This window comes from Achromobacter sp. K91, assembly GCF_003576205.1.
Classification (GTDB): domain Bacteria; phylum Pseudomonadota; class Gammaproteobacteria; order Burkholderiales; family Burkholderiaceae_B; genus Achromobacter; species Achromobacter aegrifaciens.
On the sequence record NZ_QWFB01000002.1, the window covers coordinates 112,592 to 161,231 of the forward strand.

General features: G+C 65.5%; 39 protein-coding genes (1 of these 39 only partly in view). 30 read left to right on the plus strand and 9 right to left on the minus strand.

Annotation, left to right across the window (positions count from 1 at the left end; all coding sequences use genetic code 11):
- Nucleotides 1-296, plus strand: partial view of a TetR/AcrR family transcriptional regulator gene (locus DXK93_RS00675; RefSeq protein ID WP_119449046.1) — the final stretch only. The gene continues 328 nt to the left of window position 1, outside the view; 296 of the gene's 624 nt are visible here — the last part of the coding sequence; its start codon lies off the left edge, out of view; the stop codon is at nucleotides 294-296.
- An 18-nt stretch (nucleotides 297-314) separates the two neighbouring features.
- Here the strand turns inward: DXK93_RS00675 and DXK93_RS00680 are convergent, their stop codons facing one another.
- Nucleotides 315-695 (minus strand): VOC family protein, encoded by a 381-nt coding sequence (locus DXK93_RS00680; protein WP_054450441.1) that lies wholly within the window; start codon nucleotides 693-695, stop codon nucleotides 315-317.
- Between the two features lie 147 nt (nucleotides 696-842).
- Here DXK93_RS00680 and DXK93_RS00685 point away from each other — a divergent pair, with 147 nt between their 5' ends.
- The 5 genes from DXK93_RS00685 to DXK93_RS00705 all read left to right on the plus strand — a co-directional run bounded on the left by DXK93_RS00685 (nucleotide 843) and on the right by DXK93_RS00705 (nucleotide 9,409).
- Nucleotides 843-2,813, plus strand: coding sequence for a choline BCCT transporter BetT (locus DXK93_RS00685; RefSeq protein ID WP_054450443.1), 1,971 nt, complete (start codon nucleotides 843-845; stop codon nucleotides 2,811-2,813).
- Nucleotides 2,814-2,989: 176 nt separating this feature from the next.
- Nucleotides 2,990-4,117 (plus strand): efflux RND transporter periplasmic adaptor subunit, encoded by a 1,128-nt coding sequence (locus DXK93_RS00690; RefSeq protein ID WP_119449047.1) that lies wholly within the window; start codon nucleotides 2,990-2,992, stop codon nucleotides 4,115-4,117.
- A gap of 16 nt (nucleotides 4,118-4,133) precedes the next feature.
- Nucleotides 4,134-7,238: a MexW/MexI family multidrug efflux RND transporter permease subunit gene (locus tag DXK93_RS00695; protein ID WP_054450446.1), complete on the plus strand. Its 3,105-nt coding sequence runs from the start codon at nucleotides 4,134-4,136 to the stop codon at nucleotides 7,236-7,238.
- A 15-nt stretch (nucleotides 7,239-7,253) separates the two neighbouring features.
- Complete coding sequence (locus DXK93_RS00700; RefSeq protein ID WP_119449048.1) at nucleotides 7,254-8,699, plus strand: efflux transporter outer membrane subunit; 1,446 nt, start codon at nucleotides 7,254-7,256, stop codon at nucleotides 8,697-8,699.
- A gap of 53 nt (nucleotides 8,700-8,752) precedes the next feature.
- Nucleotides 8,753-9,409: a metalloregulator ArsR/SmtB family transcription factor gene (locus DXK93_RS00705; protein ID WP_119449049.1), complete on the plus strand. Its 657-nt coding sequence runs from the start codon at nucleotides 8,753-8,755 to the stop codon at nucleotides 9,407-9,409.
- A 4-nt stretch (nucleotides 9,410-9,413) separates the two neighbouring features.
- On the opposite strand, the gene oprZ is transcribed toward DXK93_RS00705, so the two are convergent.
- Genes oprZ through DXK93_RS00720 form a run of 3 tightly spaced genes read right to left on the minus strand, consistent with a single transcriptional unit; the run spans nucleotide 9,414 to nucleotide 15,148 of the window.
- A complete protein-coding gene (oprZ, locus tag DXK93_RS00710; RefSeq protein WP_119449050.1) occupies nucleotides 9,414-10,796 on the minus strand; it encodes a multidrug efflux RND transporter outer membrane subunit OprZ in 1,383 nt (460 codons plus the stop codon).
- On the minus strand, nucleotides 10,793-13,930 hold the full coding sequence (locus DXK93_RS00715) for a multidrug efflux RND transporter permease subunit (RefSeq protein ID WP_119449051.1): 3,138 nt from the start codon (nucleotides 13,928-13,930) through the stop codon (nucleotides 10,793-10,795). The genes oprZ and DXK93_RS00715 overlap by 4 nt, the downstream gene beginning before the upstream one ends.
- A gap of 6 nt (nucleotides 13,931-13,936) precedes the next feature.
- Nucleotides 13,937-15,148, minus strand: coding sequence for a MexX/AxyX family multidrug efflux RND transporter periplasmic adaptor subunit (locus tag DXK93_RS00720; protein WP_119449052.1), 1,212 nt, complete (start codon nucleotides 15,146-15,148; stop codon nucleotides 13,937-13,939).
- 223 nt (nucleotides 15,149-15,371) lie between these two features.
- On the opposite strand from DXK93_RS00720, the gene axyZ reads away from it, so the two are divergent.
- The 7 genes from axyZ to DXK93_RS00755 all read left to right on the plus strand — a co-directional run bounded on the left by axyZ (nucleotide 15,372) and on the right by DXK93_RS00755 (nucleotide 23,322).
- A complete protein-coding gene (gene axyZ / locus DXK93_RS00725; protein ID WP_119449053.1) occupies nucleotides 15,372-16,010 on the plus strand; it encodes a multidrug efflux transcriptional repressor AxyZ in 639 nt (212 codons plus the stop codon).
- A 75-nt stretch (nucleotides 16,011-16,085) separates the two neighbouring features.
- Nucleotides 16,086-16,982 carry a LysR family transcriptional regulator gene (locus DXK93_RS00730; protein ID WP_119449054.1) on the plus strand — a complete coding sequence of 299 codons (897 nt, stop codon included), beginning with the start codon at nucleotides 16,086-16,088 and terminating at the stop codon, nucleotides 16,980-16,982.
- Between the two features lie 210 nt (nucleotides 16,983-17,192).
- Nucleotides 17,193-18,695: an ABC transporter substrate-binding protein gene (locus DXK93_RS00735; protein WP_119449055.1), complete on the plus strand. Its 1,503-nt coding sequence runs from the start codon at nucleotides 17,193-17,195 to the stop codon at nucleotides 18,693-18,695.
- Nucleotides 18,696-18,880: 185 nt separating this feature from the next.
- Nucleotides 18,881-20,680: a gamma-glutamyltransferase family protein gene (locus DXK93_RS00740; RefSeq protein WP_119449056.1), complete on the plus strand. Its 1,800-nt coding sequence runs from the start codon at nucleotides 18,881-18,883 to the stop codon at nucleotides 20,678-20,680.
- A gap of 79 nt (nucleotides 20,681-20,759) precedes the next feature.
- Nucleotides 20,760-21,734 (plus strand): diacylglycerol kinase family protein, encoded by a 975-nt coding sequence (locus DXK93_RS00745; protein WP_054450469.1) that lies wholly within the window; start codon nucleotides 20,760-20,762, stop codon nucleotides 21,732-21,734.
- The gene (locus tag DXK93_RS00750) at nucleotides 21,731-22,513 is read left to right on the plus strand and encodes a metallophosphoesterase (protein ID WP_119449057.1); all 783 of its coding nucleotides are present in this window, start codon (nucleotides 21,731-21,733) and stop codon (nucleotides 22,511-22,513) included. The genes DXK93_RS00745 and DXK93_RS00750 overlap by 4 nt, the downstream gene beginning before the upstream one ends.
- Before the next feature lie 41 nt (nucleotides 22,514-22,554).
- Nucleotides 22,555-23,322, plus strand: a complete 768-nt coding sequence (locus tag DXK93_RS00755) for a phosphatase PAP2 family protein (protein ID WP_054450473.1) — start codon at nucleotides 22,555-22,557, stop codon at nucleotides 23,320-23,322.
- On the opposite strand, the gene DXK93_RS00760 is transcribed toward DXK93_RS00755, so the two are convergent.
- From DXK93_RS00760 to DXK93_RS00770, 3 genes are read right to left on the minus strand one after another with little or no spacing between them, the layout of a single operon-like run.
- Nucleotides 23,293-23,730, minus strand: a complete 438-nt coding sequence (locus DXK93_RS00760) for an NAD(P)-binding domain-containing protein (RefSeq protein WP_054450475.1) — start codon at nucleotides 23,728-23,730, stop codon at nucleotides 23,293-23,295. The two genes, DXK93_RS00755 and DXK93_RS00760, sit on opposite strands and share 30 nt — an antisense overlap.
- On the minus strand, nucleotides 23,727-24,170 hold the full coding sequence (locus DXK93_RS00765; RefSeq protein ID WP_054450477.1) for a PaaI family thioesterase: 444 nt from the start codon (nucleotides 24,168-24,170) through the stop codon (nucleotides 23,727-23,729). The genes DXK93_RS00760 and DXK93_RS00765 overlap by 4 nt, the downstream gene beginning before the upstream one ends.
- Entirely contained in the window at nucleotides 24,167-24,781 is a 615-nt protein-coding gene (locus DXK93_RS00770; protein WP_119449058.1) for a TetR/AcrR family transcriptional regulator, read from the minus strand. The genes DXK93_RS00765 and DXK93_RS00770 overlap by 4 nt, the downstream gene beginning before the upstream one ends.
- A gap of 478 nt (nucleotides 24,782-25,259) precedes the next feature.
- On the opposite strand from DXK93_RS00770, the gene DXK93_RS00775 reads away from it, so the two are divergent.
- From DXK93_RS00775 to DXK93_RS00855, 17 genes are all read left to right on the plus strand, one after another.
- Nucleotides 25,260-26,369 (plus strand): porin, encoded by a 1,110-nt coding sequence (locus tag DXK93_RS00775; RefSeq protein WP_119449059.1) that lies wholly within the window; start codon nucleotides 25,260-25,262, stop codon nucleotides 26,367-26,369.
- Between the two features lie 291 nt (nucleotides 26,370-26,660).
- Nucleotides 26,661-27,020, plus strand: a complete 360-nt coding sequence (locus tag DXK93_RS00780; RefSeq protein WP_006217959.1) for an NADH-quinone oxidoreductase subunit A — start codon at nucleotides 26,661-26,663, stop codon at nucleotides 27,018-27,020.
- A gap of 39 nt (nucleotides 27,021-27,059) precedes the next feature.
- Entirely contained in the window at nucleotides 27,060-27,536 is a 477-nt protein-coding gene (locus tag DXK93_RS00785; protein WP_006217960.1) for an NADH-quinone oxidoreductase subunit B family protein, read from the plus strand.
- A gap of 75 nt (nucleotides 27,537-27,611) precedes the next feature.
- Nucleotides 27,612-28,238, plus strand: a complete 627-nt coding sequence (locus tag DXK93_RS00790) for an NADH-quinone oxidoreductase subunit C (protein ID WP_054450481.1) — start codon at nucleotides 27,612-27,614, stop codon at nucleotides 28,236-28,238.
- A 3-nt stretch (nucleotides 28,239-28,241) separates the two neighbouring features.
- A complete protein-coding gene (locus DXK93_RS00795; RefSeq protein WP_054450482.1) occupies nucleotides 28,242-29,498 on the plus strand; it encodes an NADH-quinone oxidoreductase subunit D in 1,257 nt (418 codons plus the stop codon).
- 47 nt (nucleotides 29,499-29,545) lie between these two features.
- On the plus strand, nucleotides 29,546-30,040 hold the full coding sequence (nuoE, locus tag DXK93_RS00800) for an NADH-quinone oxidoreductase subunit NuoE (RefSeq protein ID WP_054450483.1): 495 nt from the start codon (nucleotides 29,546-29,548) through the stop codon (nucleotides 30,038-30,040).
- On the plus strand, nucleotides 30,037-31,404 hold the full coding sequence (gene nuoF / locus DXK93_RS00805) for an NADH-quinone oxidoreductase subunit NuoF (protein ID WP_054450485.1): 1,368 nt from the start codon (nucleotides 30,037-30,039) through the stop codon (nucleotides 31,402-31,404). The genes nuoE and nuoF overlap by 4 nt, the downstream gene beginning before the upstream one ends.
- Nucleotides 31,405-31,419: 15 nt before the next feature.
- Entirely contained in the window at nucleotides 31,420-33,747 is a 2,328-nt protein-coding gene (nuoG, locus tag DXK93_RS00810) for an NADH-quinone oxidoreductase subunit NuoG (RefSeq protein WP_054450489.1), read from the plus strand.
- The gene (gene nuoH, locus DXK93_RS00815) at nucleotides 33,747-34,820 is read left to right on the plus strand and encodes an NADH-quinone oxidoreductase subunit NuoH (RefSeq protein WP_054450490.1); all 1,074 of its coding nucleotides are present in this window, start codon (nucleotides 33,747-33,749) and stop codon (nucleotides 34,818-34,820) included. Before nuoG ends, nuoH begins: the two co-directional genes overlap by 1 nt.
- Before the next feature lie 21 nt (nucleotides 34,821-34,841).
- Nucleotides 34,842-35,330 (plus strand): NADH-quinone oxidoreductase subunit NuoI, encoded by a 489-nt coding sequence (gene nuoI, locus DXK93_RS00820; RefSeq protein ID WP_008161196.1) that lies wholly within the window; start codon nucleotides 34,842-34,844, stop codon nucleotides 35,328-35,330.
- Nucleotides 35,331-35,347: 17 nt separating this feature from the next.
- Nucleotides 35,348-35,998 (plus strand): NADH-quinone oxidoreductase subunit J, encoded by a 651-nt coding sequence (locus DXK93_RS00825; RefSeq protein ID WP_054450491.1) that lies wholly within the window; start codon nucleotides 35,348-35,350, stop codon nucleotides 35,996-35,998.
- Nucleotides 35,995-36,303, plus strand: a complete 309-nt coding sequence (gene nuoK / locus DXK93_RS00830; RefSeq protein WP_006217969.1) for an NADH-quinone oxidoreductase subunit NuoK — start codon at nucleotides 35,995-35,997, stop codon at nucleotides 36,301-36,303. Before DXK93_RS00825 ends, nuoK begins: the two co-directional genes overlap by 4 nt.
- Before the next feature lie 17 nt (nucleotides 36,304-36,320).
- Nucleotides 36,321-38,342 carry an NADH-quinone oxidoreductase subunit L gene (nuoL, locus tag DXK93_RS00835; RefSeq protein ID WP_054450492.1) on the plus strand — a complete coding sequence of 674 codons (2,022 nt, stop codon included), beginning with the start codon at nucleotides 36,321-36,323 and terminating at the stop codon, nucleotides 38,340-38,342.
- On the plus strand, nucleotides 38,339-39,841 hold the full coding sequence (locus DXK93_RS00840) for an NADH-quinone oxidoreductase subunit M (RefSeq protein ID WP_054450494.1): 1,503 nt from the start codon (nucleotides 38,339-38,341) through the stop codon (nucleotides 39,839-39,841). Before nuoL ends, DXK93_RS00840 begins: the two co-directional genes overlap by 4 nt.
- 9 nt (nucleotides 39,842-39,850) lie before the next feature.
- Nucleotides 39,851-41,335 (plus strand): NADH-quinone oxidoreductase subunit NuoN, encoded by a 1,485-nt coding sequence (nuoN, locus tag DXK93_RS00845; RefSeq protein WP_119449060.1) that lies wholly within the window; start codon nucleotides 39,851-39,853, stop codon nucleotides 41,333-41,335.
- A 15-nt stretch (nucleotides 41,336-41,350) separates the two neighbouring features.
- Nucleotides 41,351-41,680: a DUF2818 family protein gene (locus DXK93_RS00850; RefSeq protein WP_054450498.1), complete on the plus strand. Its 330-nt coding sequence runs from the start codon at nucleotides 41,351-41,353 to the stop codon at nucleotides 41,678-41,680.
- Between the two features lie 334 nt (nucleotides 41,681-42,014).
- Nucleotides 42,015-44,291, plus strand: coding sequence for a TonB-dependent siderophore receptor (locus DXK93_RS00855; RefSeq protein ID WP_119449061.1), 2,277 nt, complete (start codon nucleotides 42,015-42,017; stop codon nucleotides 44,289-44,291).
- 88 nt (nucleotides 44,292-44,379) lie between these two features.
- On the opposite strand, the gene serB is transcribed toward DXK93_RS00855, so the two are convergent.
- Nucleotides 44,380-45,237, minus strand: a complete 858-nt coding sequence (gene serB, locus DXK93_RS00860; RefSeq protein ID WP_054450505.1) for a phosphoserine phosphatase SerB — start codon at nucleotides 45,235-45,237, stop codon at nucleotides 44,380-44,382.
- Nucleotides 45,238-45,259: 22 nt separating this feature from the next.
- Nucleotides 45,260-48,640 carry a transcription-repair coupling factor gene (gene mfd / locus DXK93_RS00865; RefSeq protein ID WP_119449062.1) on the minus strand — a complete coding sequence of 1,127 codons (3,381 nt, stop codon included), beginning with the start codon at nucleotides 48,638-48,640 and terminating at the stop codon, nucleotides 45,260-45,262.

Genomic DNA, 48,640 nt, shown 5'->3' on the forward strand with positions numbered 1-48,640 from the left:
TGTGGATGGAAGGCAAGTTGCAGGCGGCGCGCGATCCGGATTTCCGGGCTGGCTTCGTGGCTTGCATGCGGGAATTGCGCGAAGCCACCACGGAATACATCCGCCAGTTTTCCGCGCGGGTCGGCACGCCGCTACGCATGCCGCCGGAACAGATGGCACTGGGCCTGCTGGCCCTGTCGGACGGCATGCAGTTCAGCTATGCCTTCGACCCGCAGGCCGTCACGCCGGAAATGACCGAGGCCGTGCTGGCCGGTTTCTTCCGCAGCGTGGTCTTCGGCGAACCGAAGACCGACTAAGGCGGCCGGTTCCCGGCCTCAGGCCAGCAATTCCGAGATTTCGATGAGATTCAGGTCCGGGTCGCGCAGGTAGACCGAGCGGATCTTGCCGGTGGCGCCAGTGCGCGGCACGGGGCCTTCGATGATCCGGGCGCCTTCGCGGTTCAGATGCGCGATCACGTCTTCCAGCGGGCGATCGGCGATGAAGCACAGGTCCAGCGCGCCCGGTACGGGCAGGTGGGCCTTGGGTTCGAACTCATGGCCGCGCACGTGCAGGTTGATCTTCTGGTTGCCGAAGCGCAGCGCCTGGCGGCCTTCGCCAAAGGTTTCCAGGCGCATGCCCAGGATCCGGGTATAGAAGTCCACCGTGGCGTCGGGGTCGGTACAGGTCAGGACCAGATGGTCCAGGTGATCGATCATGGGATATCTCTCCTCTGGCCGGCCCGGCTTGCGGTTTCAGATTGTCAGACGGCCTTAGGCCGTGATAGTAATACTTGCGGCGCGCGGCCGGACTGAGGGGGGACGCGTGCTGGGAATTTCCAACCCTCGGGCGAAAGGAGCGGCAGCATGACTTCAGAAACCCGACCATCCACCATCAATCGCCCAGTGTTCTTTCCGGCGGCCGTGTTCACGCTGCTGCTGGTGGGGTTCGCGATCCTGGCGCCCAAGGTCGCGCAAAGCCTGTTCGAGTCCGTGCAGGGCTGGATATTGGGCAACGCCAGCTGGTTCTATATCCTGGTCGTGGCCATCATCCTGATCGCGGTGGTATTCCTGGCGGTCAGCCGGTATGGCGACATCAAGCTGGGACCCGACCACAGTGAACCCGATTACCGCAACTTCACCTGGTTCGCGATGCTGTTCTCCGCGGGCATGGGGATCGGCCTGATGTTCTTCGGCGTGGCCGAGCCCGTGATGCACTTCATCGCGCCGCCCGTGGGCGAGGGGGGCACCGCCCTTGCGGCCCGTGAAGCCATGAAGATCACCTTCTTCCACTGGGGCCTGCATGCCTGGGCCATCTACGCGGTGGTGGCGCTGATCCTGGCATTCTTCAGCTATCGGCACGGGCTGCCGCTGACCCTGCGTTCGGCGCTGTATCCGCTGATCGGCAACCGCATCCACGGGCCCATCGGGCATGCCGTCGACATCTTTGCCATCATCGGCACGGTGCTGGGCGTGGCGACTTCGCTGGGCCTGGGCGTGGCGCAGATCAACAGCGGCCTGAACCATCTGTTCGGCATTCCGGTGGGCGTGACCACGCAGATCATCCTGGTCATCGTCACCTGCGGCCTGGCGACCTTATCGGTGGCCAGCGGCCTGGACAAGGGGATCCGCATCCTGTCCGAGACCAATCTGGTGCTGGCGGCGGTGCTGCTGCTGTTCGTGCTGGTGGTCGGCCCGACGGTGTTCCTGTTTCAGACCTTTGTTCAGAACACCGGCGCCTACCTGTCTGACATCGTCAACAAGACCTTCAACCTGTATGCCTACGAACCCACCGACTGGATCGGCGGCTGGACGCTGTTCTACTGGGGCTGGTGGATTGCGTGGTCGCCCTTTGTGGGCCTGTTCATCGCGCGCATCTCGCGCGGCCGCACCATCCGCGAATTCGTCACCGGCGTGCTGCTGGTGCCGGCCGGCTTCACGCTGTTCTGGATGACGGTGTTCGGCGATACCGCCATCCACATGATCCTGGTCGACAAGGTGCAGGGCCTGGCGGAAGTGGTGCAGGCCGATTCTTCCTTGGCGCTGTTCGCCTTCCTGGAACAATTGCCCTGGAGCGGGGTGCTGTCCGTCGTCGCGATCGCGATGGTGGCGGTGTTCTTCGTGACCTCGGCCGACTCGGGCGCGCTGGTGGTCGACCTGCTGGCCTCCGGCGGTTCGGACCGCACGCCCGTGTGGCAACGCATCTTCTGGTCGGTGCTGATGGGGGCGGTGGCGATCGCGCTGCTGCTGGCCGATGGCCTCACGGCCCTGCAAACCGCGACCATCGCCAGCGCGCTGCCTTTCTCCATCATTCTGCTGCTGTCGCTGTGGGGCCTGTTCAAGGCGCTCAAGCTGGACGCGACCAAGCGCGGCATCCGCTACCAGTCGCTGACCTTGTCACGCCCCGCGCGCGGCGGACAGTCATGGGAGCGGCGCCTGCGCAACATGGTCATGATGCCGCGCCGCGCCCATGTGCAGCGCTTCATCAGCGACGTGGTGCGGCCCGCCATGGAAGACGTGGCGGACGAACTGCGCAAGCAGGGCTACCAGGTGGAAGTGCGCGAGCACGGCAACGACGAGGGCGTGATCATGGAAGTCTCCCATGGCGAGCACCTGGACTTTTCCTACGCGGTGCAGCCCGAGGCTTTCGTGCGTCCCAGCCTCACGCCCGAGGAAGCGGCCGACGAGGACGAGCGCAAGTACTTCCGCGCCGAGGTCCACCTGCGCGAAGGCGGGCAGGATTACGACATCATGGGCTGGAGCCGCGACGCCGTCATCGGCGACATCCTGGACCAGTACGAACGGCATCGCCACTATCTGCACATGGTGCGGACCTAGCTGCGTCGCGCTCCACGAAACCGCCAGCCTGCTGGCGGTTTTTTTTGCCCACACGGCCCGCAGGGGCTTGCGCGCCATAGTCCGCCGCTATGCAGGGGATTGGATTAACCCTTTTGACGAAATGCCCGATATCGTGGATTATCCAAGAACATTCTTTGATAAATAGCGAGTCAATCATGAAGGCGAAATCAGGAGCGTGGGCGGCCGGGGTCGTGGCGCTGGCGCTGGCGGGCGGCGGACTGTACTGGAAGTACGGCGGCGCGCAGCAAAAGGGCGGCTGGGCCATGGCGCCGGCCAAGGTCGCGGTGGCCGCCGCGCGGCAGGCGGACTTCCCTGTCACGCTGAGCGGCATCGGCTCGCTGGAGGCGGCGCGCCAGGTGCAGGTGGCGGCCGAAGTGGACGGCCGGGTCGACCGTATCCTGTTCGCCTCGGGCGCGCAGGTCCAGGCCGGCCAGTTGCTGGTGCAATTGAACGACGCGCCCGAGCAGGGCGAACTGGCCCGGCTGCAGGCCCAGGCGCGCAATGCGCGCGCCTTGCTGGACCGCACCCGCCGCCTGCTGCCGCAACAGGCCGCCACGCGCGAACAACTGGACCAGGCGCAGGCCGACTACGACCAGGCCGCGGGCGACATCAAGCGCGTGCAGGCCTTGATCGAGCAAAAGCGCATCAAAGCGCCGTTTGACGGCGTGCTGGGCGTGCGCCGCGTGAACCTGGGGCAATTCGCCCGCGCCGGCGATCCGCTGGTATCGCTGACCGACGCTTCCGCCATGTACGCCAACATCACCCTGCCCGAGCAGGCCATGGGCGCGTTGCGCGCGGGCCAGCCGGTGGCGGTGACCGTGGACGCCCATGCGGGACGCGTCTTCGAAGGCCAGATCACCACCGTGGAGCCGCAAGTGGACGCAGGGTCGCGCACCGTGCGCGTGCAGGCGACCCTGCCTAACGCCGATGGCGCGCTCGCGGCCGGCATGTATGCCCAGGGCCAGATCGGCCTGCCCGCGCGTCCCGGCGTGATCACCGTGCCGGAAACCGCGGTCAGTTACAGCGCCTATGGCGATTCCGTCTACGTGCTGAACCCGCCCAAGGCGGGCGAGGCGTCCGCCGGCCCGACGGTCCGCCAGGCCTATGTGAAGACGGCCGAGCGCGTGCGCGGCCGCGTGGTCGTGACCGAAGGCTTGCAGGCGGGCGACCAGGTCGTGACCTCAGGCCAGCTGCGCCTGCACAACGGCGCGGCGGTCGAGGTCGGCGTCGAGGACACCGTGGCGTTGGACGCCGCGCAGCAGACCGTGGCGCAAGTCCGGTAAGGGCGCGGAGCAGAACATGAAATTCACCGATCTCTTCGTGCGCCGGCCAGTGCTGGCGCTGGTGGTCAGCACGCTGATCCTGCTGCTGGGCATCAAGGCCCTGAGCGGCCTGCCGGTGCGGCAGTATCCGCTGACCGAAAGTACCACCATCACCATCACCACCCAGTATCCGGGCGCTTCGCCCGACCTCATGCAAGGCTTCGTCACCCAGCCCATCGCGCAGTCCGTGGCCACGGTGGAAGGCATCGACTACCTGTCGTCTTCCTCCACGCAAGGCCGTAGCGTGATCACGGTGCGGATGAAGCTGAACGCCGACTCCAACAAGGCCATGACGGAGGTGATGGCCAAGGTCAACGAGGTCAAGTACCGCCTGCCGCAGGACGTCTACGACCCCGTGCTGGTCAAGTCCGCCGGCGAGGCGACCGCCGTGGCCTATGTCGGCTTTTCCAGCAGCACCTTGTCGCTGGCGTCCCTGACGGATTATCTGTCGCGCGTGGTGCAGCCGCAGCTCTCGTCCATCGACGGCGTGGCCAGCGTGGAACTCTACGGCGGGCAAAAACTGGCCATGAGGGTGTGGCTGGACCCGAACCGGATGGCGGCGCGCGGCATTTCCGCGGGCGAACTGGCCGACGCGCTGCGCGACAACAACGTGCAGGCGGCGCCGGGGCAGGCCAAGGGCCTGTACGTGGTGTCCAACATCCAGGTCAACACGGACCTGGTCAACGTCGCGGAATTCCGCGACATGGTGGTCAAGCGCGAGGGCGACGCGATCGTGCGCCTGGGCGACGTGGCCACGGTGGAACTGGGCGCGGCATCCACCGATTCCAGCGGCCTGATGGACGGCGAGCCGGCGGTGTACTTCGGCCTTAACGCCACGCCGGTGGGCAATCCGCTGGTGATCGTCAAACGCCTGAACGAGTTGCTGCCCAACATCAAGCAGAACCTGCCGCCCGGCACCAGCGTACAGGTGCCGTTCGAGCTGGCCCGCTTCATCAGCGCTTCCATCGATGGCGTGGTGCATACGCTGATCGAGGCCATCGCCATCGTGGTGGCGGTGATCTTCCTGTGCCTGGGTTCCTTGCGCGCCGTGCTGATTCCGGTGCTGACCATTCCCCTGTCCATGCTGGGCGGGGCTGCCATCATGGCGCTGTTCGGCTTCAGCGTGAACCTGCTGACCTTGCTGGCCATGGTGCTGGCTATCGGCCTGGTGGTGGACGACGCCATCGTGGTCGTGGAAAACGTGCACCGCCACATCGAAGAGGGCAAGTCGCCGGTGCGCGCGGCCCTCATCGGCGCGCGCGAAGTGGCGGGGCCTGTGATCGCGATGACCATCACGCTGGCCGCGGTCTATGCGCCGATCGGCCTGATGGGCGGGCTTACTGGTTCGCTCTTCAAGGAGTTCGCCTTCACCCTGGCCGGGTCCGTGGTCGTGTCGGGCGTCATTGCGCTGACCTTGTCGCCCGTGATGAGCTCGTTCCTGCTCAACAGCCGGGTCTCCGAGGGCTGGATGGCGCGCCGCGCCGAGCATTTCTTCGGACGCCTGGGCGATGCCTATGGCCGCGTGCTGGACGTCTCGCTGCATCACCGATGGGTGACCGGGTTGATTGCCGTGGCGGTACTGGCGAGCCTGCCGTTCCTCTACAACGCCGCGCAGCGCGAGCTGGCGCCGGTCGAAGACCAGTCCACGGTGCTGACCGCGATCAAGTCGCCGCAGCACGCCAATATCGACTACGTGGAGAAATTCGGCCGCAAGTGGGACGACGTCATGAAGACCCTGCCGGAACAGCAGGGGCGCTGGCTGATCAACGGTTCCGACGGCGTCTCCAACAGCATAGGCGGCGTGGACTTCGTGCCTTGGGAAAAGCGCGAGCGTTCGGCCGACCAGATCCAGGCCGACATGCAGGCCATGGTGAACCAGGTCGAGGGCAGCAATATCTTCGCCTTCCAGCTGCCGTCCCTGCCGGGCTCCACCGGCGGGCTGCCGGTGCAGATGGTCATCATGAGCGCGTCCGACTATCCGGTGGTCTATGAGGCCATGGAGGGATTGAAGAAGGCGGCGCGTGAAAGCGGCTTGTTCATGGTGGTCGACAGCGACCTGGACTACAACAATCCGGTGGTGCAACTGAAGGTGGACCGCGCCAAGGCCAACAGCCTGGGCGTCACCATGAAGGCCATCGGCGACACGCTGGCCGTGCTGGTGGGCGAGAACTACGTGAACCGCTTCGGCATGGACGGCCGTTCCTACGACGTGATTCCGCAGAGCCTGCGCGAACAGCGTATTTCGCCGGAGTCGCTGGCGCGCTACTACGTCAAGAGCGCCAGCGGCGCGCAGGTGCCGCTGTCCAACCTTGTGACCGTGTCCATGGGAGTGGAGCCCAACAAGCTGACGCAGTTCAACCAGCTCAACGCGGCCACCTTCCAGGCCATCCCGATGCCGGGCGTGACCATGGGCGATGCGGTGCAGTTCCTGACCCGGCAAGCCCAGTTCCTGCCTGCGGGCTTCAGCTACGACTGGCAGTCGGACGCGCGCCAGTACAGCCAGGAAGGCTCGGCGCTGATGATCACCTTCATCTTCGCCATCATCGTGATCTACCTGGTGCTGGCGGCGCAATACGAGAGCTTGCGCGACCCCTTCATCATCCTGGTGAGCGTGCCCATGTCGATCTGCGGCGCGCTGATACCGCTGGCGCTGGGCATGGCTACCGTCAACATCTATACCCAGATCGGGCTGGTGACGCTGATCGGCCTGATCAGCAAGCACGGCATCCTGATGGTGGAGTTCGCCAATGAAATGCAGGTCAGCCACGGGCTGGACCGGCGCACCGCGATGGAGCAGGCCGCCCGCATCCGGCTGCGTCCCATCCTGATGACGACCGCCGCCATGGTCATGGGCCTGATCCCGTTGCTGTTCGCCAGCGGCGCGGGCGCACACAGCCGCTACAGCCTGGGCCTGGTCATCGTGGTGGGCCTGCTGGTGGGCACGCTGTTTACGTTGTTCGTGCTGCCCACCGTCTACACCGTATTCGCCCGCGACCACCGCGCAGCGCACGACACGCCGCGCGCCCGGGAACTGGCGCTGGCCCAGGCCGAGGACGCCGCGGCGCCCGGCGCCTCCGCCTAGCCGAAGGAAACCATCATGAAGCACTCACAACTTTCCATACGCATGCGCCGCGGCGCGGCCGTGCTGCTGGCCGCGCTGGCCACGGCCGGCTGCGCCGTCGGACCCGACTACCAGAAGCCCCAGGCTGCTCCGGTGGCGTTGGCCAGCCCTGAACAGGCCCTGTTCTCAACCGATCAATTGCAGCGCGACTGGTGGAAGCAATTGCAGGACCCCCAGCTGGACCGGCTGATCGATCTGGCGCTGTCGCGCAATCTGGATATCCGCATGGCGCAGGCGCGCCTGGCCGAGTCGCGCGCGGTGCTGGACGAGAAGGAACTGGACCAGTTGCCGGCGGTCACGCTGGGCGGCGGCTATGAACGCAGCCTGTCGCAGGCCAATGCCGGCGTCGCGGGCCAGCGCAATCTGGCCGAGAGCTACCGGGCGGGCTTTGACGCCACCTGGGAGCTGGACCTGTTCGGCCGGCTGCGCCGGGCGGCCGAGGGCGCGGCCGCGCGCAGCGAGGCGCAGGCAGCGGACCTGGCCCAGACCCGCATCGTCGTGGCCGCCGAAGTGGCGCGCAATTACTTCGAGCTGCGCGGCGCGGAACAGCGCCTGGCCGTGGCGCGCGCCAACCTGGAAAGCCAGCGCGACAGCCTGCGCGTGATCCAGGCCATGGTGTCGGCCGGCCGCGGCGACGAAGGCGACCTGGCCAGCGCCCGCGCCGAACTGGAGACCGTGCAGGCCAGCGTGCCGTTGCAGATCGCGGCCCGACGGCTGGCGCAGTACCGGATCGCGGTGTTGGCGGGCCTGCGGCCGGTGGAGCTGGGCGAGCTCGATGCGGGCAAGGCGCTGGCGCCCCTGGATACCCGCCTGCCGATCGGCGACGTGAGCGCCTTGCTGTCGCGCCGCCCGGACGTGCTGGCGGCCGAACGCGGCATGGCTGCGGCCAACGCCGACGTGGGCGTGGCGACTGCGGAGCTCTATCCGCGCATCGACCTGGGCGGGTTCCTGGGTTTCGTCGCCCTGCGCGGCGCGGATTTCGGCTCATCGGCCAGCCGCGCGTTCAGCGTGGCGGCCACGGCCAACTGGCCTGCCTTCCATCTGCCCACGGCGCTGGCGCGCAAGCGTGGCGCGGTGGCGCGCGCGGACGGCGCCGTCGCCAGCTACGAGCTGACCGTGCTGCGCGCGGTCGAGGAACTGGAATCGGCGCTGACGGAGTACGGCCAGACCCAGCAGCGCCTGGGCAGTCTGGCGCAGGCGGCCGCGCATAGCGGCAGGGCGGCGGAACTGGCGCAGCTGCGCTACCGTGAGGGCAGTACGCCGTATTTGACGGTGCTGGACGCGCAGCGTACGCTTTTGCGCGCCCAGGACGCCGTGGCCGTGGCCGAAACCGAGTCCTATACCCGCCTGATCGCGCTGTACAAAGCTTTGGGGGGCGGATGGGAGGCGCCCTCGATGGATCCGCCGGCCGCTTCCGGCTGACCGGCAGGCCAGGTTCATGGCACCATAGGCAAACAACCGGAGTATGCACATCCATGTCTGACAGTCCGTCCCATCCCGTGGTCTGGGAGCATCAGCCCGCCGATCGCGTGCTCATGACCCTGAAGACGCGGGGCCCGCAATCCGTCGCCGTCATTGCCAAGGCCCTGGACGTGACGGCCGAGGCCGTGCGTCAGCAGATGACGCGCCTGCATGCGGAAGGACTGGTGGATTCCGAAAGCCACAGCGCGGGCCGGGGCCGGCCCACGCAGATCTGGTTCCTGACCGATGCCGGAAACGGGCGCTTCCCGGACACGCATGCCGAAATGACGGTGCAGATGCTGGGCGCGGTGCGCCAGGTGTTTGGCGAAGAGGGCATCGAAAAGCTGATCCAGGCGCGCGAAGCCGCCATGCTCAACAGCTACCGCCAGGCCATGCAGGGCGCCCGCAGCCTGAAGGAAAGGCTGGAGCGGCTGGTGGAAGTCCGCTCTGCCGAAGGCTACATGGCCGAGCTGCGCAAGGATGGCGCGGACTTCCTGTTCATCGAGAACCACTGCCCGATCTGCTCCGCGGCCAAAGCCTGTATGGGCTTTTGCCGCAGCGAGCTGGAGCTCTTCCACAAGGTGCTAGGAGCAGAAGTCCGGGTGCGCCGCGAAGAACACATCCTCGCGGGCGCGCGCCGCTGCGCCTACCGTATCGACAAGGCTGGCTGACCAGTCATGAGCGGGGCTGCTCCCAGCCGCCCAGCGCCTTGTACAACTCCACCGCATTGACCAGCCGGCGCTGCTGCAGCCGGATGAACTCCTGTTCGGATTCGAACAGGCTGCGCTGCGCTTCCAGCATTTCCAGGTAGCTCGCCACGCCGCGTTCGTAGCGCCTTTCGGTCAGGCGCTGGCGGTCGCGGTCGGCGTCGCGGACCTTGCGCTGGGCGTCGATCTGGGCGCGCAGCGTGTCGCGCGCGGACAGCGCGTCGGCCACTTCGCGGAAGGCCTGCTGGATGCTGCCCTCGTACTGGGCCACCGCGATGTCCTTGCGCGCTTCCGCCAGCGACAGGTTGGCGCTGTTGCGTCCGGCGTTGAAGATGGGCAGCGTCAGCTTGGGCGCGAAGGTCCAGGTGCCCGTGCCCGAACCGAACAGGTCCGAGAAGCTGCCCGCCGTGGTGCCGATGTCGGTCGTCATCTGCACCGACGGGAAGAACGCCGCGCGCGCCGCGCCGATGTCGGCGTTGGCGGCCCGCAGCGTGTCCTCGGCCTGGCGCAAGTCCGGGCGACGGACCAGCAGGGTCGAAGGCAGGCCCGCGGCCAGCGGTGTCAGGCTCTGGCTTTCCAGCGTGACGGCATCGGTGTCGGGCGGCAGCGAAAAGTCGCCCGCCAGCAGGCCCAGGGTGTGCACCGACTGCCGGTATTCCCGGCTCAGTTCGGCATGCGTGGCGCGCGAGGATTCCACCAGCATCTGCGCGGTACGCAGCCCCACGGCCGTTTCCAGCCCGGCGTCGTAACGGCGCTGGTTCAATTTGAGCGAGGCCTCGCGTAGCGCCAGCGTGCTTTCGGTCAGGCGCAGCTGTTCGGCCAGCGAGCGCTGGTTGAAGTAGGCCGTGGCCGTTTCCGACACCAGCGACAGCGTGGCAGCACGGTGCGCTTCCTCGCTGGCCAGGTAGCGCGACAGCGCCGCGTCGCTCAGGCTCTTCACGCGGCCGAAGAAATCCAGTTCGAACGCGGCGATGCCGACCGCGGCGCGGTAGCGGTCGGCCACCGGCATGCGCGGCTGGCCGGGCTCCGCGCCGCGTCCGCGGCTGAACTCGCCCGTGCCGTCGATGGACGGCAGGCGGTCGGCCTGCTGTACGCCGTACAGCGCCCGCGCTTCCTGGATGCGCAGCGCCGCCACCCGCAGGTTGCGGTTGTTCTCGAGCGCGGCGGCGATCCAGGCCTGCAGCGCCGGGTCGTTGAAGTAATCGCGCCAGTCCTGCGGCATCGCCGCCAGTCCGTCCGCGGCGACCGTGTCATAGGCCTGGGGGACCGGCGCTGCCGGTCGCTCATAGGTGGGGGCCAGCGAGCAGCCGGCCAGGGCCAGCGCAAGCAGGGTCATTGCCATAGCCTTCATGGCGTGGTCTCCAGCGTTTCGCGGCCTTGCGGACGCGAGGGGCGCACGCGCATGCCCAGCGCGCGGCCCACGATCAAAAAGAAGAGCGGCACCAGGAAGATGGCCAGCACCGTCGCCGTGACGATGCCGCCCAGCACGCCCGTGCCGATCGCGGCCTGGGCGCCCGAGGCCGCGCCGGTGGCCAGCGCCAGGGGCAGCACGCCCACGCCGAAGGCCAGCGAGGTCATCACGATGGGCCGCAGCCGCAGCCTGGCGGCCTCCAGCGTGGCGGACACGATGCCCTGACCGTCGCGCACCAGGTCCTTGGCCACTTCCACGATCAGGATCGCGTTCTTGGCCGACAGCCCGATGGTGGCGATGAGGCCGACCTTGAAGTAGATGTCGTTGGGCATGCCGCGCAGCGTCACGCCCAGCACCGCGCCGATCACGCCCAGCGGCACCACCAGGATCACCGCCAGCGGTATCGACCAGCTTTCATACAGCGCGGCCAGGGCCAGGAACACGACCAGCACCGACAGCGCGAACAGCACGGGCGCCTGGTTGCCGGACAGCCGTTCCTCGTAGGACTGCCCCGACCAGTCGAAGCCGATGCCGCGCGGCAGTTCGGCCGCCAGCGCCTCCATGGCGCGCATGGCCTCGCCGCTGCTGTGCCCGGGCGCGGCCGAGCCGTTGATGGTGAACGACGGGAAGCCGTTGTAGCGGTTGAGCTGCGGCGGTCCCATCGACCATTTCAGGGTGGCGAAGGCCGACAGCGGCACCATCTGGCCCTGCAGGTTGCGTACATGCAGGCGCGACACGTCTTCCATGTCGACACGGCTCTTGCCGTCGGCCTGCACGGTCACGCGCCGCACCTGGCCATTGAGCATGAAGTCGCCGATATAGTCCGAACCGTACATTACCGCCAGGGCGGTGTTGATCTCGTCCAGTGGCACGCCCATGGCCTGCGCCTTGTCGCGGTCGACGCGCAGCTCCAGCTGCGGCGCTTCTTCCTGGCCGGCGAAGACAACCTCCGTCAGCGCGGGATGCCTGGCCGCCGCTGCCAGCAATTGCTGGCGCGCCTGCTCCAGGGCCTCGTAGCCCAGGCCGCCCCGGTCCTGCAGGCGGAAGTCGAAGCCCGAGGTGGAGCCCAGGTCCGGCAGCGGCGGGGAGTTCAGCGCGTGCACCATGACGTTCTTGCGGTCGGCGAAGGCGGCGTTGATGCGTTCCACCACCGCGTTCACGTGCAGGTCGGCGCCGCCGCGCTGCTTCCAGTCCTTTAGCGTGACGAAGAACATGGCCGAGTTCGGTCCGCTGCCGTAGTTGCTGAAGCCGTTGACCGAATACACATATTCGACGGGCTCATGTTCCATCATGTAGCGCTCGACCTCTTTCACCATCGCCATGGTTTCGGCTTGCGGCGAGCCCTGGGGCAGGATGACCATGGCCATGAAGCTGCCCTGGTCTTCGTCCGGCAGGAAGGAAGAGGGCAGCCGGGCGAACAGCAGCGCCACCGCGGCGATCACCGCCAGATAGGCCAGGCCGAAGCGCACCGGACGGGCCAGCACGCCCGACACCCGGGCGGTGTAGCGCGCCGTCAGGCGCGCGAAGGCCCGGTTGAACCAGCCGAAGAAGCCGCGCTTCTCGTGGTGGCCGGCGGCGATCGGCTTGAGCATGCTGGCGCACAGCGCCGGCGTCAGCGACAGCGCCAGGAAGGCCGAGAAGGCAATCGACACGGCCAGCGTCACGGCGAACTGGCGGTAGATGTTGCCCACGGCGCCGTCAAAGAAGGCCATCGGCACGAACACCGACACCAGCACCACCGTGATGCCCACGATGGCGCCGCTGATCTGGCCCATGGCCTTGACCGTGGCCTCGCGCGGCGACAAGCCTTCCTCGGCCATGATGCGCTCGACGTTTTCCACCACCACGATGGCGTCGTCGACCAGGATGCCGATGGCCAGCACCATGCCGAACATCGTCAGCACGTTGATGGAATAGCCCAGCCCCAGCATCACGCCCAGCGTGCCCAGCAGCGCCACCGGCACGACCAGCGTCGGAATCAGCGTGGCGCGGAAGTTCTGCATGAACAGGTACATCACGCAGAACACCAGGGCTACGGCTTCCAGCAGGGTCATCAGCACCTTCTTGATCGAGATTTCGACGAAGGTGGATGTCTCGTACGGAATGTCCCAGGTCACGCCCGGCGGGAAATACTGGGCCAGCTCCTGCATGGTCGCGCGGATGCGCTTGGTGGTTTCGACCGCGTTCGAACCCGGCGCCAGCTTGATGCCCAGGCCCGTGCCGGTCATGCCGTTCACGCGCGACAGGTACATGTAGTCGGTGCCGCCCAATTCGACCCGCGCCACATCCTTCAGGCGCAAAGTGGCGCCGTCCGGCTGCGCGCGCAGCGGAATGTTGCCGAATTGCTCGGGCGTGCGCAGGGACTCGCCCGCGACGATGCTGGCGTTCAGCGGGGCGTCCTTGGGCACGGCCTGGTTGCCCAGCTCGCCGATGGTGACGCGCGCATTGTGGCTGCGCAGGGCCGAGACGATGTCGCCCGGGGTCAGGGACATGGCCGTCAGCTTGGCCGGATCCGGCCAGATGCGCATGGCGGCTTCCGCGCCGAAGGATTGCACCTTGCCCACGCCTTCCACGCGGCGCAGCGCCTGCAGCACGTTGGAAGCGGCCAGCTCGCCCAGCTGGATGTCATCCAGGCCGCCGTCCGATTTCAGCGACACCACCAGCTGGATGTTGTCGGCCGCCTTCTCCACGCGCACGCCGTCGCGGCGCACCGATTCCGGCAGGCGCGGCTCCACCGCCTTCAGGCGGTTCTGCACTTCCACGGCCGCCAGGTCCGGGTTGGTGCCTTGCTTGAAAGTCAGGTTGATGCTGGCCCAGCCCGTCGAGTCGCTGCTGGACGAGGTGTACATCAGTCCCGGCGCGCCGTTCATCTCGCGTTCGATGATGGCGGTGACGGCCTCTTCGACCACCTTGGCCGAGGCGCCGGGGTAGCTGGCGCCGACGTTGACCACGGGCGGAGCGATGTCCGGATATTGGGCCACCGGCAGCGCACGGATCGACAGGATGCCGACCAGCACGATCAGCAGCGAGATCACCCAGGCGAAGACGGGGCGATCGATAAAAAAACGCGCCATTGCGGTTTATCCTTTTTGGCCCGGCGCGGACGTCCTAGCCTGGACGCCGGCCTCCGGGTTGCCGGCGGCGGGGGCCTGCGCACCGGGCGCGCCCCGCTCCACCGGTTTGATTTTCTGTCCCGCCGCCATATGCGCGGCGTTCTCGACGACGATGCGTTCGCCGCCTGCCAATCCCTGCGTGACGATCCAGTTCGGACCCTGCAGCCGCTCTGCGGTGACGGCGATCTTCTTCAGCTCTCCGTCTGCACCCGCGGCCAGCACGTGCGCGCCTTCGGCATTGCGCAGCAGGGCGTTGCGCGGCACCAGATAGGTGTCGCGGTTGATCGCCTGCTCCAGCCGCACCCGCACATACATGCCCGGCAGCAGATCGCGGCCCGGGTTCTCGAACAGCGCCCGCATGGTGACGTTGTCCGTGCCGGGATCCACCGCCAGATCGGCGAACGACAGCGTGCCGCCGCGCCCGTACTCCGAGCCGTCGGGCAGCAGCAGCCGCACCCGCACCTGGTCCGGCGCCACGCCTTCCAGGGCGCCCGCGCGGATCTGCTTCTGCAACTGCATCACCTCGGCCGCCGGCTGGGCGAAGTTCACATAGATGGGATCGATCTGCTGCACCACCGTCAGCGGCGTGGCCTGGCCTTCGCCCACCAGTGCGCCTTCGGTCACCAGCGCGCGTCGCGCCCGGCCGTCGATGGGCGAAGTGACGCGCGCGTAATCCAGCTTCAGCTTGGCGCTTTGCAGGTTGGCGCGGGCCAGGGCGACCTCGGCCCGGGCCTGGCGTTCCTGCGCCACGCTTTCGGCGTGGTCGCGTTCGCTGATGGCGCGGTCCGACACCAGGTCAGCGTAACGGCGCAGCTTGTCGGCGGCGGCGGAAAGATTGGCCTGCGCGCGCGCCAGGTTCGCGGCTTCCGAATCGTAGGCGGCCTGCAACGGCGCGGGATCGATCTGGAACAGGGCGGCGCCGCGCGTCACATCCTGGCCTTCTTCGTACAGGCGCGCGGTGACGATACCGGCCACGCGCGCGCGCACTTCGGCTTCGCGGTAGGGCTCCAGCCGGCCCGGCAATTCGGTCGCGACGCTGGTGGGCGTGGCTTGGGCAACGATGACGCCGACTTCGGCGGGAGCCTCGGTGGCTTGTTGGGCTTCCGGTTTCGAGCAACCGGTAATAAGAATTAGTACGGAAGAAAGGGCGAGCGTGCGTAGAGAGACTCTTTGCTTCATTTTTAAAATTTCTGATGGGCCCGCAGAGGGCTGAGGTGGGGAAAGGCGCCGACTTTCCCGCGTGGGGAAGCGAGTCTATCATTTAATCCGTCACGCTTGATTAATTATTTTGTTCGGAAGTATGCTCCCCGCTTCACACTTATTCACAGTGACGAAAGAGGCGGCTTCTTGTTTTGAAGCCGCCGTTTTTTTGCAGCCGGTTTTTAAGAAGGAGGTCCCCCGCATGGCCCGCAAGACGAAAGAAGAGTCCCAACGCACCCGCGACCGCATCCTGGATGCCGCGGAGCACGTGTTCCTGTCCAAGGGGGTGGCCGCCACCACCATGAGCGACATCGCCGACCACGCAGGGGTGTCCCGGGGCGCCGTCTACGGCCATTACAAAAACAAGATCGACGTCTGCATCGCCATGTGCGACCGCGCGCTGGGCGAGGCTGCTCCCCTGACTCATGTCTCGACCGACGGCGAGGCGCTGGAATCGCTCTACACCTCCATGCGGCAATACATCCAGATCTACGCGCAGGAAGGCTCGGTGCAGCGCGTGCTGGAAATCCTGTACCTCAAATGCGAACGTAGCGACGAGAACGCGCCGCTGCTGCGCCGCCGTGACTTGTGGGAGCGCCACGCCCTGCGCACCTCGGAGAAACTGCTGCGCGCCGCGGTCAAGCGCGAGGACCTGCCGCGCGCGCTGGACGTGCGCCTGTCCAATCTTTATCTGCACGCCCTGGTCGACGGGGTGTTTGACAGCATCTGCTGGTCCGATCGCCTCAAGGGCGACATGTGGCCGCGCGTCGAGCGCATGCTCCGCGCCGCCATCGATACCCTCCGGTTTTCCGCGCACCTGCTGACGCCGAAAGCCGCCTGATTCCGCGGCGGGCGCTTTTCAACGGGATGCTCCTGAACTGAGCATCCCCATGCCGGACGCCCCTACAATCCGCGCATGACCCTCAAGCAACTCGAAGCCTTCTACTGGGCCGCCACCTGCGCAAGTTTCGCCGTGGCGGCCGAGCGTCTGCATCTGTCGGTATCGTCGCTGTCCAAGCGCATCACCGAGCTCGAGGAAGGCCTGGGCCTGTCCTTGTTCGATCGCAGCGGCCACAAGGCGGTGCTGACCGACGCCGGCCAGCGCCTGCTGCCGCAGGCGCGCGACCTGCTGGCCTCGGCGGAGCAGATACGGGCGTCGCTGGCGCAAAGCGCGGGGCTCAGCGGTCGCTGCCGCTTCGGCGTGGGCGAGCTGACCGCGCTCACCTGGCTGCCGCGGCTGATCCGGGGCGTGCGCGCCGCCTATCCGGACCTGGTGCTGGAACCCTATGTGGACATCGGCCAGGTGCTGGAGCAGCGCGTGGCCGACGGCGAACTGGACTTTGCCGTGATCGCCGGCCGTTCCTCTCGGCCCAATATCGCTTCCACGGCCATAGGCCAGGCCGACTTTTCCTGGGTCGCCGCGCCGGCGCTGCTGGACGGCGCCACGCGCATGACGCCGGAGCTGCTTGCCCGCCTGCCGCTGGTCACGCTGCCGGCGGGGGCCGGCACCACGCGCATCATCGACGACTGGCTGGCGGGCCGCGATGCCGGCGGCGAACGCCTCTGCTGCAACAACTGGGGGGCGGTGGTCGGCCTTCTGATAGAAGGCACCGGGGTCGGCCTGCTGCCCAGCCATTGGGCCCGCGCCTTGCAGGCCGAGGGCAGCCTGCGCGTGCTGGAAGGCGATACGCCGCTGGCGGCCATGCCTTATGCATTCCAGTACCGCCGCGATGATGCCCGGCCGCTGGTCGCCAAGCTGCGCGCCGAGGTCCAGGCCGCCGTGGACTTCGCGGCCCCTTGCCGCATCCCCTGAGGGTGCGTCCGCAAGGCGGCCGTCCGGCGCGCATTTAGGCTTACGACAGCCGCCGCTCTATACAATCGCCGCGCGCCTGGCGCAGAATCCAACAAGAACGTGCGCAGCGGGGGATGGACCCGGATGCAGCACGGCTCGGGTCTGTTCCCTCATGCCGGGCGGCGCGTCCGCGTGGGGAACCAGGCCGACCTGAACCGACGGAGATCTTTCATGCGTAAACTTTGCCTCGCCATGGCCATGGCGGGAATGCTGGCCAGCGGATTGGCGCAAGCGCAATCCACCCTGCGTATCGGCTTGCAGGACGACCCCGACGTGCTGGACCCGGTGCGCGCGCGCACCTTCGTGGGCCGCATCGTCTTCGCTTCCCTCTGCGACAAGCTGGTGGAGATCACGCCGGACCTGAAGATCGTGCCGCAGCTGGCGCAATCCTGGACCTTCAGCCCCGACAACAAGGTCCTGACCTTCAAGCTGCGCACCGACGCCGTTTTCCATGACGGCACGCCGGTGAACGCCGCCGCCGTCAAGGCCAACCTGGACCGCGCCCGCACCTTGCCCGACAGCAACCGCAAGAGCGAGTTGGCCACCGTCGCCAGCGTCGAGGCCCCGGACGCCAGCACCGTGGTGCTGACGCTGTCCGAACCCGATGCCTCGCTGCTGTCGCAGCTGTCCGACCGCGCCGGGATGATGATGTCTCCCGCCAGCTTCGACAAGGACCCTGGCGGCAAGCCGGTGTGCTCCGGCCCCTACCAGTTCAAGGAGCGCGTGCAGAACGACCGCATCGTGCTCGAGAAATTTCCCAAGTACTGGGACGCCGCCAACTATCACTTCGACCGTCTGGTCTACACCCCGATTCCCGACAACACCGTGCGCCTGAACAACCTGCGCGCCGGCGACCTGGACATCATCGAGCGCGTCGCGCCCAGCGATGCCAAGGCGGTGAAGGACGACAAGAACCTGACCCTGGCGCCGGTGACCGGCCTGGGCTTCCAGGCCATTTCGGTGAACCTGGCCAATGGCGCGCGCGCCAACAACCCCCTGGCCAAGGACAAGCGCGTGCGTCAGGCGCTGGACCTCGCGATCGACCGCGACGTGCTCAATCAGGTGATCGGCGAAGGCATGTTCCAGCCCGCCTATCAGCCGTTCCCGCCGGCCAGCTTCGCCTACAACACCGCCTTCGAGCACAAGGGCCGCGACCCCAAGAAGGCGCAGGCGCTGTTGAAGGAAGCGGGCTATGACCGCGTCAAGTTCGAGATCACCTTTGGCAACAACACCACCATGCAACAGGTGTTCGAGCTGGTACAGGCCATGGGCGCCGAAGCGGGCTTCGACATCACACTGCGTCCGGTGGAGTTCGCGTCCCTGCAATCCTCGCTCGCGCGCGGCGACTTCGAAGTAGGGCAGAGCGGCTGGTCGGGCCGCGTCGATCCCAGCGGCAACATCCACCAGTACCTGAGCTGCAAGGGCAACCTGAACGACGGCAAGTTCTGCGACGCCGCCGTGGACAAACTGCTCAACGACGCCCGCGCCGAATCGGACACCGCCAAGCGCCGCGCCATGTATGACCAGGTGCTGACGGCGATGCAGGACCAGCGCCCGATCGTCTACCTGTTCTACCTGCCGTGGACCTTTGGCGTGCAGAAGAAGGTGGAGGGCTTTGTGCCTTACCCCGACGGCCTGATCCGCCTGAAGGGCGTCACTGTGGCAAAAAAGTAGGCTCCCCCCTACCCGTTGGCGCGGGCCCCCCAGGGGGCGGCGCTGGCGGACCGGCGGAGCCGGATCCGCGGTGCCCCGGCTGGCAGCGTCCGCCGGCCTCTCCAGCGTGCCTGTTCTTTTGATCGCCAGGCGCCCGCCGTGCAGGAAGTGTTCCGCGTTTCAGCGGCAGCCCTATAGGAATCATCATGTTTACCACTCGCCCGGAAATCCTTGGCACCTTCGGTGTCGTGACCTCCACCCATTGGCTGGCCAGCGCCGCCGGCATGTCGCTGCTGGAGCGCGGCGGCAACGCCTTCGACGCCTGCGTGGCCTCAGCCTTCGTGCTGCAGGTGGTCGAACCCCATCTGGTGGGCCCGGCCGGCGAAGTGCCCGCGGTGTTCTATTCCGCGCGCACCGGCCGCGTCGAGGTGCTGTGCGGCCAGGGCACCACGCCCGCTGCCGCCACGCTCGAACGCTACCGCGCCGAAGGCCTCAAGCTCATTCCCGGCAACGGCCTGCTGGCCGCCGTCATTCCGGGCGCCTTCGACGCCTGGATGCTGCTCCTGCGTGACCACGGCAGCATGCGCGTGCGCGACGTGCTGGAGCCCGCCATCTATTACGCGGAGCACGGCCACGCGCTCATGCCGCGCATCTCCAACACCATCGCCGGCCTGAAGGACTTCTTCCAGACCCATTGGCCCACGACGGCCGCGGTCTACGTACCGGGCGGCCAGGTGCCCGAGGCCCGCAAACTGTTCCGCAATCCGGCGCTGGCTCGCACCTGGACCCGCGTGCTGAAGCAGGCCGAAAGCGCCGGCGCAGACCGCGAGCGCCAGATCGAAGCGGCACGCGACGCCTTCTACCGTGGCTTCATTGCGGAGGAAATCGACAAGTTTGCGCGCAACACCGATGTCATGGACGAGAGCGGGTCCACCCACCGCGGCGTCATTACCGCCGAGGACCTCGCGGGCTGGTCGGCCAGCTACGACACGCCGGTCACCTACGACTATCACGGCTACACCGTGGCGAAAGCCGGCTCCTGGAGTCAAGGTCCGGTCTTCCTGCAGACCCTGGCGCTGCTCAAGGAGATGGATCTGGCAGGCGTGAGCCCGACCAGCGCCGAATTCGTGCACCGCGTGACCGAGGCCATGAAGCTGGCCTTCGCCGACCGCGAGGCCTATTACGGCGATCCGGCCTTCGTCGACGTGCCGCTGGACCATCTGCTGTCCGACGCCTATAACGCCGAACGCCGCGCGTTGATCGGCGAGTCGGCTTCGCAGGATCTGCTGCCCGGCCAGGTGCCGGGTTTCGAGGCGCAAGTGAAGCGCGTCATGGACACGCTGGAGCGCCTGTCCAAGGTATCCGCGCCCGGCAGCGCCACCAATGAACCCACGCTTGCCGACATGCGCGCCTCCGCCAAACGCGGCGACACGACGCACGTGGACGTCATCGACCGCTGGGGCAACATGATCTCGGCCACGCCTTCGGGCGGATGGTTCCAGTCTTCGCCGGTGATCCCGGAACTCGGCTTCGGCCTGAACACCCGCGCGCAGATGTTCTGGCTGGAAGAAGGGCTGCCTGGCACGCTGGCGCCCGGCAAGCGTCCGCGCACCACGCTGACGCCCTCGCTGGCGCTGCGCGATGGCAAGCCCTACCTGGCCTTCGGCACGCCGGGCGGCGACCAGCAGGAGCAATGGCAACTGTTGTTCTTCCTGCGTCACGTGCACCACGGCCTGAACCTGCAGGAAGCGATCGACCTGCCCATGTCCCACACCATGCATTTCCCCACGTCCTTCTATCCGCGCGACCGCAAGCCGGGGCATCTGGCGGTGGAGGCGAGCTTCGGCGCCGAGGTCATCGCGGCGCTGCGCCAGCGCGGGCACCAGATCGAGGAAGTGTCAGAGTGGTCGGTGGGCAGGTTGACCGCGGCTTCGCGCGATGCCGACGGCCTCCTGCACGCGGCAGCCACGCCGCGCCTGATGCAGGCTTACGCCATCGGCCGCTGAACGGCGGCGGCGGGCGCGCCTGGCGCGTCCGCCGCCAGCCTTGTTGCGGCGCTTTGCCGGCATGGGGTATGTTTGTCGCATGACGCCAACCCAGCATAAACCGGCAACAGCGGCCCATTCCCTGACGGGACAAGAACCCCTCTTCATCGTCCTCAATACCGGATCGGGACGCGGCGACGCGCAGATCCTCCAAGACACGATCCGTCGCATACTCGACGAGGCCGGGCGCCGTTACGAATTGATGCCCGTGCAGGATCCGTCGCGCCTGACCGCCACGGCCGAGGCCGCGGTCACGCGCGCGCAGGAACAGCAGGGCGTGGTCATCGCGGCAGGCGGCGATGGCACGCTCAATGCGGTCGCGGGTGTGGTGCTTGGCAAAGGAGTGCCGTTCGGCATCCTGCCCCAGGGCACGTTCAATTACTTCGGGCGCAGCTACGGCATCTCGCAAGATACCGAGGTGGCTTTGCGCGGCTTTCTGCAAGGCCAGCCCAGGCCGGTGCAAGTCGGCATGCTCAACGGCCGGCTGTTCCTGGTCAATGCCAGCCTGGGTCTGTATCCGCAATTGCTCGAGGACCGCGAAGCCTATAAACAGAAGTATGGCCGCAGCCGGATGGTGGCGCTGTGGTCCGGCCTGGTCACCCTGCTGCGCGCGCCACGCCAGTTGAGCCTGCTGCTGGATCATGGCGGGCAGGCCCGCAATCTGCGCTCGCCCACCCTGGTGGTGGGCAACAACAAGCTCCAGCTGGAGCACATCGGCATCGAATCGGCTGAGCTGGATCAGAACCGCCTGATCGCCATGGCGGCGCGGCCGGTCGGCACCTTGGCGCTCTATGGCCTGCTGTTGCGCGGCTTGTTCAGCCGCCTGGGCGAAGCCGAGCATGTGGTGAGTTTCGCCTTCGACCGTCTGACGGTGGCCGTGCGCGGGCGCCGCCGCGTCAAGGTGGCGATGGACGGCGAAATCTCCTGGATGGATACGCCGCTGGAATTCAAAGTGGCCGACGAACGGCTGCCGCTGGTGGTGCCGGCGGACTCGCAATATCTGGACCGTTCATGACCCGTATCCTGCATTTTTCCGATACCCACTTCGGCACGGAACGCAAACCCGTGGTCGAAGCCGCGCTGGACCTGGCCTGCACGCTTGCGCCTGACCTGGTGGTGCTTAGCGGTGACATCACGCAACGCGCGCGGCGCGGCCAGTTCGCCGCCGCCCGCAGGTTCATCGAGCGCCTGTCGCTGCCGGTGCTGACCGTGCCGGGCAATCACGACATTCCGCTGTTCAACGTGTTTGCGCGCGCGCTCAATCCTTACGGCAACTACAAGCGGGCTTTGGGGCCAGTGCTCGAACCCGTGTTCGAGAACGCCGGCCTGCTCGCCATCGGCGTCAACACGACACGCCCGCGCCGCCGCAAGGATGGCGAGATATCCGGCGCGCAGATAGCCCGGGTCGCCGAGAGGCTGCGCCAGGCCAGGCCCGGGCAGTTGCGCGTCGTGGTGGCGCACCATCCCGTGCGCGCCAAGGTCGAGTCGGACCTGTCCAATCTGCTGAACGGGCGCGAACGGGCTCTCGAAGCCTGGACGCAGGCGGGCGTGGACCTGATTCTGGGGGGGCATATCCATCTGCCCTATGTGCTGCCCGCGAACCCGGCGGCGCCTTCCGGCGGCTGGGTCGTCCAGGCTGGAACCACCTGCTCGCGCCGCGTGCGCGGCAATGTGCCCAATTCGGTCAATGTCATCACCTGCGAGGGGGCAGGCGACTGCCATATCGAGCGTTGGGACTACGCCGCCGGGGCGCATGCTTTTGCACCGGTAGACAGGACCTTGGTCGCGCTGTAATTGAGAAGGATCGGGAGTTTGATCGTGGCGGGCTCTTATTCATGACGGACGCGTACGCGGCATGGGCCGCGGCCCATGCCTTGCAGTTGTTCATCGCGCTGCCGTTGCTGGCCGGCGGGGTGGCGCTCGTGTTTGCGCGCTGCGGCCTGAGTCTGCGCGGCCGTCGCCGCGACGCCCTCTTCATGACGGGTACGTGCGCCGCGCTCGTACTCTTCCTGGTCCTGGCTTTCGCGATAGAAAGCGAGGGGAGGGTAGTGGCGTTCGACCGGGCCCTGGCCAATTCCCTGAGCATGTCCATGTCCACGCCGTTGCTGTGGCTGCTGTCCTGGTTCACCTACCTGGGCGACCGGAAATTCCTGACCGGGGTCAGTGTGCTGATGACGCTGTTCCTGTTGTGGCGCGGAGAATGGCGGCTGGCCCTGGTCTGCGCCGTCGCCACGGGCGTGGGCGGCGCGCTCAACTGGCTGCTCAAGCACGCCTTCGAACGGGTTCGGCCAGAGCACGATCATGGCTACGCCAGCGTGGCGGGATGGAGCTTTCCCAGCGGCCACTCCTCTGCCGCGATGGCCGTCTACGGCATGGCCTGCTATCTGTTGTGGCGTCTGGCGCCGCCTGCCTGGCGCCTGCCCGGCATTGCGCTGCTGGCGGCGCTCATCATGGCGATCGGACTCAGCCGCATCCTGCTGCAGGTCCATTTCGCCAGCGACGTGCTGGCGGGCTTCGCGGTCAGCCTGGCCTGGTTGGCGCTGTGCGTGGCGGCGGCGCAGCGCCTGCGGCCCTCATGCGCCGCGGGCCAGCGCGTTCAGTAAGCGCGTCTCGGCGAGCGGAGCGTCCACCGCCGCGGCCAGGGGCGCGCAGGTGTAGCGGCCGCCCGCCGCGACGATGGCCTGGTCCAGGCTGCGCGCGCGTTCGGCGCAAGGCGGCTCCAGATCCACGATCAGCTTGCCTGCCACCGGCGCCGTCACGTTGCCGTCGCTGAAACGCTCCAGCGTGCGGTCGATCTCGCGTTCGCGTGGCAGGGCCAGCACGATGGTGTCGGATTCTTCCAGCGCTTCCCGCGCGGAGGTGGCCAGCGTCGCGCTGCCGCGGAAGTCTTCGCAACGCCCGGGCTCGATGTCGTAGAGGGTCAGCGCGATGTCCGGCTCGGCCGCCAGGAGGCGCTGTGCGGCCTGCGTGCCGATCCTGCCCATGCCGACGATGCTCACGCGCATGCTCATGGCTTGGGCACGGACCACGTGCTCACGATATGGGCAAGAGGTTCGTCCGAACCCTCGCCGGTCAGGATGACTTCCCCCGCGGACAGCCGGCCCACTTTCAGCAACCGGGCGTCGGCATAGATGGCGCCCGCGGGGCTCTTGCGCAGGAAATTGATCGTCAGGCTGGCAGTCACAGCGTGCGCCTGTCCGGTGGCGCCCACCACCGCCGCGTACATGGTCAGGTCGGCCAGGCCCATCAGCATGGGGCCGGCAACGATGCCGCCCAGCCGCTGGTGGGCGTCGCGCGCCGGCAGCACCGCGCGCGCCGTGCCGCGGCCGATGCGTATCACGTCTATGCCCAACAGCATGGAAAACGGATGCTGGTCGGCCAGCAATATATGGAAGTCGGCCAGGCTGATCAGCGGGGCGTCGGCCGGGGTGTCCAGGTCGGTTGCGGTCATCGTTGCTCCAGGGCGAGGCAGTAGTTGTCCAGCAGCGTTTCCGCTTGCTGGCCCAGGGATTTCAGGCGGCGGGTGTGCAGCAGCAGCAGCAACCCCATCAAATAGGTGAAGAGATTCATCTGTTCGACGGCGACGGTCGCGGCCTCCCAGGACTTGGTCCGGGCCAGCGCCACGCCCAGCAGATCTATGCACTGGCGCAGGCGGGCGTTGAGCCGTTCGTCCATTTCCCGGCCCAGGCCGCGCGGCCCCAGCCCCTGGAACAGGTACATGCCCAGCGAAAAGTCGGTCCGCCGTTCTGCGTAGTACCCGAAGAACGCATGGATCGCAGTGCGCGCCGCGGCCGGCGCCGGCCCGCTGGAGGCCGCCTCGGCCAGATGCGCATGCAGGCGTTCCAGCGATTCCTCCAGCAGTGCGCCATAAATGGTTTCCTTGCCGGCGAACCACGGATAGATGGCGCCGGTGGTGCAGCCGGCCTCCTTGGCGATCGCGCGGATCGTGGTCTTCTCCAGGCCGTCGCGCTCGAACACGCGCTGGGCGGCGTCCAGAATCAGTTGGCGGCGCAACGCATTCAGTCTTTCGGAACGGTCGGCGCGGGACGTGGGCGTAGGCATATGGCTGGATGGTGAGACGACGATTCGATCATATCGGCGATTTTTATAAATAACAACGTTATTGATAGTGGACGAGTCGGCGCATTCCTGCTGTGGGGGCCTTATGGCGAAGGTGCGATTCCGATGGCTGGTTGGAGGCCGCGGCGACGCGGAAATAGGGCTCGGAAGGGAGCTGTATTTGATGACGGGGATGGTATCCGGAGCATCCGGATAATTAGGGGCAGGGCTGAAAGTCGCATGAATAGGTGCTTGGCCTAAAAACTAAGGGTAAGCCCTAGCGTGTCCGGCCAGGCTTCGCTGAGTTGTTGCAATATCCCAACAAGCCTGTCGTAAACCTGCACTTTTCTGGCGCCGACCATAGCCAGCCCCCCTGATTTTTGATGCAATAGCGTCAACTTCCCTTCGCGGAGTTAGGGGGGCGGCAGGCTGGTTTGCTGGATTGCTGCTCTTGTCACTCAAATCAACGGAGATTTCTTAAATGAAAAAGACTCTGCTCGCTGCCGCCCTGCTCGCCGGTTTTGCCGGTGTCGCCCAGGCAGAAACGTCTGTCACCCTGTACGGTATTATCGACACGGGTATCGGCTACAACAAGATCAGCGGTGGTCCTGATGCCATCAACGGCAGCCGTTTCGGCATGATCAACGGCGTCCAGAACGGTTCGCGCTGGGGTCTGCGTGGTTCGGAAGACCTGGGTGACGGCCTGCGCGCTGTTTTCCAACTGGAATCCGGCTTTGATTCGGGCAATGGCAAGTCGGCTCAAAACGGCCGCCTGTTCGGTCGTCAAGCCACCATCGGTCTGGCTAGCGACAGCTGGGGCCAACTGGACTTCGGTCGCCAAACCAACATCGCGTCGAAGTACTTCGGCTCGATCGACCCGTTCGGCGCTGGCTTCGGTCAAGCTAACATCGGCGTTTCGATGAGCGCTGCCAACACGCAACGCTACGACAACATGGTCATGTATCAGACCCCGTCGTTCAGCGGCTTCCAGTTCGGCATCGGCTACTCGTTCAATGCTGACGACCAAAACACGGCTCAAACGGGCTTCCGCACCGCCGACAACACCCGCGCCATCACGACCGGTCTGCGCTACGTCAACGGCCCGCTGAACGTCGCTCTGACGTACGATCAGCTGAACGCTTCGAACAACCTGCCGACCGGCATGACCGACGCGACCCCGCGTATGTACGCCATCGGCGGTTCGTACGACTTCGAAGTCGTGAAGCTGGCCTTGGCCTACGCTCGCACGACCGACGGCTGGTTCGCTGGCCAAGGCGTGAACACCGGTTCGGGCTCCCTGAGCATCGGCACCAACATCTTTGCTGACGGCTTCAAGGCCAACTCGTACATGGTCGGCCTGTCCGCCCCGATCGGCGGCGCAAGCAAGCTGTTCGGTTCGTGGCAAATGGTTGACCCCAGCAACGACCGTATCAACGGTGCTGAGACGATGAACGTCTTCTCGCTGGGCTACACCTACGACCTGTCCAAGCGCACCAACCTGTACGCTTACGGTTCGTACGCCAAGAACTACGCCTTCGTGGAAGACGTCAAGTCGACCGCCGTCGGCGTCGGTATCCGTCACCGCTTCTAATCCAAAGCAGGGCGCAAGTCCTGCCTGGATTTAAAGTGCACAAACGGGCTTCGGCCCGTTTGTATAAAACCACCCTCCGGGGTGGTTTTTTTCGTTTTCGCGCCTGTGTTTTTGCGTGTGTTTGTGCGTGCATCGGCAGGCTGCTGTATGCTTGCGTACCGGTGCTGAAAGCAGCCATTGTTCCATTTAAGGAATGCTGTCTTTCGCCTGCTGTTCGAGCTACAGAGTTCAGCCAGAAGTAACCGCGCGAATGCTACAATCCTAAGGTTTGCGCATTTGACGGACGCCTGAATGAACCTGCAACAGTATTTTCCCGTCCTGCTGTTTATCGTAGTGGCCACCCTTATCGGGTTCGCGCTTCTAACGGCCGGCTCCCTCCTTGGTCCGCGGCGTCCTTACGCCGAGAAGCTCTCGCCGTACGAATGCGGTTTCGAGGCCTTCGAAGACGCCCGCATGAAGTTTGACGTGCGCTACTACCTGGTGGCGATCCTGTTCATTCTTTTCGACCTGGAAATCGCCTTTCTGTTCCCGTGGGCCATCGCCCAGGGCACGGTCGGTCTCGTCGGTTTCTGGACGGTCATGGTTTTCCTGGCCGTGCTGACGGTCGGCTTCATCTACGAATGGAAAAAGGGCGCGCTGGACTGGGAATAACCCGCCGGGTTTTTTCACAGCACGCTATCAGAGACGAATATGGCTATAGACGGCATTCTCAAGCAAGGGTTCATCACAACCAGCGCCGACAAGTTCCTTAATTGGGCGAAGACCGGCTCCATGTGGCCCATGACCTTCGGTCTGGCCTGTTGCGCGGTTGAGATGATGCATGCGGGCGCGGCCCGCTACGACCTGGACCAATTCGGCATCATCTTCCGCCCCAGCCCGCGCCAGTCCGATCTGATGATCGTGGCCGGCACGCTGTGCAACAAGATGGCGCCGGCGCTGCGCAAGGTCTACGACCAGATGCCCGAGCCGCGTTGGGTGGTTTCCATGGGCTCCTGTGCCAACGGCGGCGGTTACTACCACTACTCGTATTCGGTGGTCCGTGGCTGCGATCGCATCGTACCGGTAGACGTCTACGTGCCAGGCTGCCCGCCCACGGCCGAGGCGCTGGTCTACGGCTTGCTGCAAATGCAGAACAAGATCCGTCTGACCAACACGATTGCGCGCTGAGTTCCGCCGCGCCAGGCAGCAGCCTTTGCAGCCGGCCCCGCGAAACCAGCATATCGGTTCACCTAAGCGTACAAGATGATGACCAGGCTCGAAACCCTGAAAAACAATTTGCAGACCACCCTCGGCGCGGATATCGCGCTGACCGAGGCGTTGGGCGAGCTGACGCTCGAAGTACCCGCGCAGCAGTGGTTCTCCGTCTGCAACAAGCTGCGCACCGAAGCCGGCCTGCGCTTTGAAACCTGTATCGACCTCTGCGGCGTCGACTACCTGACCTGGGGCAACGGCACGCGCCAACTGCCCGAGGAAACCAACGCCAAGATCCACCGCTCGCGTTTCGCCGTGGTTGCCCATGTGCTCTCGATCGAGAACAACTGGCGCCTGCGCGTGCGCACCTGGGCCGAGGACGACGAGTTCCCGATGGTCGCCTCGCTGATGGAATGCTGGCCGGCCGTGGGCTGGTTCGAACGCGAAGCCTTCGACCTGTACGGCATCGTCTTCGAAGGCCACCCGGACCTGCGCCGCATCCTCACCGACTATGGCTTCATCGGCCATCCCTTCCGCAAGGACTTCCCGCTGTCCGGCACCGTCGAAATGCGCTACGACCCGGAACAGCGGCGCGTCATTTACCAGCCGGTCACGATCGATCCGCGCGAGGTTACTCCGCGCGTGGTTCGCGAAGACTCTTACGGCTTGGGGCGTTAAATCATGGCAGAAATCAAGAACTACACGCTCAACTTCGGTCCCCAGCACCCGGCTGCGCACGGTGTGCTGCGCCTGGTGCTCGAGCTCGACGGCGAAGTGATCCAGCGCGCCGACCCGCACATCGGCCTGCTGCACCGCGCCACCGAAAAACTGGCCGAACACAAGACCTACATCCAGGCGCTGCCCTACATGGACCGCCTGGACTACGTGTCCATGATGTGCAACGAGCACGCCTACGTCATGGCCATCGAGAAGCTGCTGGGCGTCGAAGCGCCGCTGCGCGCGCAGTACATCCGCGTGATGTTCGACGAGATCACCCGTCTGCTGAACCACCTGATGTCGCTGGGTTCGCACGCGCTGGACGTGGGCGCCATGGCGGTGTTCCTGTACGCCTTCCGTGAACGCGAAGACCTGATGGACTGCTACGAAGCGGTTTCGGGCGCGCGCATGCACGCGGCCTACTACCGTCCGGGCGGCGTCTACCGCGACCTGCCGGACTCGATGCCGCAATACGGCGACACCAGCAAGTACCGCGGCGACAAGGAAGTGCGCGCCATGAACGACGCGCGTTCGGGTTCGCTGCTGGATTTCATCGAAGACTTCACCAACCGCTTCCCGGCTTGCGTCGACGAGTACGAAACTCTGCTGACCGACAACCGCATCTGGAAGCAGCGTCTGGTGGGCATCGGCGTGGTCGACCCCGATCGCGCCAAGGCGCTGGGTTTCACCGGCCCGATGCTGCGCGGTTCCGGCGTGGCCTGGGACCTGCGCAAGATGCAGCCCTACGAAGTCTACGACCTGCTCGATTTCGACATCCCCGTGGGTGTCAATGGCGACTGCTATGACCGCTATCTGGTCCGTATCGCCGAAATGCGTGAGAGCAACCGCATCATCCGCCAGTGCGTGGAATGGCTGCGCAACAACCCGGGCCCGGTCATGATCGAGAACCACAAGATCGCCCCGCCCAAGCGCACCGCCATGAAGACCAACATGGAAGAGCTGATCCATCACTTCAAGCTCTTCACTGAAGGTTTCCACGTGCCTCCCGGTGAAGCGTACGCCTCGGTGGAACACCCCAAGGGCGAATTCGGCATCTATATGGTGTCCGACGGCGCCAACAAGCCTTACCGCCTGAAGATTCGGGCCCCCGGCTTCGTCCACCTGCAATCGCTGGATGAAATGTCGCGCGGTCACATGATTGCCGACGCCGTCACCATCATTGGCACGCAGGACATCGTTTTCGGCGAGATCGATCGCTGATCCGCCCAGACAGTCACGAGCACGCCCGCATAACCCGGATTCAAACTATGCTGCTTTCCGAACAGGCCTACCAGAAAATCGACCGAGAACTCGCGAAGTTCCCGGGCGACCAGCGGCAGTCCGCCATCATGGCCTCGCTTGCCATCGCGCAAGAAGAGAAGGGCTGGTTGGCTACCGAAATCATTGAAGATGTGGCCAACTACATTGGCGTTCCGCCCATCGCGGTCCAGGAAGTCGCCACCTTCTACAACATGTTCGACGTCAAGCCCGTCGGCAAGAACAAGATCGCCGTCTGCACGAACCTGCCCTGTGCCTTGCGCGACGGCGAACGCGCCGGCGACTACCTCAAGCGCAAGCTGGGCGTCGATTACCGCGGCACCACTCCCGACGGCCAGTTCACGCTGGTGGAAGGCGAGTGCATGGGCGCTTGCGGTGACTCGCCCGTGCTGATCGTGAACAACAAGCATATGTGCGTGCGCATGACCGAAGAGAAGCTGGACGCGCTGGTCGCGGCCCTCAAGGTGCAAGGAGAGTCGGCATGAACGCGCCCGACCTGTACAAACAGTTCGCGCAGGGGCTGGACCCCAACCCGCTGAACGATGTTTCCAATTCGATGTGCCTGCATGGCCGGCACATCCAGCCGCAGATCCTGGCTGACGTCGACGGCGCCAACTGGCGCCTGGCCGACTACGTCAAGCGCGGCGGCTACGAAGCCCTGAAGAAGATCCTGACCACCGGCATGAAGCCGGAAGACGTGATCGCCGAGGTCAAGGCCTCCGGCCTGCGCGGCCGCGGCGGCGCGGGCTTCCCGACTGGCCTGAAATGGAGCTTCATGCCGCGCGCCTTCCCGGGCCAGAAGTACCTGGTCTGCAACTCCGACGAAGGCGAGCCTGGCACGTTCAAGGACCGCGATATCCTGCGCTTCAATCCGCACATCGTGATTGAAGGCATGGCGATCGCGGCCTACGCCATGGGCATCAGCGTCGGCTACAACTACATCCACGGCGAAATCTTCGAGGTCTACGAGCGTTTCGAAGAAGCGCTGGAAGAGGCGCGCGCCGCCGGCTTCCTGGGCGACAAGCTGCTGGGTTCGGATTTCAGCTTCCAGCTGCACGCGTTCCATGGCTACGGCGCCTACATCTGTGGCGAAGAAACCGCGCTGCTGGAATCGCTGGAAGGCAAGAAGGGCCAGCCGCGCTTCAAGCCGCCGTTCCCGGCCAGCTTCGGCCTGTACGGCAAGCCCACCACCATCAACAACACCGAGACGTTCGCGGCGGTGCCCTGGATCATCCGCAACGGCGGCCAGGCCTACCTCGAAGTCGGCAAGCCGAACAACGGCGGCACCAAGCTGTTCTCGATCACCGGCGACGTCGAGCGTCCCGGCAACTACGAGATCCCGCTGGGCACCCCGTTCTCGAAGCTCCTGGAGCTGGCGGGCGGCATGCGCGGCGGCAAGAAGCTGAAGGCCGTGATTCCCGGCGGTTCGAGCGCGCCGGTGCTGCCGGCCGACATCATCATGGAATGCACGATGGACTATGACTCCATCGCCAAGGCCGGCTCGATGCTGGGCTCGGGCGCCGTGATCGTCATGGACGAAACGCGCTGCATGGTGAAGTCGCTCCTGCGCCTGTCGTACTTCTATTTCGAAGAAAGCTGCGGCCAGTGCACGCCGTGCCGCGAAGGCACCGGCTGGCTCTACCGCATGGTGCATCGCATCGAAAACGGTCACGGCCGTCCGGAAGATCTGGACTTGCTGGACAACGTGGCGGGCAACATCATGGGCCGCACCATCTGCGCCCTGGGTGACGCCGCCGCCATGCCCGTCCGTGGCTTTCTCAAGCATTTTCGCGACGAATTCGCGCACCACATCGAGCACAAGTCTTGTGTGGTCCCGCAATATCTGTAGGTCTCAGGAACAGCAATGGTTGAACTAACCGTCGACGGCAACAAGGTCGAAGTGCCCGAAGGCAGCATGGTCATGCATGCCGCCCAGAAAGTCGGGCTTTACGTGCCGCATTTCTGCTACCACAAGAAACTGTCCATCGCGGCCAACTGCCGCATGTGCCTGGTTGAAGTGGAAAAGGCGCCCAAGGCGCTGCCCGCCTGCGCCACGCCCGTGACCAACGGCATGGTCGTCCACACCTGCTCCGAGAAGGCTCGCGCCGCTCAGAAGTCGGTGATGGAATTCTTGCTCATCAATCACCCGCTCGACTGCCCGATCTGCGATCAGGGCGGCGAATGCCAGCTGCAGGACCTGGCCGTGGGCTACGGCGGTTCTTCCTCGCGTTACCAGGAAGAAAAGCGCGTGGTCTTCCACAAGGACCTGGGCCCGCTGGTTTCCGCCGAGGAAATGAGCCGCTGCATCCACTGCACCCGCTGTGTGCGCTTCGGCCAGGAAATCGCCGGCGTCATGGAACTGGGCATGCTGGGCCGTGGCGAACACTCCGAGATCACGACCTTCGTCGGCCGCTCGATCGAGTCCGAACTGTCGGGCAACATGATCGACATCTGTCCGGTGGGCGCGCTGACCTCCAAGCCCTTCCGCTACAGCGCGCGCACCTGGGAACTGGCTCGCCGCCGTTCGGTCAGCCCGCACGACAGCCTGGGCGCCAACCTGGTGGTCCAGGTCAAGGGCGACCGCGTCATGCGCGTGGTTCCGTTCGAAGACGAAGCCGTCAACGAGTGCTGGATCAGCGACCGCGACCGCTTCTCGTATGAAGGCCTGAACAGCGAAGACCGCCTGTCGGCCCCGATGATCAAGGGCACCGACGGCAAGTGGCAGGAAGCCTCCTGGAGCGACGCGCTTGCCGCCGTGGCCCAGGGCCTGTCCCGCGTGCGCGACAGCTTCGGCGCCGGCCAGATCGGCGCCCTGGCGTCCGAATACGCCACCACCGAGGAATACGCGCTGCTGGGCCGCCTGGTCCGCGCGCTGGGTTCCGAAAACATCGACTTCCGCCTGCGCCAGACCGATGCCGCCTTCGACGCCGCCCTGACCGGCGCGCCGTGGCTGGGCATGCCCATCGCCGAACTCGACAACCTGGATCGCGTCCTGGTGGTCGGTTCCTTCCTGCGCAAGGATCATCCGCTGATGGCGCAGCGTCTGCGCCAAGCTGCCAAGCGCGGCACGCAGATCCTGATGGTCGACAGCGCTGCCGACGATCCCCTGATGCCCGTGGCTGCCCGTATCACCGTGGCCCCGTCCGAGCTGGCGCGCGCGCTGGCCGAAGTGGCGGTCGCCTTGGCCCAGGCCAAGGAACAGGCCGTGCCGGCCGAGTTCGCCTCGGTCACGCCCGGCGAAAACGCCAAGCTCATCGCTGCCAGCCTGGCTTCCGGCGCCAACACCGCCGTGCTGATGGGCAACCTGGCAGTGGCTAGCGCCCAGGCCTCGACCCTGGCCGCCAACGGCCGCGCCGTGGCTGAGTTGGCCGGCGGCAAGTTCGGTTTCCTGACCTCCGGCGGCAACACCGTCGGCGGTTACCTGGCCGGCGCCATTCCGGGCAAGGGCGGCAAGAACGCAGCCGCCATGCTGGCCGAGCCGCTGAAGGCCTACGTGGTCCTGCACGCCGAGCCGCTGCTGGATGCCGACAACGGCCAGCAAGCCATCGCCGCGCTGCGCGGCGCGCAGTTCGCCGTGGCCCTGACGCCTTACCGTTCGGCCGCCGCCGAATGGGCCGACGTCATGCTGCCGGTGTCGCCGTTCACCGAAACCTCGGGCACCTACGTCAACGCGCAAGGCCTTGCCCAGAGCTTCAAGGGCACGGTCACGCCGTTCGGCCAGACCCGTCCGGGCTGGAAGGTCCTGCGCGTGCTGGGCAACGTCCTGCATCTGGCTGGCTTTGACGACGAGACTTCCGAGTCCGTGCGCGACGCCGTGCTGGCTGGCGGCATCGAAGGCCGCCTGTCCAACGAGATCAAGGCCCCGCTGGGCCTGGGCCAGGCCGCCAGCGGCCTGGAGCGCGTCGCCGACGTGCCGATCTACCGCACCGACGCGATGGTTCGCCGCTCGGAGCCGCTGCAAGCGGCCCCGGCCTCGAAGAAGCCGGCTGCCGCCATGAACGGCCGCACGCTCACCAGCCTGGGCCTGACGGCCGGCGTCAAGGTGCGCGTGTCGAGCGGGCAGGGCGCCGTCGAACTCGAAACCGTGCAGGACGATGCCGTGGCCGACCGCGCCGTGCGCATCTCCGCAGCCTTTGAAAACACCGCAGCCCTGGGTGGCGCATTCGGTCAAATCAGCGTGGAGCGTGCCTGATGGAATGGCTTAATGTTCTTGAGAGCCAGGGTACGGCATTGCTGGGCCCGACGGTCTGGATGGTCCTCTGGACCCTCGTCAAGATTGTGGTCATCGCCGTGCCCATCATTCTGTGCGTGGCGTACCTGACCTACTGGGAACGCAAGATGATCGGCGCCATGCACGTGCGCATGGGGCCGAACCGCGTCGGCTTCAAGGGGCTGCTGCAGCCGTTCGCCGACGTGTTCAAGCTGCTGACCAAGGAAGTGGTGGTTCCGTCGCAGGCCAACAAGGTGCTGTTCATCGTGGCCCCGGTGGTCACGCTGATGCCGGCCCTGGCGGCCTGGGCGGTGGTGCCGTTCGGTCCCGACGTGGTCCTGGCCAACGTCAACGCCGGCCTGCTGTACATCATGGCCATCACGTCCGTGGGCGTGTATGGCGTGATCGTCGCGGGTTGGGCGTCGAACTCCAAGTACGCCTTCCTGGGCGCGCTGCGCGCTTCCGCGCAGATGCTGTCCTACGAACTGGCCATCGGCTTCGTGCTGGTGACGGTGCTGCTGGTGTCCGGCAGCCTGAACATGTCCGAGATCGTGCACGTGCAGAACCGCGGCTGGTTTGCCGACAAGGGCCTGACGTTCCTGTCCTGGAACTGGCTGCCGCTCTTGCCGTTGTTCGTGATCTACGTGATTTCGGCCGTGGCCGAAACCAACCGCCACCCGTTCGACGTGGTCGAAGGCGAATCGGAAATCGTGGCCGGCCACATGGTCGAATACTCGGGCATGGCGTTCGCGCTGTTCTTCCTGGGCGAATACGCCAACATGATCCTGCTGTCCTGCATGGCCTCGATCATGTTCCTGGGCGGCTGGGCTTCCCCGATCGACATCGCGCCGCTGACCTGGATTCCGGGTTGGATCTGGCTGGGTCTCAAGACGTTCGTCGTGGTCTCGTTGTTCGTGTGGTTCCGCGCGTCGTTCCCGCGTTACCGCTATGACCAGATCATGCGCTTGGGTTGGAAAATCTTCATCCCGCTGACCGGCGTTTGGCTGGTCGTGGTGGCGATCTGGATGCAGACGCCCTGGAACATTTGGCGCTAAGCCGCCAGGCAGAGGCAGGATATGGAAGCGATCAAGGATTTCTTCGGCAGTCTGATGCTGACCGAATTGCTCAAGGGCATGCGCCTGACGGGCAAGTATTTCTTCAAGCGCAAGGTCACCTTGCGCTACCCCCAGGAAAAGACGCCTGCGTCGCCGCGTTTCCGCGGCCTGCATGCGCTGCGCCGCTACCCCAACGGGGAAGAGCGCTGCATCGCGTGCAAGCTGTGCGAAGCCGTGTGCCCCGCGCTGGCGATCACCATCGAGTCGGACCAGCGCGATGACGGCACCCGCCGCACCACGCGTTACGACATCGACCTGACCAAGTGCATTTTCTGCGGCTTCTGTGAGGAAAGCTGCCCCGTGGACTCCATCGTGGAAACGCACATCCACGAATACCACGGTGAAAAGCGCGGCGACCTGTATTTCACCAAAGACATGCTGCTCGCCGTGGGCGACCGCTACGAAGCCGACATCGCCCGCCGCCGGGCCGAAGACGCTCCCTATCGTTGAAGCCCAGGACCTGATCCATGACTTTTACCACTGTCCTGTTTTACATACTGGCCGCCGTGCTGGTGATCGCGGCGTTCCGCGTGATCACCGCGCGCAGCCCGGTCACCGCCGTCCTGCACCTGATCCTGGCCTTCGTCAACGCGGCCATGCTGTGGATGCTGCTTGGCGCCGAGTTCCTGGCGCTGCTGCTGGTGCTGGTGTACGTGGGCGCCGTGATGGTGCTTTTCCTCTTCGTCGTGATGATGCTGGACATCCGCATGGATGCCCTGCGCCAGGGCATGAAGACCTACCTGCCGCTGGGCCTGGTCATCGGCCTGGTGATGGTGGTCGAAATGGCCTTCGTGCTGGGTTCGACCTGGTACGGCGCGGGCCCGCAAGCCCCGGTTGCCGGCGACTACAACAACGCCCGCGCGCTGGGCGAGGCCATGTACACCCAGTACATCTACGCCATTGAAGTGGGCGCCGCGCTGCTGCTGGTCGGCATGGTCGCCGCCATCGCGCTGACCCTGCGCCGCCGCCGCGACGTGAAGTACAACGACCCGGTGGCCGCCGTCCGCGTGCGCTCGAAGGACCGTTACCGCATGGTGAGCATGCCCGCCCAGAGCGAGCGTGCCCAGGCGCAGAACGGCACCCCGACCGCCGCCGCGCCCCAAGGAGAACAAAAATGACGCTGACGCTGGCCCACTACCTGATCCTCGGGGCGATCCTGTTCGCCATCGGGATCTTCGGCATCTTCCTGAACCGCCGCAACCTGATCATTCTCCTGATGTCCATCGAGCTCGTGCTCCTGGCCGTCAACATGAACTTCGTGGCGTTCTCCAGCTGGTTCGGCGATACCGCCGGCCAGGTGTTCGTGTTCTTCATCCTGACCGTGGCCGCCGCCGAAGCGGCGATCGGCCTGGCCATCCTGGTGCTGCTGTTCCGCAACCTGAACACGATCAACGTTGACGAACTCGATCGCCTGAAGGGCTGACGGGGTATTGGAAGAAAATGTCTAGCTCACCCAATCTCTACTTGCTCATCGCGCTGGCTCCGCTGGCCGGGGCGATTCTCGCGGGCCTCTTCGGCACCGGGTTCCTGGGCCGTCCCATCGGCCGCCGTGCTTCGCACATGATCACCATCCTGGGCGTGCTCATCTCCACCATCGGTTCGGTGGTGGTGCTGAACGACGTGCTCAACGGCCTGCGCTTCGACGGCGCGGTCTACACCTGGAGCCTGATCGGCCAGACCAAGCTGGAAATCGGCTTCCTGATCGATCCCCTGTCGGCCATGATGATGGTCGTGGTGACTTCCGTGTCGCTGATGGTGCACATCTACACCATCGGCTACATGGCGGATGATCCCGGCTACCAGCGCTTCTTCTCGTACATCTCGCTGTTCACGTTCTCCATGCTCATGCTGGTGATGTCGAACAACATGGTGCAGCTGTTCTTCGGCTGGGAAGCGGTGGGCCTGGTGTCGTACCTGCTGATCGGCTTCTGGTACACCCGTCCCACGGCGATCTTCGCCAACATGAAGGCGTTCCTGATCAACCGCGTCGGCGACTTCGGCTTCGTGCTGGGCATCGGCCTGCTGTTCGCTTACGCCGGCACCATGCATTACGGCGAAGTCTTCGCCCAGGCCGACAAGCTGGCCACGCTGACGCTGCCCGGTTCCGACTGGATGCTGCTGACGGTCGCCTGCATCTGCCTGTTCATCGGCGCCATGGGCAAATCGGCCCAGGTTCCGCTGCACGCCTGGCTGCCTGACTCGATGGAAGGCCCGACCCCGATTTCCGCGCTGATCCACGCCGCCACCATGGTGACGGCCGGCATCTTCATGGTCGCGCGTTTCTCGCCGCTGTTCGAACTGTCCGACGTGGCGCTGTCCTTCATCATCGTGATCGGCGCCATCGGCGCGCTGTTCCTGGGCATCCTGGGCATCATCCAGAACGACATCAAGCGCGTGGTCGCGTATTCCACGCTGTCGCAGCTGGGCTACATGACGGTCGCGCTGGGCGCTTCGGCCTACTCGGTCGCGATCTTCCACCTGATGACGCACGCGTTCTTCAAGGCGCTGCTGTTCCTGGGCGCTGGCTCCGTCATCATCGGCATGCACCATGACCAGGACATCCGCAACATGGGCGGCCTGCGCAAGTACATGCCCATCACCTGGATCACCTTCCTGCTGGGCACGCTGGCCCTGGTCGGCACGCCGTTCTTCTCGGGCTTCTACTCGAAGGAACACATCATCGAGGCCGCCGGCGCCGCAAACGTCTGGGGCGCGAACTTCGCGTACTACTCGACCCTGATCGGCGTGTTCGTGACCTCGCTGTACTCGTTCCGCGTGTACTTCCTGGTCTTCCACGGCAAGGAACGTTTCGACACCAGCGACCACGGCCATGGTCATGGCCACGACGATCACGGCCACGACGACCACGGCCATCATGGCGGCAAACCGCATGAGTCGCCCTGGGTGGTCACGCTGCCGCTGGTGCTGCTGGCGATCCCGTCGGTCATCATCGGCGCCCTGGTGGTCGATCCAATGCTGTTCGGCAAGTTCTTCGACGGCGTCATCAAGGTCCTGCCGCAGCATCCCGCCATGCACGAGCTGCATGAAGAGTGGCACGGCTGGGTGGCCTTCGGCCTGCACGCCTTCCAGACGGTTCCGTTCTGGCTGGTCGTGGCTGGCGCGGTCATCGCCTGGTACTGCTACCTGATCAATCCCAAGGTTCCGGCCAAGATCCAGTCCAGCCTGTCCGGCATCAACAAGGTGCTCGAGAACAAGTACTACGTGGATTGGGTCAACGAGCAGATCATCGCCCGCGGCTTGCGCTGCCTGGGCCGTGGCCTGTGGCAGACCGGTGACCGCGGCATCATCGACGGCCTGCTGATCAACGGCAGCGCCCGTGTGGTGGGCTGGGTGGCAGCGGTCAGCCGTCACCTGCAGTCCGGCTTCATCTATCACTACGCGTTCGCGATGATCATCGGCATCATGGCGCTGGTGACTTTCTTTGTGCTGATTCCCCAATGATGGCAAGCGAGATGGCATCCAACACTTTCCCCTGGCTCACGCTTGCGATCTTTGTCCCGATCGTATTCGGCCTGCTGGTGCTGGCGGTGGGCCGTGACGACCGTCCCGGCCTGACGCGCGGCTTGTCGCTCGTCGGCTCAATCGCCGGTTTCCTCGTCACGATCCCGCTGTACACCGGTTTCGACTCCACCACGGCCAAGATGCAGTTCGTGGAGAAGACCTCCTGGATCGAGGCCTTCAACGTCAATTACCACCTGGGCATCGACGGCATCTCGATGTGGTTCGTGCTCCTGACCGCCTTCATCACCATCATCGTGGTGCTGGCCGGCTGGGAAGTCATCACCAGCCGCGTGTCCCAGTACATGGCCGCCTTCCTGATCCTGTCGGGTCTGATGGTGGGCGTGTTCTGCGCGCTGGACGGCATGCTGTTCTACGTGTTCTTCGAAGCCACGCTGATCCCGATGTACATCATCATCGGCGTCTGGGGCGGCCCGAACCGCGTGTACGCGGCGTTCAAGTTCTTCCTGTACACGCTGATGGGCTCGCTGCTGACGCTGGTCGCCTTCGTGTACCTGTGGAACGTGTCGGGCGGCTCGTTCGACATCCTGACCTGGCAGCAGACCAAGCTGGGCTACACCCCGCAGATCCTGATCTTCGTGGCCCTGTTGGCGGCCTTTGCCGTCAAGGTGCCGATGTGGCCGGTCCACACGTGGTTGCCCGACGCTCACGTCGAAGCTCCCACCGGCGGCTCCATCGTGCTGGCCGCGATCATGCTGAAGTTGGGCGCCTACGGTTTCCTGCGCTTCTCGCTGCCGATCGCTCCCGACGCCTCGCACAGCCTGGCTGGCCTGATGATCACGCTGTCGCTGGTCGCCGTGATCTACATCGGCCTGGTCGCGATCGTCCAGGACGACATGAAGAAGCTGGTGGCCTATTCGTCCGTCGCCCACATGGGTTTCGTGACGCTGGGTTTCTTCATCTTCAACACGGCCGGCGTCGAAGGCGCCATCGTGCAGATGATCTCGCACGGCTTCGTGTCGGGCGCCATGTTCATGTGTATCGGCGTGCTCTATGACCGCATGCACTCGCGCCGCATCGCCGACTACGGCGGCGTGGTCAACGTCATGCCGCGTTTCGCCACCTTCTTCATCCTGTTCTCGATGGCCAACAGCGGCCTGCCGGCCACCAGCGGTTTCGTCGGCGAGTTCATGGTGATCATGGGCGCGGTCGAGCACAACTTCTGGATCGGCCTGCTGGCGGCGACCGCCCTGATTCTGGGCGCTTCGTATTCGCTGTGGATGGTCAAGCGTGTGGTCCTGGGCGACGTCGCCAACGACCACGTGCGCGAGCTGACCGATATCAACCGCCGCGAGTTTGTGATTCTTGGCGTGATGGCGATCGCCGTGTTGTACATGGGGATCTATCCCAAGCCCTTTACCGACGTGATGCACGTTTCGGTGGAGGCCCTGCTGCAACACGTTGCCGTCTCGAAACTGTAAGACAAGACAATGATGCAATCCCAAATCGATTTCGCCCTGGCGACACCGGAAATCCTCCTGCTGGTTTTCGGCCTGGCTATCCTGCTCGTCGACGCGGTCAGCAATCACCCCGAGCGCAAGCCGACGTTTCTGCTGACCATGCTTGCATTGGGCGTGCTGACCGTCGTGTCGGCCCTGCAATGGAAGAACGGCGTTGTTGGTTCGACCTTCAACGGCCTGTACGTTACCGACGAACTGTCGCATCTGCTCAAGATCGCGTCCTACATCGCCGTGGCCGCGACCCTGGTCTATGGCCGCGTCTACGCGCAATTGCGCGACATGATGCGCGGCGGCGAACTCTACGTCCTGACGCTGTTCGCCCTGCTGGGCCAGATGGTCATGATCTCCTCCGGGAACCTGATCTCCATCTACCTGGGCCTGGAGCTGATGTCGCTGGCGCTGTACGCGCTGATCGCGCTGCGCCGCGACAACGTCGTCGCCACCGAAGCCGCCATGAAGTACTTCGTGCTGGGCGCGCTGGCCTCGGGCTTCCTGCTGTACGGCATGTCCATGATCTACGGCGCCACCGGCCACCTGGATCTGGCCGAAGTGTCCAAGGTCATCGCCGCGGGCAAGGCCGAGAAGCTGGCCCTGGTGTTCGGCATCGTGTTCCTGGTGTCGGGCCTGGCGTTCAAGCTCGGCGCCGTGCCGTTCCACATGTGGGTTCCGGACGTCTACCAAGGTTCGCCCACCGCCGTCACCCTGATCCTGGGCGGCGCGCCCAAGCTGGCCGCATTCGCCATCACGCTGCGCCTGCTGGTCGATGGCCTGCACGGCCTGGCCGCCGACTGGCAGCCGATGCTGATGATCCTGGCGGTGCTGTCGCTGGCCATCGGTAACCTGACGGCCATCGCGCAGACCAACTTCAAGCGTATGCTGGCCTACTCGACCATCTCGCACATGGGCTTCGTGCTGCTGGGCCTGATGTCCGGTTCGGTCGCGGGCAAGCCGGAACTGTCGTCGGCCGCCTACGGCGCCTCGCTGTTCTACATGCTGACCTACGTGCTGACCACGCTGGCGAGCTTCGGCATCGTGCTGCTGCTGTCGCGCCAAGGTTTCGAGTGCGAACACATCGACGACCTGAAGGGCCTGAACCGCCGCAGCCCCTGGCATGCCGCCATCGTGCTGCTGCTGATGTTCTCGCTGGCCGGCATTCCGCCGCTGGTGGGCTTCTACGCCAAGCTGGCAGTGCTGCAGGCGCTGGTCAGCGCCGGCCACGTGACGCTGGCCGTGATCGCGGTGCTGTTCTCGCTGATCGGCGCGTTCTACTACCTGCGTGTGGTCAAGGTCGTTTACTTCGACGAGCCGGCCGCCGATGCCGCGCCGATGGTCGCCACCTGCGGCCAGCGCGGCGTGCTGTCGGTCAACGGCGCACTGATCCTGATCCTGGGCATCCTGCCGGGCGGCCTGATGGCCCTGTGCGTGCAGGCCATCCGCAGCTCGCTCAGCCTGTAAGCGGAAAACGGGGCCATGAACCAGACTCTGGCGGTATGGCTGCTGATCGCGCTGGCCCTGGTCAGCGCGAATCTCCCGTTCCTGACGGAGCGGGTTTTCGCCGTCATGCCCTGGAAGCAGGGCGGAGTGGCGGCAGTCAAGCCGTTCTGGATGCGCCTGATCGAAGTGTTGGTGTTCTACGCCATCGTCGGCGCGCTCGGTTTCGCGTTCGAATCCACGCTGGGCAACCGGTTTTCCCAGACCTGGGAGTTCTACGCGATCACCCTGAGCCTGTATCTGGTGCTGGCTTATCCGGGGTTCGTGTACCGTTATCTGTTCAAACGGCACCCGCGCCTGCGCACCTGAAGGCAGGCATGGTTCATGCAAGAAAAACGCCCTGTGGGGCGTTTTTTTTCGCAGGTGCATGAACGACCTTAGCCTGTGTCGTCTGAGCTTACTGATACCTTTCCTTGCCCGTTCGCGGGTATTCGGGAGGGTGGGGCTGCCCGGCATCTTGCTCTAGCGGATACCCGTCGGGATTCCTGCGAAGACCTGTGGGGGATAACCCGCTTATGGTGTTGTTTTTTCATCTTTTGGATGGGTTTGGGTCTTTCATTCAGGTTTCATTCAGCCGCTGAGTTCAGAATCGCAAACGTTAAAAAAACAAGAATCGTTGCTATTCACATTCGGAGAAGCTGGTTTGAAGCCCCAAGATACGTATTCGCTGAATACGCTCACTACCTCCCTGGCCGCCGCGATCGCGGCCCCCGCGTTGTTCATCAGCCCGTACGCCGCCGCCCAATCCGCGGATTCGGGCGTGACGCAACTTGCGCCCGTGCGCGTGGAGGGTGAGGGGTCGTCGTACCAGACCTCCACGGCGCAGTCGCCGAAGTTCACGGCGCCTCTGCTGGACACCCCGCGCACGGTGCAGGTCGTGCCGAAGCAGGTGATCCAGGACCAGGCCGCGTCCACGCTGCAGGACGTCCTGCGCAACTCCCCCGGCATCACGTTTGGCGCAGGCGAAGGCGGCCGCCCGGGCGGCGACCTGCCCATCATCCGTGGCCAGAACTCCGCCGGCAGCATCTTCCTGGACGGCATCCGCGATTCCAGCACGCAGGTGCGCGACACCTTCAACCTGGAACAGGTCGAAGTCATCAAGGGGCCGGACTCGGTCTACTCGGGCCGGGGCGGCGCGGGCGGCAGCATCAACATGGTCAGCAAGACGCCCAAGGCCACCGACTTCACGGAAGCCACGGCGCAGATCGGCACGGACAACAACTACCGCGCGACGATCGACAGCAACTGGCGCCTGGCCGACAAGGCCGCGTTCCGCTTGAACGTCATGGGCAACAAGGGCGATGCGCCGGGTCGCGACGACGCGGTGGACTTCGAGCGCTGGGGCGTGGCGCCCTCGCTGACCTTGGGCGTGGGCACGCCGACCCGCATCACGCTGAGCTACTACCACTACCAAGACGACAGCATGCCGGATTACTCCATCCCGTATGACCCGAAAACGGGTCAGCCGGTGACGGAGACCATGGGCGTGAGCCGCAAGAGCTTCTATGGCCTGAAGGGCCGCGATTTCATGAAGACCCGCGACGACGTTGCGACGGTGGACTTCCAGCACGACTTCTCCGACAAGCTGCAGCTGCGCAACGTGACACGCTACGGCCGCGGCACGACCGACTTTGCTGCGACCAACCCCGACGACAGCAAGGGCAACATTCCGAATGGCCTGGTGTACCGGGCGCTCAAGTCGGGCTATTACGTCACCAAGAGCTTCGCCAACCAGACCAACCTGACGGGCGAGTTCGATACCGGCAGCCTGAAGCACTCGTTCGACCTGGGCTTCGAGTACAGCAATATCAAGCAAGACAAGGACGGCTATACCGAGTCGGGCGTTCCCGCCGGCACCAGCGGCTGCGTGACTGGCACGGCCAATGGCAAGAACACCTACGCCAACCCGGCGCTGTGCGCTTCGCTGTGGGATCCGGACCCGGGTACTTACTACCCCGGCCATCTGCAGCGCAACAACAATCCCGCGCGCTACAACACGGATACGGTCGCGCTCTACGGCTTCGACACGATCAAGTTCAACGAACAATGGCAGGCCAGCCTGGGCTTGCGCTGGGACAACTACCGCACCAGCGGCAGCAACATCGCCAAGGGCCGTAACGACCCGGCAAGCACCCCGGCGTTCTACAGCACCAGCCGCGAGGACAATCTCTTCAACTACCAGGTTGGCTTGGCCTACAAGCCGGCGCCCAACGGCACCATCTACGCGACGTATGGCACTTCGTCCACGCCCTCGGCCATCGCCTCCAGCGCGATCAGCGACGCCGTGTCGGTCTCGAACCAGTCGCTCGAGCCTGAGAAGAGCCGTACGGTGGAACTCGGCACGAAGTGGCAGGTGTTCGATGACCGCCTCACGCTGTCGGCGGCGGCCTTCCAGGACATCCGCAAGAACACCAGCGTGGCCGTTTCGGCCACCGAAACCGCACAGGTCGGCGAAGCCAAGGTGCGCGGCATCGAACTGGGCTTCTCGGGCAGCATCACGCCCAAGTGGAACGTGTTCGGCGGCTACACCTTCATGGACAGCGAAATGACCAAGGGCGCCTACAACAGCGGCGCCGTGGGCCAGGACCTGCCCAATACCCCGCGCAATGCCTTCAGCCTGTGGACCACCTACAAGGTGTTGCCCAAGCTGACGGTCGGCGGCGGCGCCTACTACGTGGACAAGGTGTACGGCAATTCGGACGCGACCAAGAACGCCGACGGCTCGCCCAAGGCGCGCTGGGTGCCTTCCTACTGGCGCTTCGACGCCATGGCCGCGTATGAATTCAACGACCACATGTCGGCGCAGTTGAACGTGCTGAACATTTTCGACGAAACGTACTACACCAAGGCCTATGCGGCGCACTATGCGGCGCTGGGTACTGGCCGGGCTGCGCTGCTTTCGCTGCGCGTGCGGTACTGATACGCCGCTGCAATGAAAAAGCCACCGCGAGGTGGCTTTTTTCATGCTTGGCCGCCGGCTGCGAGCACAGGCGCCGGGCGTGGCGCGATCAGCTCTCGAACCAGTTCAGCACCCCGTCCAGCCCCGACACATTCAGCGCATAACGCGTCTGCTGACGCACCAGCGGCTTGGCGTGGTACGCGACGGGGAAGCCGGCGATGCCCAGCATCTTCAGATCATTGGCGCCGTCGCCCATGGCGATGATCTGCTCCTGGGAGGCGCCGTGCTCGCGGGCGAACTCGCGCAGGTGGGCTTCCTTGGCGTCGGCATCGAGGATGTCGCCCAAGACCTTGCCGGTCAGCACGCCGTTGGCGATTTCCAGGGTGTTGGCGTGCGCGCTGTCGAGGTTCAGGCGCTGGCGCAGGCGTTCGGTGAAGAAAGTGAAGCCGCCAGAGACCAGCAGCACCTTGATGCCGGCCGCCTGGGCCGTGGTGATCAGGCGTTCGGCGCCGGGGTTCAGACGCAGCTTGTCCGCATAGACCTGTTCCAGCGCATCGGCCGGCACGCCTTCGAGCAGGGCGACGCGGCGGCGCAGGCTTTCGGAAAAGTCCTTGATCTCGCCGCGCATCGCGGCCTCGGTGATTTCGGAGACCTTGTCCTTCAGGCCCGCCACGCCGGCGATCTCGTCGATGCACTCGATGTTGATCAGCGTGGAGTCCATGTCCATGGCCAGCACCTTGCACCCGGACAGCTTCAGGCCTGCGGGCAGGAAGGCGGTGTCGACGCCATGGCGTTCTGCCCAGCCCACGACGTCGGCGCGGGTCGAGTCGTCGTGCTGCACGTCGAGCAGGCGGGCGGCAGTGGCGCTGATGCGCGCGACGCCTTGCGCCTGGGCCAGGGCCGCCAACTGTTCAGCATGTTCCACGGTCAGGCCGGGGGATTGGACGACAAGGTGATGGGTGGTCATAGAAATCAGTGTGGTTTGACGGTTACTTCAAGGCGCGCAGCACGGCGCGCACGGCATCGGCGCGGGCAGGAATCTGCGCGGCCTTGATCTCAACCCGCAATTTATCCTGTCCCGCCAGTTTGATGTGGCGCTGGCGTTGCACCAGTTCGATGATCTTGCCGGGATCGACCGAGGTCTTGGGGCCGAACTGCAGCAGCGCCTGGGTTTCGCTGGCGTCGATCTTGACGATGCCCAGGGGCTGGGCGGCCAGGCGCAGGCGGTGCGTGGCGAGCAGCGTCTGCGCGGCCTCGGGCAGCTTGCCGAAACGGTCGATCAGTTCTTCCTGGATGTGGATCAGATCGTCTTCGTCCGCAGCGTGCGCCAGGCGCTTGTAGATGCCCAGGCGGGCATGGACGTCGGCGCAATAGTCGGACGGCAGCAGCGCCGGGGCGTGCAGATTGACTTCGCAGGCCAGGTTGAAGGGCGCGTCCAGGTCGGGCTCTTCACCGGCGCGCAGCGCGCGCACCGCTTCGTTGAGCATCTCGTTGTACATCGAGAAACCGACTTCCTGGATGTTGCCGGACTGCGAATCGCCCAGCACTTCGCCCGTGCCGCGGATCTCCAGATCGTGCATGGCCAGGTAGAAGCCCGAGCCCAGCTCTTCCATGGCCTGGATGGCTTCCAGGCGCTTCTTGGCGTTGTTGGTGATGGCGTCTTCACCGGGCGTCAGCAGGTAGGCGTAGGCCTGGTGATGCGAGCGCCCGACGCGGCCGCGCAGCTGGTGCAACTGGGCCAGCCCGAAGCGGTCGGCCCGGTGGATCACGATGGTGTTGGCGCTGGGCACGTCGATGCCGGTTTCGATGATGGTGGTGCACAACAGCACGTTGTAACGCTGCTGGTAGAAGCCCTTCATCACCTGTTCCAGCTCGCGCTCGGGCATCTGGCCGTGGGCCACGGCGATGCGGGCTTCGGGCACCAGTTCTTCCAGGCGGGCGCGGCGGTTGTGGATGGTCTCGACTTCGTTGTGCAGGAAGTAGCACTGGCCGCCGCGCTTGAGTTCGCGCAAGAGCGCTTCGCGCAGGGTGCTGCCGTCCTCGCGCCGCACGAAGGTCTTGATGGCCAGGCGCTTTTGCGGCGCGGTGGCGATGACGGAGAAGTCGCGTATGCCTTCCAGCGACATGCCCAGCGTGCGCGGAATGGGCGTGGCGGTCAGCGTCAGCACGTCGACCTCGGCGCGCAGCGCCTTCAAAGCTTCCTTCTGGCGCACGCCGAAGCGGTGCTCTTCGTCGATGATGACCAGGCCAAGGCGCTTGAACTTCACGTCCTTGGACAGGATCTTGTGGGTGCCGATGACGATGTCCACGCGGCCGTCGTTGATGCCTTCGATGGCGGCGGAGACTTCCTTGGCCGAACGGAAGCGCGACAGCTCCACGACCTTCACAGGCCAGTCGGCGAAGCGGTCGGAGAAGGTCTGTGCATGCTGTTCGGCCAGCAGCGTGGTGGGGCAGAGCAGGGCGACCTGCTTGCCATTGGCCACGGCCAGGAAGGCGGCGCGCAGCGCGACCTCGGTCTTGCCGAAGCCCACGTCGCCGCAGACCAGGCGGTCCATGGGGCGGCCGGAGGTCATGTCGGCGATGACGGCTTCGATGGCGGCGGCCTGGTCGGCCGTTTCCTCGAAGCCGAAGCCCTCGGCGAAAGCCTGGTAGTCGTTGAGCGGCAGGTTGAAGGCGTAGCCTTCGCGTGCGGCGCGCTGGGCGTACAGGGCCAGCAGTTCGGCGGCAGTGTCGCGGACCTGCCGGGCGGCCTTGCGGCGCGCCTTGTCCCATTGGCCGGAGCCCAATTGATGCAACGGCGCGGCCTCCGGATCGGCGCCGCTGTAGCGGGCGATCACGTGCAGCTGCGACACCGGCACGTAAAGCGTGCTGCCGTTGGCGTATTCCAGATGGAGGAACTCCATCCCGCCTTCGCCCATGTCCATGTTGACCAGGCCGTGGTAGCGGCCGATGCCATGCTGCGCATGGACCACTGGGTCGCCCGCGCGCAGCTCGGACAGGTCGCGCACCATGGCTTCGACGTTGCTGGCGCGTTCCTGGTCGCGCTTGCCGCGGCGGCCGGTGGTGGCCAGGCCCGGGTACAGGTCGTTTTCGGTGAGGAAGGCCAGATTGGCCTGGGGCAGCCCGAAGCCGGTGGACAGCGGTGCGGCGACGATGCCGAAATGGGCGTCCGAAGCGAGGAAGGCTTCGATGGTGTCGGGCTGCGCGTCAGGCGTGACGCCGAACTCGTTGAGCATCTGCACCAGGGTCTCGCGCCGGCCGGCGGAGTCGGCGCACAGCAGCACGCGCGTCTGGCCGGCCTGCACCAGCGCGCGCAGCTTGGCGATGGGATCTTCAGAACGCCGCGCCACGCTCACGTCGGGCGCCGCCCGGAAGTCCGGATGCGGCTGGCCGGCAGTCAGCGACAGCCGGCGGAAATCCTTCAGCCGTGCGTAGAGCGTCTCGTTGTCCAGGAACAGTTCGGAGGGCGGCAGCACCGGCCGTTCGCGGTCGCTCTTTAGGAAGCCGTAGCGGCTGGAGGTGTCCTGGTTGAAGCGCTGGATGGCGTCGTCGATGTCGCCCACGGTGACGGTGACCGTGCCTTCCGTCAGGTAGTCGAATAGCGTCGCCGTTTCCTCGAAGAAGAGCGGCAGGTAGTACTCGACGCCAGCGAACGGAATGCCGTTGCCGATGTCCTTGTAGGGCAGCGCGCGCGAGGGGTCGCCCTCGAAGACTTCACGGAAGCGCGCCCGGAAGCGGTTGCGCGCGTCTTCGTCCATAGGGAATTCGCGGCCGGGCAGCAGCTGCACTTCACGCACCGGGTACAGGCTGCGTTGCGTGTCCACGTCGAAGCTGCGGATGGTCTCGATCTCGTCGTCGAACAGGTCCAGGCGGTAGGGCACTACCGAGCCCATCGGGAACAGGTCGATCAGGCCGCCGCGCAGGCAGAATTCGCCGGGCGCCGTTACCTGGGTGACGTGGTTGTAGTTGGCCAGGGTCAGCTGGGCGCGCAGCGCGGCTTCGTTGAGCTTGTCCTTCTGCTTGAAGGAAAAGGTGTAGGCCGCCAGGAAAGAGGGCGGCGCCAGCCGGTACAACGCCGTGGTGACCGGCACCGTCAGTACGTCCACCGACTTGGTCATCAGCGAGTGCAGCGTGTGCAGGCGTTCCGAAATCAGGTCCTGGTGCGGCGAGAAGGCGTCGTAGGGCAGCGTTTCCCAGTCGGGCAGCTGGCGCACACGCAGGTCCGGAGCGAACAGCTGGATTTCCTCGGCCAGGCGCTGGGCCTCGACCGGCTCGGCGGTCAGGATGACCAGCGGCGCCGAGGCCTGCCGCGCCAGGTCCGCCAGCAGCCAGGCGTCGCCGGACCCTGGGGGGCGCGGCTGCGCATACAG

Bases quoted from the DNA above. Each gene is read 5' to 3' on its own strand.
- DXK93_RS00680 (WP_054450441.1), bottom strand. From the start codon at position 695: ATGATCGATCACCTGGACCATCTGGTCCTGACCTGTACCGACCCCGAC.
- DXK93_RS00685 (WP_054450443.1), top strand. From the start codon at position 843: ATGACTTCAGAAACCCGACCATCCACCATCAATCGCCCAGTGTTCTTT.
- DXK93_RS00690 (WP_119449047.1), top strand. From the start codon at position 2,990: ATGAAGGCGAAATCAGGAGCGTGGGCGGCCGGGGTCGTGGCGCTGGCG.
- DXK93_RS00695 (WP_054450446.1), top strand. From the start codon at position 4,134: ATGAAATTCACCGATCTCTTCGTGCGCCGGCCAGTGCTGGCGCTGGTG.
- DXK93_RS00700 (WP_119449048.1), top strand. From the start codon at position 7,254: ATGAAGCACTCACAACTTTCCATACGCATGCGCCGCGGCGCGGCCGTG.
- DXK93_RS00705 (WP_119449049.1), top strand. From the start codon at position 8,753: ATGTCTGACAGTCCGTCCCATCCCGTGGTCTGGGAGCATCAGCCCGCC.
- oprZ (WP_119449050.1), bottom strand. From the start codon at position 10,796: ATGAAGGCTATGGCAATGACCCTGCTTGCGCTGGCCCTGGCCGGCTGC.
- DXK93_RS00715 (WP_119449051.1), bottom strand. From the start codon at position 13,930: ATGGCGCGTTTTTTTATCGATCGCCCCGTCTTCGCCTGGGTGATCTCG.
- DXK93_RS00720 (WP_119449052.1), bottom strand. From the start codon at position 15,148: ATGAAGCAAAGAGTCTCTCTACGCACGCTCGCCCTTTCTTCCGTACTA.
- axyZ (WP_119449053.1), top strand. From the start codon at position 15,372: ATGGCCCGCAAGACGAAAGAAGAGTCCCAACGCACCCGCGACCGCATC.
- DXK93_RS00730 (WP_119449054.1), top strand. From the start codon at position 16,086: ATGACCCTCAAGCAACTCGAAGCCTTCTACTGGGCCGCCACCTGCGCA.
- DXK93_RS00735 (WP_119449055.1), top strand. From the start codon at position 17,193: ATGCGTAAACTTTGCCTCGCCATGGCCATGGCGGGAATGCTGGCCAGC.
- DXK93_RS00740 (WP_119449056.1), top strand. From the start codon at position 18,881: ATGTTTACCACTCGCCCGGAAATCCTTGGCACCTTCGGTGTCGTGACC.
- DXK93_RS00745 (WP_054450469.1), top strand. From the start codon at position 20,760: ATGACGCCAACCCAGCATAAACCGGCAACAGCGGCCCATTCCCTGACG.
- DXK93_RS00750 (WP_119449057.1), top strand. From the start codon at position 21,731: ATGACCCGTATCCTGCATTTTTCCGATACCCACTTCGGCACGGAACGC.
- DXK93_RS00755 (WP_054450473.1), top strand. From the start codon at position 22,555: ATGACGGACGCGTACGCGGCATGGGCCGCGGCCCATGCCTTGCAGTTG.
- DXK93_RS00760 (WP_054450475.1), bottom strand. From the start codon at position 23,730: ATGAGCATGCGCGTGAGCATCGTCGGCATGGGCAGGATCGGCACGCAG.
- DXK93_RS00765 (WP_054450477.1), bottom strand. From the start codon at position 24,170: ATGACCGCAACCGACCTGGACACCCCGGCCGACGCCCCGCTGATCAGC.
- DXK93_RS00770 (WP_119449058.1), bottom strand. From the start codon at position 24,781: ATGCCTACGCCCACGTCCCGCGCCGACCGTTCCGAAAGACTGAATGCG.
- DXK93_RS00775 (WP_119449059.1), top strand. From the start codon at position 25,260: ATGAAAAAGACTCTGCTCGCTGCCGCCCTGCTCGCCGGTTTTGCCGGT.
- DXK93_RS00780 (WP_006217959.1), top strand. From the start codon at position 26,661: ATGAACCTGCAACAGTATTTTCCCGTCCTGCTGTTTATCGTAGTGGCC.
- DXK93_RS00785 (WP_006217960.1), top strand. From the start codon at position 27,060: ATGGCTATAGACGGCATTCTCAAGCAAGGGTTCATCACAACCAGCGCC.
- DXK93_RS00790 (WP_054450481.1), top strand. From the start codon at position 27,612: ATGATGACCAGGCTCGAAACCCTGAAAAACAATTTGCAGACCACCCTC.
- DXK93_RS00795 (WP_054450482.1), top strand. From the start codon at position 28,242: ATGGCAGAAATCAAGAACTACACGCTCAACTTCGGTCCCCAGCACCCG.
- nuoE (WP_054450483.1), top strand. From the start codon at position 29,546: ATGCTGCTTTCCGAACAGGCCTACCAGAAAATCGACCGAGAACTCGCG.
- nuoF (WP_054450485.1), top strand. From the start codon at position 30,037: ATGAACGCGCCCGACCTGTACAAACAGTTCGCGCAGGGGCTGGACCCC.
- nuoG (WP_054450489.1), top strand. From the start codon at position 31,420: ATGGTTGAACTAACCGTCGACGGCAACAAGGTCGAAGTGCCCGAAGGC.
- nuoH (WP_054450490.1), top strand. From the start codon at position 33,747: ATGGAATGGCTTAATGTTCTTGAGAGCCAGGGTACGGCATTGCTGGGC.
- nuoI (WP_008161196.1), top strand. From the start codon at position 34,842: ATGGAAGCGATCAAGGATTTCTTCGGCAGTCTGATGCTGACCGAATTG.
- DXK93_RS00825 (WP_054450491.1), top strand. From the start codon at position 35,348: ATGACTTTTACCACTGTCCTGTTTTACATACTGGCCGCCGTGCTGGTG.
- nuoK (WP_006217969.1), top strand. From the start codon at position 35,995: ATGACGCTGACGCTGGCCCACTACCTGATCCTCGGGGCGATCCTGTTC.
- nuoL (WP_054450492.1), top strand. From the start codon at position 36,321: ATGTCTAGCTCACCCAATCTCTACTTGCTCATCGCGCTGGCTCCGCTG.
- DXK93_RS00840 (WP_054450494.1), top strand. From the start codon at position 38,339: ATGATGGCAAGCGAGATGGCATCCAACACTTTCCCCTGGCTCACGCTT.
- nuoN (WP_119449060.1), top strand. From the start codon at position 39,851: ATGATGCAATCCCAAATCGATTTCGCCCTGGCGACACCGGAAATCCTC.
- DXK93_RS00850 (WP_054450498.1), top strand. From the start codon at position 41,351: ATGAACCAGACTCTGGCGGTATGGCTGCTGATCGCGCTGGCCCTGGTC.
- serB (WP_054450505.1), bottom strand. From the start codon at position 45,237: ATGACCACCCATCACCTTGTCGTCCAATCCCCCGGCCTGACCGTGGAA.